53 protein-coding genes (1 of these 53 running past the window's edge) are annotated in these 57,671 nt (G+C 40.9%); 34 read left to right on the top strand and 19 right to left on the bottom strand.

Annotation, left to right across the window (positions count from 1 at the left end; all coding sequences use genetic code 11):
* The 4 genes from DPV92_RS08625 to rfbB all read left to right on the top strand — a co-directional run.
* Positions 1–517: glycosyltransferase family 52 (locus tag DPV92_RS08625; RefSeq protein WP_111354517.1), on the top strand; the 517-nt coding region annotated here is incomplete at its 5' end.
* Complete coding sequence (gene wbaP, locus DPV92_RS08630; RefSeq protein WP_111354518.1) at positions 510–1,928, top strand: undecaprenyl-phosphate galactose phosphotransferase WbaP; 1,419 nt, start codon at positions 510–512, stop codon at positions 1,926–1,928. The genes DPV92_RS08625 and wbaP, both read left to right, overlap by 8 nt.
* Before the next feature lie 22 nt (positions 1,929–1,950).
* Positions 1,951–3,471 (top strand): hypothetical protein, encoded by a 1,521-nt coding sequence (locus DPV92_RS08635; protein ID WP_111354519.1) that lies wholly within the window; start codon positions 1,951–1,953, stop codon positions 3,469–3,471.
* Positions 3,464–4,483 (top strand): dTDP-glucose 4,6-dehydratase, encoded by a 1,020-nt coding sequence (gene rfbB / locus DPV92_RS08640; protein WP_111354520.1) that lies wholly within the window; start codon positions 3,464–3,466, stop codon positions 4,481–4,483. The genes DPV92_RS08635 and rfbB overlap by 8 nt, the downstream gene beginning before the upstream one ends.
* Positions 4,484–4,688: 205 nt before the next feature.
* Here rfbB and DPV92_RS08645 read toward each other — a convergent pair whose 3' ends face one another.
* From DPV92_RS08645 to yceD, 8 genes are all read right to left on the bottom strand, one after another.
* The gene (locus DPV92_RS08645) at positions 4,689–4,946 is read right to left on the bottom strand and encodes a DUF167 family protein (protein WP_111354521.1); all 258 of its coding nucleotides are present in this window, start codon (positions 4,944–4,946) and stop codon (positions 4,689–4,691) included.
* A complete protein-coding gene (locus tag DPV92_RS08650) occupies positions 4,946–5,482 on the bottom strand; it encodes a YggT family protein (RefSeq protein ID WP_005709451.1) in 537 nt (178 codons plus the stop codon). Before DPV92_RS08650 ends, DPV92_RS08645 begins: the two co-directional genes overlap by 1 nt.
* 96 nt (positions 5,483–5,578) lie before the next feature.
* On the bottom strand, positions 5,579–5,920 hold the full coding sequence (locus DPV92_RS08655) for a YggL family protein (RefSeq protein ID WP_111354522.1): 342 nt from the start codon (positions 5,918–5,920) through the stop codon (positions 5,579–5,581).
* 102 nt (positions 5,921–6,022) lie between these two features.
* Positions 6,023–6,772 (bottom strand): tRNA (guanosine(46)-N7)-methyltransferase TrmB, encoded by a 750-nt coding sequence (gene trmB, locus DPV92_RS08660; RefSeq protein WP_111354523.1) that lies wholly within the window; start codon positions 6,770–6,772, stop codon positions 6,023–6,025.
* A gap of 149 nt (positions 6,773–6,921) precedes the next feature.
* A complete protein-coding gene (locus tag DPV92_RS08665) occupies positions 6,922–7,872 on the bottom strand; it encodes a beta-ketoacyl-ACP synthase III (RefSeq protein ID WP_111354524.1) in 951 nt (316 codons plus the stop codon).
* 110 nt (positions 7,873–7,982) lie between these two features.
* On the bottom strand, positions 7,983–9,008 hold the full coding sequence (plsX, locus tag DPV92_RS08670; protein ID WP_111354525.1) for a phosphate acyltransferase PlsX: 1,026 nt from the start codon (positions 9,006–9,008) through the stop codon (positions 7,983–7,985).
* Positions 9,009–9,028: 20 nt separating this feature from the next.
* Positions 9,029–9,199: a 50S ribosomal protein L32 gene (gene rpmF / locus DPV92_RS08675; RefSeq protein WP_103853741.1), complete on the bottom strand. Its 171-nt coding sequence runs from the start codon at positions 9,197–9,199 to the stop codon at positions 9,029–9,031.
* Positions 9,200–9,215: 16 nt separating this feature from the next.
* Positions 9,216–9,740 carry a 23S rRNA accumulation protein YceD gene (gene yceD / locus DPV92_RS08680; RefSeq protein WP_111354526.1) on the bottom strand — a complete coding sequence of 175 codons (525 nt, stop codon included), beginning with the start codon at positions 9,738–9,740 and terminating at the stop codon, positions 9,216–9,218.
* 155 nt (positions 9,741–9,895) lie between these two features.
* Between yceD and DPV92_RS08685 the strand changes: the two genes are divergently transcribed.
* The 3 genes from DPV92_RS08685 (at position 9,896) to DPV92_RS08695 (ending at position 12,852) form a co-directional block, all read left to right on the top strand.
* Positions 9,896–10,528, top strand: a complete 633-nt coding sequence (locus DPV92_RS08685) for a DUF4328 domain-containing protein (protein ID WP_111354527.1) — start codon at positions 9,896–9,898, stop codon at positions 10,526–10,528.
* 167 nt (positions 10,529–10,695) lie between these two features.
* Complete coding sequence (locus DPV92_RS08690; protein ID WP_111354528.1) at positions 10,696–11,487, top strand: cytochrome C assembly family protein; 792 nt, start codon at positions 10,696–10,698, stop codon at positions 11,485–11,487.
* Positions 11,488–11,580: 93 nt separating this feature from the next.
* Positions 11,581–12,852, top strand: coding sequence for an HlyC/CorC family transporter (locus DPV92_RS08695; protein WP_111354529.1), 1,272 nt, complete (start codon positions 11,581–11,583; stop codon positions 12,850–12,852).
* Between the two features lie 110 nt (positions 12,853–12,962).
* On the opposite strand, the gene DPV92_RS08700 is transcribed toward DPV92_RS08695, so the two are convergent.
* From DPV92_RS08700 to DPV92_RS08720, 5 genes are all read right to left on the bottom strand, one after another.
* The gene (locus DPV92_RS08700) at positions 12,963–14,555 is read right to left on the bottom strand and encodes a carbon starvation CstA family protein (protein WP_111354530.1); all 1,593 of its coding nucleotides are present in this window, start codon (positions 14,553–14,555) and stop codon (positions 12,963–12,965) included.
* A 210-nt stretch (positions 14,556–14,765) separates the two neighbouring features.
* A complete protein-coding gene (dolP, locus tag DPV92_RS08705) occupies positions 14,766–15,356 on the bottom strand; it encodes a division/outer membrane stress-associated lipid-binding lipoprotein (RefSeq protein ID WP_111354531.1) in 591 nt (196 codons plus the stop codon).
* Between the two features lie 10 nt (positions 15,357–15,366).
* Positions 15,367–15,945: a D-sedoheptulose-7-phosphate isomerase gene (locus DPV92_RS08710; RefSeq protein WP_111354575.1), complete on the bottom strand. Its 579-nt coding sequence runs from the start codon at positions 15,943–15,945 to the stop codon at positions 15,367–15,369.
* A gap of 13 nt (positions 15,946–15,958) precedes the next feature.
* The gene (locus DPV92_RS08715; RefSeq protein ID WP_111354532.1) at positions 15,959–16,333 is read right to left on the bottom strand and encodes a YraN family protein; all 375 of its coding nucleotides are present in this window, start codon (positions 16,331–16,333) and stop codon (positions 15,959–15,961) included.
* Complete coding sequence (locus DPV92_RS08720) at positions 16,308–18,050, bottom strand: penicillin-binding protein activator (RefSeq protein ID WP_111354533.1); 1,743 nt, start codon at positions 18,048–18,050, stop codon at positions 16,308–16,310. The genes DPV92_RS08715 and DPV92_RS08720 overlap by 26 nt, the downstream gene beginning before the upstream one ends.
* 79 nt (positions 18,051–18,129) lie before the next feature.
* Between DPV92_RS08720 and rsmI the strand changes: the two genes are divergently transcribed.
* On the top strand, positions 18,130–18,981 hold the full coding sequence (gene rsmI / locus DPV92_RS08725) for a 16S rRNA (cytidine(1402)-2'-O)-methyltransferase (RefSeq protein WP_111354534.1): 852 nt from the start codon (positions 18,130–18,132) through the stop codon (positions 18,979–18,981).
* A gap of 63 nt (positions 18,982–19,044) precedes the next feature.
* Here the strand turns inward: rsmI and mpl are convergent, their stop codons facing one another.
* Positions 19,045–20,409 carry a UDP-N-acetylmuramate:L-alanyl-gamma-D-glutamyl-meso-diaminopimelate ligase gene (gene mpl, locus DPV92_RS08730; protein WP_111354535.1) on the bottom strand — a complete coding sequence of 455 codons (1,365 nt, stop codon included), beginning with the start codon at positions 20,407–20,409 and terminating at the stop codon, positions 19,045–19,047.
* Positions 20,410–20,533: 124 nt separating this feature from the next.
* Positions 20,534–21,271 (bottom strand): glutathione peroxidase, encoded by a 738-nt coding sequence (locus tag DPV92_RS08735; RefSeq protein WP_005709405.1) that lies wholly within the window; start codon positions 21,269–21,271, stop codon positions 20,534–20,536.
* A 123-nt stretch (positions 21,272–21,394) separates the two neighbouring features.
* On the opposite strand from DPV92_RS08735, the gene oxyR reads away from it, so the two are divergent.
* Entirely contained in the window at positions 21,395–22,285 is an 891-nt protein-coding gene (gene oxyR, locus DPV92_RS08740; protein ID WP_111354536.1) for a DNA-binding transcriptional regulator OxyR, read from the top strand.
* Between the two features lie 18 nt (positions 22,286–22,303).
* Positions 22,304–22,918, top strand: coding sequence for an HTH-type transcriptional repressor FabR (gene fabR, locus DPV92_RS08745; RefSeq protein WP_111354537.1), 615 nt, complete (start codon positions 22,304–22,306; stop codon positions 22,916–22,918).
* Between the two features lie 25 nt (positions 22,919–22,943).
* Here fabR and rsmC read toward each other — a convergent pair whose 3' ends face one another.
* A complete protein-coding gene (rsmC, locus tag DPV92_RS08750) occupies positions 22,944–23,930 on the bottom strand; it encodes a 16S rRNA (guanine(1207)-N(2))-methyltransferase RsmC (protein WP_111354538.1) in 987 nt (328 codons plus the stop codon).
* Between the two features lie 80 nt (positions 23,931–24,010).
* Here rsmC and DPV92_RS08755 point away from each other — a divergent pair, with 80 nt between their 5' ends.
* The 5 genes from DPV92_RS08755 (at position 24,011) to DPV92_RS08775 (ending at position 28,105) form a co-directional block, all read left to right on the top strand.
* On the top strand, positions 24,011–24,439 hold the full coding sequence (locus tag DPV92_RS08755; RefSeq protein ID WP_111354539.1) for a DNA polymerase III subunit psi: 429 nt from the start codon (positions 24,011–24,013) through the stop codon (positions 24,437–24,439).
* Between the two features lie 61 nt (positions 24,440–24,500).
* Positions 24,501–25,430 (top strand): zinc ABC transporter substrate-binding protein ZnuA, encoded by a 930-nt coding sequence (gene znuA / locus DPV92_RS08760; protein ID WP_404810746.1) that lies wholly within the window; start codon positions 24,501–24,503, stop codon positions 25,428–25,430.
* A 215-nt stretch (positions 25,431–25,645) separates the two neighbouring features.
* Complete coding sequence (locus DPV92_RS08765; protein WP_111354541.1) at positions 25,646–26,263, top strand: L-threonylcarbamoyladenylate synthase; 618 nt, start codon at positions 25,646–25,648, stop codon at positions 26,261–26,263.
* A 38-nt stretch (positions 26,264–26,301) separates the two neighbouring features.
* A complete protein-coding gene (rluB, locus tag DPV92_RS08770) occupies positions 26,302–27,342 on the top strand; it encodes a 23S rRNA pseudouridine(2605) synthase RluB (RefSeq protein WP_111354542.1) in 1,041 nt (346 codons plus the stop codon).
* A 124-nt stretch (positions 27,343–27,466) separates the two neighbouring features.
* Entirely contained in the window at positions 27,467–28,105 is a 639-nt protein-coding gene (locus DPV92_RS08775) for a nitroreductase family protein (RefSeq protein WP_111354543.1), read from the top strand.
* A gap of 59 nt (positions 28,106–28,164) precedes the next feature.
* Here the strand turns inward: DPV92_RS08775 and DPV92_RS08780 are convergent, their stop codons facing one another.
* Positions 28,165–29,121 carry an RsiV family protein gene (locus DPV92_RS08780; RefSeq protein WP_111354544.1) on the bottom strand — a complete coding sequence of 319 codons (957 nt, stop codon included), beginning with the start codon at positions 29,119–29,121 and terminating at the stop codon, positions 28,165–28,167.
* A 418-nt stretch (positions 29,122–29,539) separates the two neighbouring features.
* Between DPV92_RS08780 and rne the strand changes: the two genes are divergently transcribed.
* Positions 29,540–32,512 carry a ribonuclease E gene (rne, locus tag DPV92_RS08785; protein ID WP_111354545.1) on the top strand — a complete coding sequence of 991 codons (2,973 nt, stop codon included), beginning with the start codon at positions 29,540–29,542 and terminating at the stop codon, positions 32,510–32,512.
* An 85-nt stretch (positions 32,513–32,597) separates the two neighbouring features.
* On the opposite strand, the gene rnr is transcribed toward rne, so the two are convergent.
* The gene (gene rnr, locus DPV92_RS08790; protein ID WP_111354546.1) at positions 32,598–34,958 is read right to left on the bottom strand and encodes a ribonuclease R; all 2,361 of its coding nucleotides are present in this window, start codon (positions 34,956–34,958) and stop codon (positions 32,598–32,600) included.
* 337 nt (positions 34,959–35,295) lie between these two features.
* Between rnr and rsmH the strand changes: the two genes are divergently transcribed.
* From rsmH to glmM, 18 genes are all read left to right on the top strand, one after another.
* Positions 35,296–36,237: a 16S rRNA (cytosine(1402)-N(4))-methyltransferase RsmH gene (gene rsmH, locus DPV92_RS08795; RefSeq protein ID WP_111354547.1), complete on the top strand. Its 942-nt coding sequence runs from the start codon at positions 35,296–35,298 to the stop codon at positions 36,235–36,237.
* 9 nt (positions 36,238–36,246) lie between these two features.
* Positions 36,247–36,567 (top strand): cell division protein FtsL, encoded by a 321-nt coding sequence (gene ftsL, locus DPV92_RS08800; protein WP_111354548.1) that lies wholly within the window; start codon positions 36,247–36,249, stop codon positions 36,565–36,567.
* An 8-nt stretch (positions 36,568–36,575) separates the two neighbouring features.
* Positions 36,576–38,624, top strand: a complete 2,049-nt coding sequence (locus DPV92_RS08805) for a penicillin-binding transpeptidase domain-containing protein (protein WP_111354549.1) — start codon at positions 36,576–36,578, stop codon at positions 38,622–38,624.
* A gap of 8 nt (positions 38,625–38,632) precedes the next feature.
* Complete coding sequence (murE, locus tag DPV92_RS08810; RefSeq protein WP_111354550.1) at positions 38,633–40,105, top strand: UDP-N-acetylmuramoyl-L-alanyl-D-glutamate--2,6-diaminopimelate ligase; 1,473 nt, start codon at positions 38,633–38,635, stop codon at positions 40,103–40,105.
* A gap of 216 nt (positions 40,106–40,321) precedes the next feature.
* On the top strand, positions 40,322–41,716 hold the full coding sequence (gene murF / locus DPV92_RS08815) for a UDP-N-acetylmuramoyl-tripeptide--D-alanyl-D-alanine ligase (RefSeq protein WP_111354551.1): 1,395 nt from the start codon (positions 40,322–40,324) through the stop codon (positions 41,714–41,716).
* A gap of 9 nt (positions 41,717–41,725) precedes the next feature.
* A complete protein-coding gene (mraY, locus tag DPV92_RS08820; RefSeq protein ID WP_111354552.1) occupies positions 41,726–42,808 on the top strand; it encodes a phospho-N-acetylmuramoyl-pentapeptide-transferase in 1,083 nt (360 codons plus the stop codon).
* Positions 42,809–42,970: 162 nt separating this feature from the next.
* The gene (murD, locus tag DPV92_RS08825) at positions 42,971–44,272 is read left to right on the top strand and encodes a UDP-N-acetylmuramoyl-L-alanine--D-glutamate ligase (protein ID WP_111354553.1); all 1,302 of its coding nucleotides are present in this window, start codon (positions 42,971–42,973) and stop codon (positions 44,270–44,272) included.
* On the top strand, positions 44,272–45,450 hold the full coding sequence (gene ftsW, locus DPV92_RS08830) for a putative lipid II flippase FtsW (RefSeq protein ID WP_111354554.1): 1,179 nt from the start codon (positions 44,272–44,274) through the stop codon (positions 45,448–45,450). Before murD ends, ftsW begins: the two co-directional genes overlap by 1 nt.
* 138 nt (positions 45,451–45,588) lie before the next feature.
* Positions 45,589–46,647, top strand: coding sequence for an undecaprenyldiphospho-muramoylpentapeptide beta-N-acetylglucosaminyltransferase (gene murG, locus DPV92_RS08835; protein WP_111354555.1), 1,059 nt, complete (start codon positions 45,589–45,591; stop codon positions 46,645–46,647).
* An 11-nt stretch (positions 46,648–46,658) separates the two neighbouring features.
* The gene (gene murC, locus DPV92_RS08840; protein WP_111354576.1) at positions 46,659–48,086 is read left to right on the top strand and encodes a UDP-N-acetylmuramate--L-alanine ligase; all 1,428 of its coding nucleotides are present in this window, start codon (positions 46,659–46,661) and stop codon (positions 48,084–48,086) included.
* 114 nt (positions 48,087–48,200) lie between these two features.
* Positions 48,201–49,112, top strand: a complete 912-nt coding sequence (locus tag DPV92_RS08845) for a D-alanine--D-alanine ligase (RefSeq protein WP_111354556.1) — start codon at positions 48,201–48,203, stop codon at positions 49,110–49,112.
* On the top strand, positions 49,112–49,912 hold the full coding sequence (locus DPV92_RS08850) for a cell division protein FtsQ/DivIB (RefSeq protein ID WP_111354557.1): 801 nt from the start codon (positions 49,112–49,114) through the stop codon (positions 49,910–49,912). The genes DPV92_RS08845 and DPV92_RS08850 overlap by 1 nt, the downstream gene beginning before the upstream one ends.
* 26 nt (positions 49,913–49,938) lie before the next feature.
* Positions 49,939–51,222, top strand: coding sequence for a cell division protein FtsA (gene ftsA, locus DPV92_RS08855; protein WP_111354558.1), 1,284 nt, complete (start codon positions 49,939–49,941; stop codon positions 51,220–51,222).
* A gap of 48 nt (positions 51,223–51,270) precedes the next feature.
* The gene (gene ftsZ / locus DPV92_RS08860; RefSeq protein WP_111354559.1) at positions 51,271–52,500 is read left to right on the top strand and encodes a cell division protein FtsZ; all 1,230 of its coding nucleotides are present in this window, start codon (positions 51,271–51,273) and stop codon (positions 52,498–52,500) included.
* 26 nt (positions 52,501–52,526) lie between these two features.
* Positions 52,527–53,447, top strand: a complete 921-nt coding sequence (gene lpxC, locus DPV92_RS08865) for a UDP-3-O-acyl-N-acetylglucosamine deacetylase (protein ID WP_111354560.1) — start codon at positions 52,527–52,529, stop codon at positions 53,445–53,447.
* Positions 53,448–53,616: 169 nt separating this feature from the next.
* Positions 53,617–54,219 (top strand): peptidylprolyl isomerase, encoded by a 603-nt coding sequence (gene slyD, locus DPV92_RS08870; RefSeq protein ID WP_111354561.1) that lies wholly within the window; start codon positions 53,617–53,619, stop codon positions 54,217–54,219.
* A 123-nt stretch (positions 54,220–54,342) separates the two neighbouring features.
* Positions 54,343–55,869, top strand: coding sequence for a threonine ammonia-lyase, biosynthetic (gene ilvA, locus DPV92_RS08875; RefSeq protein WP_111354562.1), 1,527 nt, complete (start codon positions 54,343–54,345; stop codon positions 55,867–55,869).
* A 9-nt stretch (positions 55,870–55,878) separates the two neighbouring features.
* Positions 55,879–57,210 (top strand): phosphoglucosamine mutase, encoded by a 1,332-nt coding sequence (gene glmM / locus DPV92_RS08880; protein ID WP_111354563.1) that lies wholly within the window; start codon positions 55,879–55,881, stop codon positions 57,208–57,210.
* Positions 57,211–57,272: 62 nt separating this feature from the next.
* Here the strand turns inward: glmM and DPV92_RS08885 are convergent, their stop codons facing one another.
* On the bottom strand, positions 57,273–57,671 hold the 3' portion of the coding sequence (locus DPV92_RS08885) for an FtsZ/tubulin family protein (RefSeq protein ID WP_111354564.1). Its footprint extends 294 nt past the window's final position; 399 of the gene's 693 nt are visible here — the last part of the coding sequence; its start codon lies beyond the right edge, outside the window — the gene reads right to left on this strand; its stop codon occupies positions 57,273–57,275.

Consider the following 57,671-nt stretch of genomic DNA (forward strand, 5'->3'; position numbering starts at 1 on the left):
TGTTAAGAGAATTTATTTAACAAGAAGTGATAATATTCCTGATTGTATTAAAGAAAAAGTTGAATTAATTAATATTCATCAACTTTGGCAAAATAAAACAAAAGAAGAACAAGATGAAATTTTATTTTTACTCGGTATAGATAAAAATAAATTAGAAAATTTAAAGCATAAAAGTATCGTTTTATTCACACAGCCACTTTCAGAAGATAATGTTTTAACTGAAGAAGAGAAAATCGCTCTTTATAAAACTATCATTGGAAATTATGATCAAGAGAAACTTGTAATTAAAACACACCCAAGAGAAACTACAAACTATCGAGATTATTTCCCTAATATTGAGGTTTTTAGTGAAAATTACCCATCTGAAATTTTAGATGTATTAGGTATAAGATTTGAAAAAGTGGTAACAATTTTCTCCACAGCTGTATATGTATACTCAAAAGAAAATATTATTTTTTATGGTACAAAAATACACCCTAAATTATTATCAAGATTTGGAAGGATAGAATATGAATAAGTTATTTTTGTCTAAATTTATTTTAGCTTTATTAGATTTTATTATATTTAATGCTTCTTTTTCATTATCTTTACTAATAATATCCTATTATCATCATGGGTATGATCAATATTTACCTATTTACGAAATAGATGATAGATATTACATTCATATGCTTTTAGGTTTTCTTTGTGTTGGATGGTTTGCTATTAGGCTAAGACATTATACTTATAGAAAACCTTTTTGGTTTGAGTTAAAAGAGATTTTTAGAACACTTCTTATCTTTGCGGTTTTTGAACTTGCAATTGTTGCATTTTCTAAATTATATTTCTCTAGATATTTATGGTTTCTTACTTGGGGAATCACTTTTCTAATTTTCCCTTTTGCAAGAGTATTTGTAAAGCATTTGTTAATAAAGCTTAGTTGGTTTGTTAGGAATACCGTCATAATTGGTGCTGGAGATAATGCTTTTGATGTATATAATGCCTTGAAAGATGAACCTTATTTAGGTTTAAAGGTAATATGTTTTATTTCTGTATCAAATACTACTAACGTCAATGTGGTATCACTGGATATTCCTATTTTAGATAATACTAATTCTTGGAAATCAAGAATGAAGAAGTCAGATCAATTTATTATTGCTCTTGAAGATAATGAAGAAGTAGATAGGAATAATTGGTTACGTTATTTTTCCACAAATGGATATCGTTCTGTTTCTGTTATTCCTACATTGAGAGGTTTACCTTTATATAGTACGGATATGTCTTTTATGTTTAGCCATGAAATGATGTTATTACGAATGAATAATAATCTGGCTAAACTATCTTCTCGTATTTTGAAACGAACCATGGATATTGTTGGCTCCTTAGCTATTATTATTATACTTTTTCCAGTGTTGCTTTATCTGTATTTTACAGTAAAAAAAGATGGTGGTAATGCTATTTATAGGCATCCTAGAATTGGTCGTAATGGAAAAATATTTAACTGTTTGAAATTTAGATCAATGGTTGTGAACTCTAAAGAAGTGCTAGATGAATTGCTAAGAACAGATCCTGAAGCAAGAGCTGAATGGGAAAAAGATTTTAAATTAAAGGATGATCCTCGCATTACTAAAATCGGTGCTTTTATTCGCAAAACAAGTTTAGATGAATTACCTCAATTATTTAATGTTTTAAAAGGCGAAATGAGTTTAGTTGGGCCTCGTCCAATTGTAATTGATGAGCTAGAGCGTTATGAAGAAAACGTAGATTATTACTTAATGGCAAAACCTGGTATGACAGGGCTTTGGCAAGTCAGCGGACGTAATAATGTCGATTATAATACTCGCGTTTATTTTGATTCTTGGTATGTAAAAAATTGGTCACTTTGGAATGATATTGCAATTTTATTTAAAACTGTAAATGTGGTTTTAAATCGTGATGGCGCTTATTAGATTGTAAATTGGGAGGTGTGCTATGAAATTAGGGTTATTTTTTGGTGCTGGGGCTGAAATTAGCTATGGGCTACCCAGTGGTGGTAGCTTTGCCATCGATTTATTTAGACAAGATACAACGCAATATAAGGATAACTTACGAAAAGAATTAAGTAAAATAAATAGTAAATCTATATATGCCGCAAAATGGTTGCCTGATGAATATGTTAATAAACCAATATATGCTTTTGGTAAAAACGAATTTGGTACTATTATTGAATCTTCCATTCAATATAAAAGAGATAAAATTATTAGTCGATTAAATAACTTTGATTCTTTATTCGAACAAGCCATTAAGTCTTTAGATATAGATAAAACTATAATAGAGTCTAAATATTATGAATTAACTAATAATAATATCGGAGATGTTTTATATACCCATAATATAAAGCTGAATCCTATATTATCAAATAGTGTAACTTTGTTTGATTCAATATATTATTCTGGGATTTTAGAGGTAATAAAAAATAATAAAGATTGCGATGATTTAAGACAGTATGCAACAGCTTTTCTACAATTATTAGTAGGGGCTCATGGACATGAATTAGTAAAACAACTTAATGAGGAGTTATTTACTAATTCCCCCGATAATTTACCTATTTTTGATGATATATTTGGTATGTTTAGATTGGAATTCAATCAAGTTGGTGCTGTAGCTCTAGATCTATTATTAAATCACAAAAAAGAATTTGAGATAGATGAAAATGCAGAGCTTCATTGTATATTAACAGCTTTAGCTAAAAAATCATTAGAATTAATTTTTATTGATGTTTTGGATTACCAAAAACTAATCGATGAGCATTTTAGGTATTTATTTGCTCCTAAAACAGAATGGGCAAAATTTACGAAAATGGCTATTTTTCTTGAAATTGCTAGAGATTATATAAAGAAGAAAGTTCCTGCGAATATAGATGGAAAAGATGGATATTATAATGATTTAGATACATGTAAAGATAATGTAATCGCTATTGGAACTTCTAATTATAATAGTCTTCTTTCTCTTATTCAGCCTAGTTTATCTGAGAAAATTACTTATTTGAATGGAAGCGTAAGTGATTTTTATAATCCATATAAAAATAATATCGTTCAATTTATTGATAAGCCTGATGACTTAGAACAACTTCACTTTCCTTTTATTCTTACTCAAAGTGGCTTAAAACCTTTAACTTCGGTAGAAATGTCTAGACGGTATGTTAATCTATTCGACTCATTTAAAGAATCTGATGCAATTATAGTTGTAGGATTTAGATTTAATAGTGATGATGGACATATTAATGGGTTATTCCGCTCATTAATTGAAGAACATAATAAAAAAATATTCATTGTTGGTATTGATTCAGAAAGAAAAATTAAACAAACAGCAATAGGTAACCTAAGAATTGATAAAAATATATCTAATATTATACCTGTTGCAGTGGATGGAGAAACACGGAAAAAAGATGATAGCTTGTGGATTGATTTTATTATAAATACACTTCAAGCGTCAGGAGAAACTAATGATTAAAATTCTTGTAACAGGCGGAGCCGGCTTTATCGGCTCCGCCGTTATTCGATATATTATTGAAAATACACAAGACAGCATCATCAATGTGGATAAACTGACCTATGCAGCAAATTTGTTATCTCTGCAATCGATTGAACATAATTCACGTTATGTATTTGAACAAGTGGATATTTGCGATGCGAAAGCGTTCGCACGAATATTTGAACAATACCAACCGGATGGCGTTATGCATTTAGCCGCAGAAAGCCACGTGGATCGTTCGATTAAAGGGGCGGAGGCATTTATTCAAACGAATATCATTGGCACTTATACTTTATTAGAAGCGGCTCTAACATATTGGAATGAATTGAATGCCGAAAAAAAAGCAGCATTCCGTTTTTTACATATCTCAACCGATGAAGTCTATGGTGATTTAGAAGGCTCGGACGATTTATTTACCGAAACCACACCTTATGCACCAAGTAGCCCTTATTCAGCTTCTAAAGCCTCTAGCGATCATTTAGTGAAAGCCTGGCATCGCACTTATAGTTTACCAACTATTATTACTCATAGTTCAAATAATTACGGTTTTTATCAATATCCTGAAAAATTGATTCCATTAATGACTTTAAATGCATTAAAAGGTAAATCTTTGCCGGTATATGGAAACGGTTTACAAATTCGAGATTGGTTATTTGTGGAAGATCATGCTAAGGCTCTATATAAGGTAATGAAAGAAGGCAAAGAGGGGGAGACATACAATATTGGCGGAAATTGTGAAAAGGCAAATATTGAGATCATTCGTGCTATTTGCAGCTTATTGGAAGAGCTCGTGCCAAAGAAACCTGAAAACATAGCGAAATACGAAGATTTAATCACTTATGTGAAAGATCGTCCTGGACATGATGTGCGTTATGCGATTGATTCGACTAAAATTCAGAATGAACTCGGTTGGCAACCTCAAGAAAGTTTTGAGTCAGGACTAAGAAAAACCGTAGAGTGGTATATAAACCAATATATTAAAATTTCTTAAATCTTTATAGGAAGAAAATAGTATGACACAACAAACATTTTCTATTTATTTGTTAAAAGATGAATACAATGATACTAATTGTTTTAAAACACAATATAAAGAAAGGCTAGAAAAATTAGAAAGAAATCAATAGAATAATAATACTATTGAAGATGCTTCATTATTTCTACAGAAAATATCCCTAAACCTCCTTAGGCATCAGCTTCTAGCTTGGTACAAAAATCTGCTTATGCCGTTGCAACTCACCTTTTTCTAGTACGATGCTACTCTTCGGGACTTTAAACAATTTGCTGAGATATTTAAGCAGATGAGCATTTTCCGCTCCATCCACAGGAGGGGCAGTAATCGCGATTTTTAACTCTCCATCGTGTAAGCCAACAATTTGATCTCGGCTGGCTTTCGGTTGCAGGAAAATGCGCAACCGAATGCCATCAGGATTTTCTACTTTTTCGACGGCTCGCATTACGCAATTGCCCACAATACGCTGAAGATCTTATAGAATACGTTGTTAAGCAAAATTAACACAAAGCCAAGAACCATTACAGAGAAATCTAACATTCCCGTGCGAGGTAAGATACGGCGGATAATACCTAAGACAGGCTCAGTGATTTGTGCCACCATATAATCAAGCGGATGGTTGCCTTGAGTTACCCAGCTCATTAACGCTCGGATCAAGGTGGTAAAGAAAAGAATTTGCCCGAAGGTTTTAACCACGCCTAATACACCCGCTAATACAGCAAGCGGAACAGATAAACCGAAAACAATCCATTTTTCCGCCATCAGTAATACTACCGCCAATAAAATTGCTGCGAAGTTAATGCCTTTGCGGGTTGGGATGACTTTTTTGATTGGAGCAAGCACGGGTTCACTCATTCTCAATAATGATTGTGAAAGTGGCATTCGAGGATCGACTCGGCAAAATTCTAGCCAGGAGCGCAGAATTAAAATAAAGGTGAAAAAGCCGATAATGACCGACAAAATTGAACCGATTATTTCCATTTTATTTCCTTTTATTTTTTAGTTTTTGATATAAGTAAGCGGTCAATTTCTGTAAAACTTTTGCAAAAATTGACCGCTTGAGATGAAAATGCTTAATTAAGCTTCTGCTGGGAAATCCCACCAAATATCGAATAATTCGCTTACTTGTACATTTTGTAAGCCATTATTTTCTAACCAAGTTTTTACTAATTGGCGGTGTGATTCATCACATTTACCAATTTTTTCTAAGCACACTAAACCTTCCCAAACGAGGTAGCCGTTGCCTTCATAAGCAAGACCATTTGCTTTAATCACTTCATCGATAAAACGATCAACTGTTGCATCAATTTGGTCGATGCCAGTGCCTTCCGCAAAGTTAAATTTTACTAAAAAGCCCAATTCTTGGAATTCTGCTAAGTGCATTTTTTTACGCTGACGTGCGTTACGTTGAATAGCCATATTTTTCTCCTTATGGTGTATTCGTTTGAAATTAGTGAAACTTGAATGGGCAAAAGATGGTTACATTTTGCTATTTTTCAAGCCTTTTTCACCGTTTGTTTATTATTTTTTGAGGAAATATAAATCCCAAACACCGTGACCGAGGCGATGTCCGCGCTCTTCAAATTTAGTTAGCGGGCGGAAATCAGGGCGAGGAATAAAATCATTCGTTGCCGAAGTGTTCCCTAATTCATTTTCAAATTGGCGTAAGACTTCAAGCATATGTTCTGCGTAGTTTTCCCAGTCCGTTGCAAAATGAATAAAACCATTCAAGCGAAGTTTGGTTAATACGCGAGTAATAAACTCTGGTTGCACAATACGGCGTTTGTGATGTTTTGCTTTCTGCCACGGATCAGGGAAATAAAGTTGCAAGCCGCCAAGTGTGCCATCGGCAATACTATCACGCAAAATTTCGGTAGCATCGTGGCAAATTACACGCAAGTTTTTCACGCCTTTTTCTAACGCATAGGCAATACAAGCCCCCACACCTGGTGTGTGAACTTCGACCCCAATGTAGTTACGATTTGGATTCTGTTCTGCCATTTCAACTAATGAACGCCCCATTCCGAAGCCGATTTCCAGAATAACAGGGTTATTGTTGCCAAAAATAGCTTGGAAATCGAACGGGGTATTTTGATAATCTAAGCCGAGATTTGCCCAGTTATTGTTCATCATATCGCGTTGATAATCACTCAAACGCCCTGTTCGCAATACGAAACTACGTACTTTGCGTAGGTAACGACCATCTTCGGTAAATTCCGCTTGCTCAACGGTTTTACGCTTTTTATCTGCAAAGGTAATTTTTTCTGACATTTTTCTCTCAATAAAAAAGCACTGAAAATTCAGTACTTTTGGTATTTTAGTGTAGGGTGTGTGGATTAAAAATTCACGTACATTTTACGAAAATAATCAGAAAATCAACCGCTCACATGCGTGAACTTTATTCACCCCTACAAAAATTATTAAAACCGCACTAACGCTGAACCCCAAGTCCAGCCACCACCGAAAGCTTCAAGCAACAATAGTTGACCACGTTGAATACGCCCATCACGCACAGCTTCATCTAATGCCACAGGAATAGTCGCAGCACTAGTATTACCGTAGCGATCTACTGTGACCACCACTTGATCTAACGACATCTCTAATTTTTCTGCAGTTGCAGTGATAATGCGTAAATTCGCTTGGTGAGGCACGAGCCAATCTAAGTCGCTTTTATCTAAATTATTTTCGCGTAAAGTTTCTTCGACCACATTCGAAAGCTCGCGAACTGCCAATTTAAAAGTTGCATTGCCTTGCATTGAGATAAAGCCCGATTTTGGCTCGGTTCTCTCTGCGTTTGGTAAGACGAGCGATTCTTTAGTGTCAGCTGAAGCATGTAAATGGGTCGAGATAATGCCTTGTTCTTCGCTTGCTTCTAAAATCACTGCACCTGCACCATCACCGAAAAGCACCACTGTGCTGCGGTCGGTTTCGTCTAATTTGCGAGAGTTGAGGTCGGCTCCCACCACTAACGCCTTTTTCACTTTACCTGTGCGGACGAATTGATCGGCGACGCTTAATGCATACACAAAACCTGTGCAAGCGGCTGCGACATCAAATGAAATCGCATCGTCAATGCCAAGCAAGCCTTGGATTTGGCAAGCGGCACTTGGATATGCGTGTGAATTGCTGGTTGTTCCCACTACAATTAAATCAATTTCTTGCGGATCTAAATTTACTTGTTCTAAACATTTTTTCGCCGCTTCAAAGCCCATTGTCGCAACGGTTTCATCTGCGGTGGCGATACGGCGTTCTTTCATACCTGAACGGGAGACAATCCACTCATCTGAAGTGTCCACCATCTTTTCTAAATCAGCATTAGTTCGAACTTGCTTAGGTAAATAACTCCCTGTCGCTAAAATTTTGCTGTTCATATTTTGTTCTCAACGATATTTTTTAATTATGGGAAATTTGACTATTATAGCCTGAAATAGCCAAAATTTATAGGAAAACAAGCGGGCGATTTTAGGGAAAGTTTTACAAATCAGTGAGCTAAACTCACCAATTTTTGCTGAATACGCTCTGGGATTTTGTGCTCAATCTGCTGAACGGCATACTCAATCGCATAGAAAAAAGCATTAGCACTCGCTCCACCATGACTTTTTACCACTACTTTTGATAAGCCAAGCAAAGTCGCCCCGTTGTGTCTATCTGGATTGATTTCTTGCAACTTGCGATAGTAACGATACAAAAACGCCTTCATAAAGAAATTTTTGACCAACGAACAGAGAGGCGAACCCTCTTTTTCTTTATGCAAAGAGATAATATTTTTCGCGGCACCTTCCAATGCTTTCAACGCCATATTGCCGCTAAAACCATCGCAAACAATCACATCCGCCAAATAATTCATCAGCTTATCACTCTCAATAAATCCACGATAGTTGATGTCATAACGTCTGTGCAGAATTTTGTTTACATCACGCAATACTTGCGTGCCTTTACTCTCTTCCGTACCAATGTTCAGCAAAGCAAGACGAGGATAAACCAAGCCCAAAATAGTTTGCGCAAAAATATTGCCCATTTCAGCAAATTGCAAAAGTTGCTTTTGATTAACCTCGACATTCGCCCCTAAATCAAGCATCACGGTAGATTTACCATTCATCGTTGGAATAAGCGAAGTGAGTGCTGGACGATCAATATTTGGCAGAGGAGCAATCAATAATTTTGCCAAACCAAGTAGAGCACCTGTATTACCACCACTTACACAGCCTTCCGCTTGCCCATTAGCAACCGCTTCAATAGCTAAACGCATAGAACTGTTTTTGCTTTGACGCATCGCCACTGAAAAAGGGACTTCAGAATCAATGGTTTTGTCTGTATGCTGAAATTGAATACGAGATTGCAGAGTTTCAGGAAACACTTTCAGAATTGGATCAACCTGTTGCTGATCACCAAATAGAAGAAAAGTAAGCCTTGGATTAGACTCCAATGCTTTTTGTATGGCGGGCATAGTAATACGGGGACCAAAGTCCCCGCCCATGACATCTAACGCAAGAGTTAGATGATTCAAGTTAAACCTCTAAAAAGGAATTACTTGTTGATTACTTTACGACCACGGTAGTAACCGTCAGCAGTAACGTGGTGACGTAAGTGAGTTTCACCCGTTGCTTTATCTACTGATACTGCAGCAGTTGTTAATGCATCGTGTGAACGACGCATATCACGACGTGAACGAGATTTTTTATTTTGTTGAACAGCCATTGGCTATACTCCTAAGTTAGTTCTTTTTTAAATTAGCTAATACAGCGAACGGGTTCGGTTTTTTCGCCAGTTCTTCAGGCAATTCGCCAAAAACCTGTTCCTGCGTGGACACTTCACAGTGTGCAGCATCATGCATCGGGACTAGAGGCAATTCAATGATAAACTCATCTTCAATCATATCTAGTAAATTTACTTCACCAAACTCATTGGTTTCAATTGGTTCATAAATTTCGGGCAAATCGTCCGCCTGATTCATATTTGACACTGGACTGAAACAAAATGTGCAGTCGAGCGTTTGCGTAAATGGGTTACCACAACGTTGGCAGTCAAGCTCCACATCAATTGTCGCCGTGCCTTTAATCACCACGAGTTTTTGCGGATCAACATATAACGAGAGAGTAACTTGTGCATCGCTTAGCACTTGACCAACAGATTCACCCAAACGGCTTAAAAGGTTCTTCGGAAAGTATCCTTCATAATCCATTCGACGCTGAGCGTCTTTATATGGGTCAATTGTTAGGGGTAGTTTTACCTTTTGCATAGAGTCAATATATTACAGATAGAACGTCAAATAGTCAAAAGGAAAATCGGCTTTTTTAATAAAATTCTCTTACGTTACTCGTTAAGCTTTATTTCTAAACAATGTCGAATTCGTTATAATTCTGCTGTTCATTTTCTTTTCAAACAAGGCAATTTATGCAAGTTATAAAAAACAATACTACTTTCCTAGTTAGCTTATTAAGTGCGTATTTAATCTTTCTTGTCATTAGTTTTACGAATGACCTTATCGCATTAAAATTTATTCATGATATTGAAAATGGGGTTATCTCTGAGTACATCGATGCTTTTGACAGATACACAGCCGTATTTAATATTATCCTTTTCATTCTTCTCATTACAGTTTTTATCAATGCAGGGATTTGGTTATATCGTAGCCATAAGAGATTACGTGTTTGGGGTGCTAAGAACTTAAAATTTAGTGATGCCAGCTGTATTTGGTGGTATTTTGTTCCACTTATGAATTTAGTAAAACCTTACCAAACAATGAAAGAAACATGGTTTGCAAGCCAAAATCCTAAAAATTGGTCATTACCCTCTTCGCCTATATTATTAAAAGTGTGGTGGGGGTTATGGATTGTTTCAACAATTGTAGATAATGCTTATTTCAGACTTTCTTTGCGATTGGAAAATCCAACGCTTGGGGAACTCAGCTTTTTAACTAGCCTTTCTGCTTTTTCAGGTCTTATGAGTATTGGTGCAACGATTACTTTTCTATCTGTTGTAAAACACGTTAATCGTATGCAATTAGATTATCAAGATACCGTCTAAGAATCAGAAAAAGCCTAATCAATCTCTTTCAAGCGGTTATTTTCTCAAAACAATTTGCAAAAAATTAACTGAAAATAACCGCTTATTTCATTCAAAGATAGAAAAGATCCAAAAAAACTGCTACCTTAAGCATTATTTGACAACGATTCTTAATTAGAGAACATTTTATGATTTTTTCCATCTTTGCCATTATCGCTTACACGGCAGCGTTGCTCTGGATTACTCCTACATTGGCAAACATTGAAAACCAAAATAGTGATAAAAAACCGAACATCAAAGCCGTTTTTTCTATTGGCTTGCTTGCCGTTGCTTGCCACTTTATTAGCACCTCGCAAGAGCTGTTTTTAAGTGAAGGTCAAAATTTTACGCTTGCCAATGTAAATGCATTGATGAGCCTATTATTAAGTGCTTTTGCAACCTTTACATTGCTCAAATGGCGAACCATCTGGTTTCCGTTGATGATTGTTTACACTTTCGGGATCTGTAGTGTGACAGTAAGCCTAGTTGCAACAGGAAATTTCACCAAAAATATTTCCGAGAATGCAGGCTTAATTTTCCATCTTGGTATCGCTCTGTTCTCTTATGCCCTCTTTTTCTTAGCGTTGATTTACGCCTTACAACTTAAATGGCTCGATCGTAAACTCAAAAGCAAAAAACTCTTTTTCTGTGCCATGCTACCACCATTGATGACGGTTGAACGCCACTTTTTCACTCTCACCCTTGCGGCACAAGCAATGCTCACGGTTGCCTTGGTGACAGGCATGATCTATCTGCACAACTTCTTTGCCCCTGAACAAGTGCACAAAGCTATCTTCTCTTCATTAGCTTGGATTGTCTATGCCGTGCAACTACTCGGGCAATGGAAATTCCGCTGGCGTGGAAATCGGGTGCTTATTTACTCTATTTCGGGTATGATATTACTCACAATCGGCTATTTTGGTAGCCATCTGGTGAAATAACCAGAACGGTAAGCGGTTGAATTTATTTTGTTTTTTTGCAAAATACTAACAAAATTCAACCGCTTGAATATTTACAAACATAGGAAATTTATTTTGGACAGTATCCCCCTGAGTACGCTTTTTATCACGCTTGCCATTCTTTTAGCCCTCTCGGCATTCTTCTCTGGCTCTGAAACAGGGCTAATGTCACTTAACCGCTACAAAATGAAACATCTTGCCGAACAAGGGCATAAAGGTGCGGTTTTAGCCAGCAAACTGCTTGAAAAAACCGACGTTTTATTAAGTTTTATCTTAATCTGTAATAACCTTGTAAACATTGCTGCCTCAGCGATTGCAACCGTTATTGGTATGCGTATTGCAGGCGATGCGGGAGTTGCAGCGGCAACAGGGATTCTGACCTTTGTGATGTTAGTATTCTCTGAAATTCTGCCGAAAACCATTGCTGCAATTTACCCTGAACGTATCAGCTTTTTTGTTAGCTACATTCTTGTTCCGCTTAAAAAAATCATCCTACCATTAGTCTTTTTGATGAACTTAATCATCAACGGCTTAATGAAGCTCTTCCGCATTCATAAGGATGAAAACCAAGGCTTAAGTGCAGAAGAACTGCGTGGTGTGGTGCTTGAAGCAGGGAAATTTATTCCAACCGAACACCAAGAGATGCTTGTTTCCATTTTGGATATGGAAAAAGTGACAGTCGAAGACATTATGGTGCCGCGCAACGACATTGGCGGCATTGATATTGACGACGACTGGAAAGCGATTATGCGTCAGCTCACAGGGGCAGCGCACGCCCGCGTGGTAATCTACAAAGGCAATATGGACAAAAACGTGCTTGGGATGCTCCGCGTGCGTGAGGCGTTCCGCTTAATGTTAGAACGAAATGAATTCACTAAAGAGATGCTGATTCGTGCTGTGGATGAGGTTTATTTCATCCCTGAAGGCACATCGCTGACTACGCAATTGATGAACTTCAAAGCCAATAAAGAGCGTATCGGCTTGGTGGTCGATGAATATGGTGACATTAAAGGCTTAGTAACGCTGGAAGATATTTTGGAAGAGATTGTCGGCGAATTTACCACTTCAACCGCTCCAACGCTGGAAGAAGAAGTCAAACAACAAGCCGATGGTACAGTGATTATCGAAGGCTCTGCAAATTTACGCGATTTGAACAAGCTATTTGGCTGGCAGCTGCCTGTGGATGAAGTCCGCACTTTCAACGGTTTAATCCTCGAACACTTAGAAAAAATTCCTGATGAAGACACGGTATTTGAGTTGTATAACCTGAAAGTTACCGTATTAGAAGTAGCGGATAATATGGTGAAACAAGCGAAGGTTGAGCCTTTAATAGATTCTGAAGAATAAAAATAAGCGGTTGAATTTTTGTAAAACATTGCAAAAATCCAACCGCTTTTTAGTAGATACAATAAGGGCGTGAACTTACATTCACGCCCTTTCTATTGTTCAACTTCTAGCTATTTTGTTTCAGCTACATAAGCTTCTTCATCGCGTTCACCTAATGGTTTAAGCATTGTGAAGAAAAGAACGATACATACAACTGTGGTTGCTAAACCTAAGTATACAGACAATTGATAATCTAAGTGGAAACCAATTGGGTTGTAGTATAAGTAGGTTGCACATACAGTTGTGATAAACCATGCTGGGATTGAAGCCACCCAGTGGAATTTATGGTAACGGTATAAGTATGCCGCTGCTGTCCATAACATTACCATCGCTGTCATTTGGTTTGCCCAAGTGAAGTAACGCCATAAGATACTGAAGTCGATGGTTGAAACAAAGTAACCTAATACGAACAATGGTACTGCAATGTATAAACGTTTTGCTAATGAGCGTTGGTCAATGTTGAAGATTTCCGCTAATTGTAAACGTGCTGCACGGAATGCTGTATCGCCTGAAGTGATTGGTAACACCACCACACCAAGTACCGCGAAGATACCACCCACGAAACCTAAGAAGTGTAATGAACTATCATAAACTACTTTAGATGGCGAACCTGCAGAGATTGCATCCTGTAACGCTTGTGGGTTTTCATAGAATGCCAAGCCAACCATACACCAGATTAATGCGATAACACCTTCAGTAATCATTGCACCATAGAAAATGAAGCGACCTTCTTTTTCATTCTCTGCACAACGTGCCATTAACGGAGTTTGCGTTGCGTGGAAACCAGATAATGCACCACAAGAGATGGTTAAGAATAAAAGTGGCCAAACTGGAACATTACCTTTCACTTGGAAATTTTGAGTGAATTTAGCCCAAGTTAAACCTTCGCCATCTGCATTGATAGTACGGAAGAATTCAATTGGATCAGTGGCACTGAAGTGTGCAGAAACTAAACCATAAACCATACCTACTGACATAAAGAGCAATAATGCACCGAATAATGGATAGATCCGACCAATGATTTTATCGATTGGTAATAAGGTTGCTAAGATGTAATAAGCGAAGATGATAAATGTCCAAACGGCAATAACAGTTGCTTTATCCATGCCCCAAACGGTTAAACCGCCTGCTTCTACACCTTGTTTCACCGCTTCTACATCACCTAATTGCAATGCACCTTGTGAAGCACCAAGTACATCCATGGTGATTGTACCCATCAATTGTGCCGGGCTTGCTACGAATACCACACCCACTAATAAAAGAAGGATAAGTGCCAATGCGTTGATGAACACTTTAACAGGACGACCTAAGAATTTACCCGCCAAATATGGCATTGTTGCCCCGCCATGACGGATACTTAACATACCGCAGAAATAGTCGTGCACTGCACCTGCGAAAATACAGCCAAGTACGATCCAAAGCATCGCAACAGGTCCATATAACGCACCAAGAATAGGGCCAAAAATTGGGCCTGTTCCCGCAATATTTAATAATTGAATAAGCCAAATTTTCGTTTTTGACATTGGCATATAGTCCACACCATCATTAACTTGATAAGCGGGCGTTTGGCGTTTCGGGTTAATTACGAAGATTTTTTCGATAATTTTGCCGTAAATAAAGTAGCCAAGCACCAAAATGGCTACACAAAAGAAAAACCACAACATAACGTTATCCTAGAATAAAAAAGTTAAATTCTGCCTAATTGGCAGTACATAATTTTAGTTATTTGTATGTTAAAAGTAAATTAAATTGCCAAAGAGTTTATAAAAAGTGTGAAATACTTCACATTTTTATTCAAAATGCGAGCAAAACTTGATTATTTAATGGAAGGATATGTTAAGAAAAGAAAATGGGGAGCATCAGCTCCCCTATTTTTACATCGCGTAAGTCACAACTTTCACAACTTTAGAAACACCGCGTACATTACGAGCCACTTCAGCTGCAGCATCAGCCTGTGAATGCGAAAGCGTACCTAGCAAAAATACCTCGCCATTTTCGGTAATGGTTTTAACCTCGGTAGTCTTCACTTCAGCATTCAAAAGTAATTTTGATTTCACGGTCGCAGTAATCCAACTATCCATCGCAATTTGAGAAGGACCAATCTTTTCGCCCGTGCGAATTTCATTAACAACTTCTTTTACGCCATCTACGCCAGCGGCGATATTTCTTGCTGTTTCAGCAGCTGTATAATTCGGCACTTGCCCTATCAACAACACTTTTCCGTTATAGGAAACCACATTGATGCGAGCTTCTGTTTTTAGCTGGGCGTCATTGTTTAGATTATGCGCAACTTTCTCTTCTAAAATCTCATCATCCACTTGTGTGCCTGTTGAGCGCGGATCCGTTGCCACTTTGCCCGCAACCGCAGCCGTAGTTACAACAGCTGTAGTAATACAGCCTTGTAGCGAAAGTAATCCAGCGCCAAATAAAATGGTTGTAATACTCTTTTTGATTAATGTTTTCATAATACTATCCTTAAGAAAAAAGTAGATGATCAACTAACTCGCAAAGCAAATTCACACAGAACAAATGCCCTTCAATAACACGAGCTTCATTCATCGATGGAATAGCAATTTCAATATCTTCTTCATCCAGCAAGCCTTGCGTATGCTCATTAAGATTGCTAGTAAACACAATAATATCCAAGCCTTCGCCTTTTGCAAAATGGATCGCATTTAAGACCGCTTCTTCATTACCAAGGGGAGAAAAGCAAATGAAAATATCGCCTTCACGGTATACTGCTTGTAGCTGTTTTTGGTAGAGCAGATCAAGCTCACCGCGTTGAACTGCCACCCCTGCCACCGTGCCTGTGAGGTCTAGTTGCACCGCATAAAGCGTTGGGCGAGCCAGCTCATATTGATGCAATAAATGGCTGACCAATAACTGCGCATTACCGTAAGAACGCCCGTGCCCGCAAACAATAATTTTATTGCCACGCAACAAACAGCCTTGCATCTGTTTTGCTGCTTGTTCCAACTTTGCGGGCAATAATTCGGTTGCGGCAATTTGGAGTTGGATACTTTCGGTAAAGCTATTTTGGATTTTTTCTAACATCATAATGTTGGCATTATCCTAAAAAATTGGGTAACCAAAGAGGCGGATTATCTCCCTCAAAGGCAACCACATCAAAACGGCATTTTGCAGTGTCTAAACTCTGCTTACGCTTGGTAAATAACCACATATTCGCCGCATTGAGCCATTTCTGCTGCTTGCGATAATCAATGCTTTCTACTGCGCTACCAAAGCGGTTCGATTTACGTTGGCGAACTTCTACAAACACGACAGTATCGCCATCTGCCATCACTAAATCTAACTCGCCACATTTAAAAGTCTGGTTAGCCGCAATGAATTTCAGCCCTTGCGTTTCTAAATAAGCTCGGGCTTTTTGCTCATAAAGCGAACCTTGTAACCGCTTGTTACTGAGCTTGCTCAACAGCGCCATTGTGATATTGCAACCAAGATAAATTGCGCTCAATATTACAATTTTGTCCTGCACTTAACACGCCCGTTAAGCCAGAAACTTTATAACCAGGGATTTTACTTAACTCATTGAATTTATTTGCCAAAGACCACGCATCCGCACCCATTGCGTATAAACGCATTTTGGCAAAATCACCCTCAGATAAGTTCGCTGATTTTTTGTATTCATCTGAATTTGAATCAGCTAACAGCGGAATTTCACTGAATTTCACACCTTCCATCGCGGTATAAAAATCAGCATCATTCGTTGGCGAATTGATGCGTGAAGAGGTATAAATCGTCAGTTGATCTTTTAACGGCGAAGCGTCAATACCTTGTTTAATTAACACCACATCATCAGGCGAACCTAGCAAATACAAACCGCCTTGCGTGATACCCGCACTTAAAATTGACGCAATCGCATCTTCGGCAGAAGAATAATAACGCACATCTGCATCGTTACCTGTGAGTTGACGCCAACGTTGTGCGAAAGTATCGCCTGAACGTTGTCCTACATCGCCTTGCGGAACAGAGACAATCACATTGCGTTTACCTTCATTATAAATACGATCTGCAGCTGCTTTCGCTTCTGCTTCTGGCGCTAAGCCGTAGTAGCAAACTTGAGGAATCGCTCTCGCATTTGGCGTCGCATTTAACGCCAATAAATTCACATTGTTAAGCTCTGAGCTACTTAATGCCGCATCCACATTCTCTCTCAACAACGGACCAACAATCGTGCTTGCCCCTTCTTGTTTCGCTTGTGCAATCAGACTATTAACATCCGCGGCTGCGGTGTCGTAAAAACGTACCATTGTGCCATCATTGCCGCGTGCATCATTAAAGCCTTTTTGCACCATTTGCCCCAAAATTTGTGCATCACCACTTAACGGTAATAACACTGCCACGCCATTAAGCTGCGTTTGTTGGTAACTTGCTACATTTTGTAACTCAGCTGGCATCACATTGACCGCACTATGATTTGGATATTGTGCCTTCCATTGATTCAACGCCTGTTGCATTTGTGCTGGATTCATCACATTTTGATTGTAAAGCGAAATCAAGGCAATCCAACCTGAAAATTCCACTTCGCCCGCTTGCGGTTGGGCTTGTTCAATGCCACGATTAGCCTTTCTAAGCGTATTCCAAATAATATCGTTATTCTCTTGGCGAGCTTTGTTGTCAAACAAATAGCTATTCATCAACGAACGAGCTCGCACAATTTCTTCCACATTTTTATGGTTTTCCGCCACTTGAGCTTGTGTTTGGTAAACACGCAACATTTGAGCCTGACTAAGCGGTTCATTTTTCGCATTATTTTGCAAATTTCTCAAACCATTTAAGGCTTCATCATTTTTTCCTTGCAATGCCTCAAGTTGAGCAGACACTAACGCATATTCTAATTTTTGAACAGGGTTTTCTTGAATATCTTTCATAAATGACGTGAGCTCATTTAACGCATCTTGTGCTTCATCTGCTTTATTTTCTTCCACCAACTTACGCACTGCCAAAAGCTGATAAGAAACCTTATCTTCTTTCTCTTTTGCTTGATCTGCTTTGTTAATGTAAAACTCAGAGCTTGCATACGCCTCATTTTTCATTGATTCCGTTACTAAGTTAGGCGAACTACAAGCTGCCACTAAAAGAGCCACAAGAGTTGGGACAAAAACGGTTTTCATTTTTTGTCGAAGTGCTACTGCCATTTTATTCTCCCTAAAATGCATAAAAAAAGTATAATGCGGTAATGTTTTAAATCTTACTTATCAAATATCTGAAAATCAAATGAAAAACGAACAAAACGGTATTTTATATATTGTTGCCACCCCGATTGGTAATTTAGGCGACATCACTCAGCGTGCATTAGACACCTTCGCACAAGTCGATTTAATCGCTGCCGAAGACACCCGCCACAGCGGATTACTTTTAAGTCACTACGGCATCAAAAAGCCTTTTTTTGCCCTACACGACCATAATGAACAGCAGAAAGCGGTCGTTTTAGTTGAAAAATTAACCAAAGGCGAAAACATCGCCCTGATTTCAGATGCAGGCACGCCACTTATTAGCGACCCTGGATTTCACCTCGTTCGCCACTGCCGACAAGCAGGCATTCGTGTTGTGCCTGTAGTCGGTGCTTGTGCTGCGATTGCCGCATTAAGCTGTTCAGGCATCGCCTCAGATCGTTTTTGTTTCGAAGGGTTCTTGCCCGCCAAAACAAAATCACGTTGCGATAAATTAGAAGCCTTAAGCGAAGAGCCTCGCACACTGATTTTCTACGAATCGACCCACCGCATTTTAGATACACTTTCTGATATGCAAAAAATTTGGGGCTCTGACCGCTATATCGTGATGGCAAGAGAACTCACTAAAACGTGGGAAACCATTTACGGCGATACACTCGGTAACTTAATCGAATGGCTGAATGAAGACAGCAACCGCACTAAAGGCGAAATCGTGCTGATTGTGGAAGGCAAACCCGTAACCGAAGAGGAAAGTTTTAGTCCACAAGCGGTAAAATTATTCCAACTTTTAACCAACGAAATGCCAATGAAAAAAGCCGCAAGCATCGTGGCAGAAACCTTTAGCTATAAGAAAAATGCCCTTTATCAGTTTGGTTTAGAAAATTTTGTAAAATAGGATAAAAAAACACCCGCTTAGATTTACCCTCAAGCGGGTGTTTTCTTTCTCTACTTTACTCATTTAGCCTTTTAGTTTCTCAATCAATTTATGATGAATGCCACCAAAAGCACCGTTGCTCATCACTAGAATATGATCGCCCGATTTTGCTTCTTGAGCGATCATTTCAACCAGTTCATCAATACTTGCTGACCAGTTCGCTGTTTGGCTTAACGCATCGGTAATTTGGCTCACTTTCCAAGGAATAGTATCGGGCTGATAAACAAAGACCGCTTGTGCATCGTGCAAACTTGGGGCAATATCATCTTTATGCACACCCATTTTCATTGTGTTTGAACGAGGCTCTAACACCGCGATAATGCGAGCATCTTTACCAATCTTACTACGAAGTGCATCGATTGTGGCTTCAATTGCGGTTGGATGGTGAGCGAAATCATCGTAAACAGTAATGCTGTTTACTTCACCTTTGACTTCCAAACGGCGGTTGGCATTGATGAACGAGCCTAACGCTTTGCAAGCACCTTCAACGCTTACACCTGCGTGCTGTGAGGCGGCAATTGCCATCAATGCGTTATGCATATTGTGGCGACCGATAATGTTCCAACGCACTTCGCCTGCTTTTTTGCCGAAATGATACACTTCAAAATGTGAGCAATCCGCACTTAATGGTTTTGCAAACCACTCCTTGCCTTCGCCAATGGCTTGTACTTCGCTGTAGGTGCCCATATTGAGCGTATCTTGCACATTTTGATCGTCACTTGCCGCAAGGATTCGCCCTTCGCTTGGAATGGTGCGGATAAGGTGGTGGAATTGACGTTGGATTGCGTGCAAATCATCAAAAATATCGGCGTGATCAAATTCGATGTTGTTGATAACCAAAGTTCTTGGCGAATAATGCACAAATTTAGACCGCTTGTCGAAGAAGGCAGAATCGTATTCATCCGCTTCAATCACGAAGAATTTGCTTGAGCCTGCACGAGCGGAAATACCGAAATTGCCTGCCACACCACCAATTAAAAAGCCTGCGTCGATGTGGTTTTGATCTAAGATCCACGCTAACATTCCCGTGGTGGTGGTTTTTCCGTGTGTGCCAGAAACAGCAAGCACCCAGCGATCTTTGAGCAGATGATCGTGCAGCCATTGTGGGCCTGATGTGTAATTTAACTGATTATTAAGCACATATTCCACGCAAGGATTACCACGGCTCATTGCATTACCGATAACAACTAAATCGGGGGCAGGTTGTAATTGGTCAACATTGTAGTTAGGAATAACCTCGATGCCGTGCGTTTCTAAAAAAGTGCTCATTGGCGGATAAACGTTGGTGTCTGAACCTGTCACTTTATAGCTAAGCTCTCTAGCAATCATTGCCACGCCCCCCATAAAAGTGCCGCAAATGCCAAGGATGTGAATGTGTTTTTGTTTCATTGGAGATCCATTTAATTTACGTAAAAATATCCCCCTCTTTAGAAAAGAGGGCAGCTTATCAATCAAGTATAACAAAAAAGGCTAGATTCCATAAGAACCTAGCCTTTCGCTAATCAAATTTCAATTATTTTACATCGAAATATGCTTGTAAATCGTCGCTACCGCCAATGTGTTTACCACCGATGAATACTTGTGGAACTGAAGTACGACCAGTAATTGCACGTACTGAAGTGGTTGAAGCATCTTTACCTAATACGATTTCTTCATATTGGTAGCCTTTCACTTCTAATAATGCTTTTGCTTTTGCACAGAATGGGCAACCAGGTTTAGTGATGATTGACACTGATGGTTTTGCTTCCCAAGCTGGGTTTAAGTATTTGATCATAGTATCTGCATCAGACACTTTGAATGGATCGCCAGGTTCTTGTGGTTCAATGAACATTTTTTCAACTGTACCGTTTACAACGTACATAGAATAACGCCAAGAACGTTCTCCAAAACCTAAGTCGTTTTTGCTTACTAACATACCCATACCACGAGTGAAATCGCCGTTACCATCTGGGATAACTGTTACATTTTCAGACTCCTGGTCTTCTTTCCACGCATTCATTACGAATGTATCGTTTACAGATACACATACGATTTCATCAACGCCTAATGCGTAGAATTCTTTCGCTAATTCGTTGTAACGTGGTAAGTGAGTTGATGAACAAGTTGGTGTGAAAGCACCTGGTAATGAGAAAACAACTACTTTTTTGTTGTTGAAGATTTCATCTGTAGTTACATCAACCCATGCGTCGCCTTGACGTGTGTGGAATGTTACTGAAGGAACTTTTTGACCTGTCATATCTTTTAAAGACATATTTTTTCTCCAAAAAAATAAATAAGAATTAAAAATCTGAGGCATTTTACAGATAAATATGCCATAATTCATCTTATTCTATTGATAGGTAAGATTTATAAATAAAATAAGGAAAAGATTATTGTGAATATCCGAGATCTGGAATATTTAATTTCATTAGCAGAGTACAAACATTTCCGTCGTGCTGCCGATGCGTGCAATGTGAGTCAGCCGACATTAAGCGGTCAAATTCGCAAATTAGAAGACGAATTAGGAACGATTTTACTTGAACGTACTAGCCGTAAAGTGCTATTTACCCAAGCGGGGCTTGAATTAGTGGATCAAGCCAAAGCCGTACTACGTGAAGTAAAAGTGTTAAAAGAAATGGCAAGCAATCAAGGCAAAGAGATGTCTGGCCCACTTCACGTGGGGATTTTACCTACGCTCGGCCCATACCTTTCACCAATTATTGTACCCGCAATGAAAGAAGCTTTCCCAGAGCTTGAGCTTTATTTATACGAATTGCAAACCTCTCAAATGGTGGACCAACTCTCTGCTGGTCAGCTCGATTGCGGCATTTTAGCTTTCGTTAAAGAGAGCGAACCTTTTATTGAAGTGCCACTTTTTAACGAAGAGATTTTGCTTGCTGTTTCAGATAAGCACGAATGGGCAAAAGAAAAACAGCTACCTATTTCGGTTTTAAAAGATAAAGAGCTGCTTTTCTTAGATGATGGTCACTGCCTACGCACGCAAACGCTAGATTACTGCTTATCAGTTGGGGCGAAAGAGAGTGCCCATTTCAAAGCAACCAATTTGGAAACGCTCCGCAATATGGTGGCTGCCAATGTAGGCATTTCGCTGATTCCAAAATTCGCCGCCAAAGAAACAAGCGGTGTGAAATACATTTCATTTTGCGATCCAACACCATTCCGTGCGATTGGCTTGATTTATCGCCCAGGTTCGCCACTTCGTGCTCGCTATGAACGCCTTGCTAAAGGCATTGAAGAAGTGATGAAAAAACAAAATGCTGCATAATGGACGCAGAGATAACAAATGAGTAATGTAGGAATTCGAGCACAACAAAAAGAGAAAACCCGCCGTGCTCTTGTGGATGCAGCGTTCAACCAATTGAGTGCCGAAAAAAGTTTCAGCAACTTAAGTTTGCGGGAAGTCGCACGCGAAGCAGGTATTGCCCCAACCTCTTTCTACCGCCACTTCAAAGATATGGACGAACTGGGCTTGGCAATGGTGGATGAATCAGGCTTAGTGCTTCGCCAGTTGATGCGTCAGGCTCGTAAACGCATTGAGAAAGGCGGCAGCGTGGTCGCCCTCTCTGTGGAAACATTCTTTGAACTGATTAATGACCGCCCAAATGTTTTCCGCTTATTATTACGTGAAAGTTCTGGCACATCGCAAGCTTTTCGAACCGCAGCTTCGCGTGAAATTCAGCATTTTGTTGCAGAACTCACCGATTACATCTTAATGAAAAGCCCCGAATTAGGGCGTGAAATTGCCCATATTCAGGCTGAAGGCTTAGTTACGCTCGTTTTTACCGCAGGTTCACATGCGTTAGATATGAACAACCAACAACGTGAGGAACTCAAAAAACGGGTAATGACCCAACTTAGAATGCTGATGCACGGAGCATCCGCTTATGTCAGAAAATAGGGCGTTATTTATACGCCTTATCTGCTTAATTTCGTGCTGAATACACCTTAAACTTAGTCGATTTCGCCACCACTTCGTACTTGCCGAACGCACTGTCTAGCAAGTCTGGATAAGGCAAAAAGGCATTCGCTACAATGCGTAATTCTCCACCTTTGGTTAAATGGTTTTTCGCTTGTAAGATCAAATTTTCGACCGCTTGATAAGCCGTATCCACACCATCATGGAATGGCGGGTTTGAAACAATCAGATCAAATCGCCCTTCAATATGCGAGAACACATCGCTTGCTAACACTTCGCCTTCCAATGCATTTTCTGCCAAAGTACGTTGGCTAGAAGCAATCGCCATGGCGTGAATATCGCTCATCGTCAGTTTAATTTGGGGGAATTGTTTTTTTAAGCTGGCACCAATCACACCTGCACCACACCCTAAATCTAACACTTTACCTTTTAAGCCGTCAGCTTTATGGAAGGTTGAAAGTAATAATTTCGTGCCACCATCCAATTCTGCCGAGCTAAACACCGCTGGCAAAGCAGAAATCGTTAAATCGTTGAGTACGTAGCTTTTCCAGAATTTTTCTGCATTGAAAGTCGGCACGTTTTGTAGCTCAAAATGGTACAAACCACAGCGACGAGCCGAATCAATTTTGGCAATATTGCCAAACGGTTCGAGCATTTTTTCCACCGAACGCACGCCTGCACGGTTTTCGCCAATAATCAGCAATTCTTGCCCGACTTCTGATTGAGCCAGCCATTCTAACAATTGATATTGGCATTCCTGCTTATTCTTTGCCCAATAATACACGGCTAAATCTGCTTTTTGGGTATTTTCTATTCCAAATTTGACCGCTTGGCGTGAGTGAGCGTAATCAAAATAGCTACTGAATACTGACACCGATTTTGCACCAGTTAAGCTTTGAGTAAAATCATCACGCACATAACCAAAAAACAGTACCGATTTTTCGACAAATAAAGGCAAATGGCGAGCTAACACTTCGCTTTCGAGAGAGAACATAATTTCCTTTCCTTTAAAAATAATTTCCGCATTTTACCCAGTTTTGCTACTATTCCCTATCAATTTTTTGCGAGAACAAGATGAATAGACGAGATTTATTACTGCAGGCAATGGGCGTGACGCAATGGCAGTTGGTTAAGCCACAAGTGCTTAAAGGCGATGCTCAAATTCGGTTAGATCAAGCGATCAAATTAGTAGTGATTTGTGAAGAAGAACAACAAAAAAGCAGGCTTTTTCAAGACTTGCTTTTTGCACTTTCATTGCAATCGAATGAATTTTACTGGGTAAATCACGAGCAATTTCAGCGAATCCGTTTCAAGCATACCCCCTTTTTCTTGGTGGTAGAAGATAAAGAACAAGCAGTCAAAATTGAGAAAAAATGTGCAAATCAGCCACAGTTGAAGGTCGAAAGTTGGGCAGAATTACTCAAGCCTGAAAGTAAAAGGAAGTTGTGGAAAGGATTGGATAATGTTTTTCAAAAACAGACTCAAATCTCCATAAAAAAATAATGGTAATTTAAAATCATTCTGCTAGAATGCTCAAACTTAACGTTTTATTAACAGGAGACAAATTATGAAAAAAACGTTACTTGCAGCAGGGATTTTAGCCGCAACTTCATTTGCTCACGCGGATGTATTAACCACCATCAAACCTCTAGGCTTTATTGCCAATGCTATTACTGATGGTGTAACAGAAACACAAGTGCTATTGCCAGTGAGTGCATCACCGCACGATTACAGCTTGAAACCCTCTGATGTTGAAAAATTAAAATCAGCAGAATTAGTAGTTTGGGTAGGGCACGGTCTAGAGTCATTTTTAGAAAAATCTGTTGAAAAATTACCTGAAAGCAAGGTGCTAGAATTGGGCGAAGTACCTGCCATTGAAGAGATTATCGAAGCAACACATCACGAAGATCACGACCATGACCACGATCACGGGCATCATGAACACGCTCATGGTCACGACCATCACGGACATGACCACAGCCACGACTGGCATATCTGGCTTTCAAGCGATGCAAGTAAAATTGCGGCAGAGCAGATTGCAGATCGCCTAACCCAGTTATATCCAGCAAAAAAAGCAAAAATTGCGGAAAACTTAGCGAAATTTAAAACCGCAGTAGATGCCAAAACCGTGCAATTAAAAGCCCAGCTTGAGCCAGTAAAAGGCAAAGGTTATTACACTTTCCACGAGGCTTATGGCTATTTTGAATCGACTTATGGTTTAAACTCGCTCGGCTCATTTACCATCAACCCAACCGTTGCACCAGGTGCAAAAACGCTGGCAAAAATTAAAGAGCATATCGCAGAGCATAAAGCTGTTTGCTTATTTGCAGAGCCACAATTTACGCCACGTGTCGTAGAAAGTTTAAGCAAAGGCACGCAAGTAGGTGTTGGTCAACTTGATCCACTTGGTGCGAAAATTAAGATGGGTGCAGAGGCTTATCCACAATTCTTGCAAGGCATTGCGGATGAGTTTACGAAATGTTTGGCGAAATAAGATTTCATACAACTGTCTATTCTTAATGTAATGTAGCAACTGTGTTTTTAGGTAAAGACAGTTGCTACACTACAACTAATCGTTGTTCGTAAAAACAGCATCGTTACCCAATCTATTTTTACTAATTCCATCCTTCCTACCCAATTCTCATGTATAATGTTTCCCAAACTTAGCCTCCACTTACTTATCATAAGCGGAATACAAAAGGAGTTGCTATGAGCCAATTTTTCTACATTCACCCTGAAAATCCGCAGTCTCGTTTGATTAACCAAGCGGTTGAAATTATCCGTAAAGGTGGCGTGATTATTTACCCGACCGATTCGGGCTATGCTCTCGGTTGTGGGATTGGGGAAAAAGCGGCGATGGAACGCATCGTGAAAATTCGTCAGTTGCCTGAAAATCATAATTTCACACTAGTGTGTAGCGATTTATCCGAGCTTTCGACTTATGCAATGGTGGATAACCAAGCTTATCGCTTGATGAAAAATAACGTGCCGAATCCGTACACCTTTATTTTGCCTGCGACTAAAGATGTGCCGCGTAGGCTACAAACTAAGCGTAAAACCATCGGGATTCGAGTGCCAGATAATGCAATTGCGTTGGCATTGATTGCCGCGCTTGGCGAACCGTTGCTTTCTTGCTCTTTGATGTTGCCTGGTGAAGAGACGACGCAGTCGGATCCTGAAGAAATCCGCAACATTTTAGAACACCAAGTGGATCTGATTATTCACGATGGATATTTGGGCGTTGAACCAACAACGGTGATTGATTTAACGAATGATAGCCCTGAAATTATCCGTGAAGGATCGGGCAGCCTCACACCATTTATTTAAAACATTTAGACGCTTGTGAAAGCGACAAAGGACAAACCATGAAAACATTTCAAAACAAACAAAAGCCTGCTTTTAACCAAAAATCTGACGAAAAAAGAAATAGCAAAAACCCACGCTTAGCGGAACGCAACGAACAGCGTGCTGCACGCCCAACTTCTCGTCCGCTTGCAAAAAAAGTGGCAAAACCGACCGCTTCTCTAGATAAAACGACAGAGAAAAAAGAGAAAGTTTTAGGCGAGAAATTACAGAAAATTTTAGCTCGAGCAGGGCAAGGTTCACGCCGTGAATTGGAAGAGGTAATTGCAACAGGACGCGTGAGTGTAGACGGCAAAATTGCCTCACTTGGTGACCGTGTAGTATTAAGCTCTGCCACCAAAATCCGTATCGACGGGCATTTAATCAACATTATCCCAACGCAAAAAGAGATTTGCCGCGTGTTGATGTATTACAAACCTGAAGGCGAACTTTGCACTCGCTCTGATCCAGAAGGTCGTGCGACCGTTTTCGACCGATTGCCACGTTTAACAGGCTCACGCTGGATCGCTGTAGGGCGCTTAGACATCAACACTTCAGGCTTATTGCTCTTTACTACCGACGGCGAATTGGCCAACCGCTTAATGCATCCAAGCCGTGAAGTAGAGCGTGAATACTCCGTGCGTGTGTTCGGCAATGTAGACGAAGCGATGCTACAACGCTTACGCAAAGGCGTGCAATTAGAAGATGGGCCTGCGAACTTCAAGCAAATTAAGGCAGTAGGCGGTACAGGGATTAACCAATGGTTTGATGTCACCTTAACCGAGGGTCGCAATCGTGAAGTACGTCGTCTGTGGGAATCGCAAGAAGTGGAAGTGAGTCGCTTAATCCGCATTCGCTACGGTAACATTAAGCTCGAAAAAAGCTTACCACGTGGGGGCTGGGAAGAGATGGGACTTGAGCAAGTGAACTATCTGCGTGAATTGGTTGGTCTTCCACCAGAAACGGAAACCAAAGTAGATGTAACGAAAAACAGAAGACGCACTAACATTCACCAAATTCGTAAAGCAGTGAAACAGCACGTAAAATATCGTGCGAAAAGTTAATCAGGTTTTAAAGCGTGCTCGGCACGCTTTTTATTTGCCCAACTTGGGGTATTTTAGTTACATTTTGAGAGGCATATACTACTTACAATATTCCACAAAAAATCAACCGCTTGAGGAGATAAAAATGGACCTAACCAAAGTTATTGAAGCTCGCAAAACAATCAAAATGTTTAATCCGAATGTGAAAATTAGCCGTGAAGAAATAGCAGAAATGCTTACCATCGCTCAACTTGCTCCTTCAAAAGCCAACTTACAACCTTGGCGCTATGTGGTGGTTGATGATACGGAAACGAAAAACCAGTTACTCGGTTTTGTTGGACATAATGCCCCGCCTTGTGAAAGTGCTTCAGCGGTTATTTTGGTCTTAGCCGATTTAGAATACCAAAAAATATTAGACGATATTTTGGATTATTCGGTCGAAAAAGGCTGTTTAATGCCACAATTTCGAGACAATTCGTATAATTTCTTATTAGGATTACACGAAAAATCAAGCGAAGCAGAAATTCGCGATCAAGTACTTATCGACACCAGCCTTGCCACAATGCAATTGATGTTAGTCGCCAAAGATAAAGGATACGACACTCACGCCATTGGCATTTTTAACCGTGAGGCCGTGATGAATGCTTTAGAAGTGGATAGCAAGCGTTATGCACCTTTAATGCTACTCGCCATCGGCAAAGCTGCCACCGCGCCAATTCCAAGCGTGCGTTTGCCGTTGGAATATACGGTTTCTTGGAATAATGGCAAAGGGTTTAAAAAATAACAGAATCTATAAAGCTTAGGGCTGCTTAAATCACAAATCAGCCCTTTTTTCTTTAATCACTACCAATTTCCTTCGAGTGCCAATCCCACCCCATCTTTTTTAGTTCTCTGATAATCGCTCGAAACCAATTTATTCGCATCATTCCAATATAAAGTTAAAGTTACTTCGCCTTCAGCAAAAGAGGCTAAAGCATAAACAGGATAAACAAAATTAATCCCTTCATTAGTGAAATAGAAGTTATCAACTAAATCAAAGTCCGCTTTTGGGGTAAATGGCTCAGCTTTTTCGTCTTGAGCTTCCATTCTTGTTTTTTCTAAATAACTATTCCATAAAATAGCTTTGGCTTGTTCTTGATGCGCTTTTGACATCAAGCTATCCAACGAAATCACGGTTTTTTTGTTTAAATCTACGTTGAAGTAATTCGTGCCATAAAGACCGTGCGCACCACCCGTGTAGTTATCCCAATACTGAATAAAAGTTGCAATATTGCCACGCTGCCCAACATATGCCATTTGTGAACTATCACGAATCGCAATATCACCATACTCTTGCAATGCGGCTTTTGAAGCTTGATAATTTTTTTCGATTAATTTTAGAGCTTCTTCTTTTTCAGTCCCTGTCACTTGATGATTGATGTTTCCATTATGGTTAAGCAAAGTATGACGAATCAGCAAATTATCCAGCCAATCTAAGCCCGTTTTTGCAATGCTTGCAAAATAATAAAGCTCACTTTCTGTTCTGCCAAAATCATTCCCTGCGGGTAATTTTACCTGTTCTAATTTTGAAAATAATGGTTCAATTGTCACGTCAAGTGCAGGTAATTGTGCTTGCAACTTGCTTTGTTCTGCTTGTAAAGCGGTTAAATCTTGCTGAGATTTTGCAAGATCTTGATTAAGTTGAGTGATGGTTTGTTCAGCTTGTTGTAATTTTTCGTTAAGAGCTTGAGTATCTTTTTCGTTACAAGCTGACAGAAGAAAAGCGGAAGAAATCAGCAGTGTGAGGAGAGATTTTTTCATGGGATTATCCTTAAAAGAGAGAATAAAAAATGCTCTAGTATCATAGCACTAGGCTAGGTCATTTTCATTGTTTTTTGTTCAAACTGTCTGAAATTTGCGCATATCTAAACAACTTTACTGGGCAGATTTACCTTGCCTTTTTAGCCTTCAAAATGCGATAATACAACCCTCTTTTTGCCTGCAAATTTTGGTAAAAAAGAGACCACTTTGCTCTTGTGAGCAAAAACTATCTTAGGGTATAACCCTTTGATTTTGCAGCCATTTTAGACAAACAAAATGGGCGTAAGACAAAAGTTTATCGTTAATTCATAGTTAAAGCGAAGACAGTCGTGAGATTGGCGGGAATGCCAACAATCTGTTGAGTCATTTGAAAATACGCAATAACTCAAGCAACAACAAAAAAGATAAGAGAAACACAATGAAACGTATGTTAATCAATGCAACTCAAAAAGAAGAGTTGCGCGTTGCCCTTGTTGATGGGCAGCGTCTGTTCGATCTGGATATTGAGTCGCCAGGGCACGAACAAAAAAAATCAAATATTTACAAAGGGAAAATTACCCGTGTTGAACCAAGCCTTGAAGCCGCATTCGTAGATTACGGTGCTGAGCGCCACGGCTTTTTGCCTTTAAAAGAGATCTCACGCGAATATTTCCCTGAAGGTTATGTATTCAGTGGTCGCCCGAATATCAAAGATATTATTCAAGAAGGGCAAGAGGTAATCGTACAAGTGAGCAAAGAAGAACGTGGTAACAAAGGTGCTGCCTTAACCACGTTCATTTCACTTGCGGGCAGTTACTTAGTGTTAATGCCAAATAATCCACGTGCTGGCGGAATTTCTCGCCGTATTGAAGGCGATGAGCGTTTAGAACTCAAAGAAGCGTTAGATTGCTTAGATGTGCCTGAAGATGTGGGCTTAATCGTACGTACTGCGGGCGTGGGCAAATCACCAGAAGAATTACAGTGGGACCTAAAAGTATTACTTCACCACTGGGAAGCAATTAAAAATGCAGCACAATCTCGCCCAGCACCATTCCTAATTCATCAAGAAAGCGATGTAATCGTGCGCGCTATCCGCGATTATCTCCGTCGCGACATTGGCGAAATCTTAATCGACAACAAAAAAATCTTCGAAAAAGCGAAAAATCATATTCGTCTAGTGCGTCCAGATTTCATCAACCGCGTGCGTTTATACGAAGGCGAAGTGCCACTTTTCAGCCATTACCAAATCGAATCGCAAATTGAATCTGCATTCCAACGTGAAGTTCGCTTGCCATCTGGCGGTTCAATTGTTATTGATGTAACCGAAGCATTAACGGCAATCGACATCAACTCATCACGCTCAACTCGTGGTGGTGACATCGAAGAAACTGCACTCAACACCAACTTAGAAGCAGCAGATGAAATCGCGCGCCAATTACGTTTACGCGACTTAGGTGGTTTAATTGTGATCGACTTCATCGATATGACCCCTGTTCGCCACCAACGCGAAGTAGAAAACCGTATTCGTGAAGCAACTCGCCAAGACCGTGCACGCATCCAATTCAGCCGTATTTCACGCTTTGGCTTGCTTGAAATGAGCCGTCAGCGCTTAAGCCCATCACTAAGCGAAGCGTCAAGCCATATCTGCCCGCGCTGTCAAGGCACGGGTAAAGTGCGTGATAACGAGTCTATCGCTCTCTCAATCTTACGTTTAGTGGAAGAAGAAGCAATCAAAGAAAACTCTTCACAAATTCACGCTATTGTGCCTGTAGAAGTTGCTTCTTACTTATTGAACGAAAAACGCAAAGCAATTTCAGGCATTGAGTCTCGCCAAGATGTGAGCGTGGTGGTTGTGCCAAGCGAAAGTATGGAAACGCCACACTTTAGCGTTTACCGTTTGCGCGAAAATGAAATCGAGCCGATGTTAAGCTACGACTTAGCAAAACGCTATTTGACTCACCAAGATGCTGAGCAAAATCCATATCATCACTCACATTCAGACGAGGCTCTAGTAAGCCGTAATGAGCCAGTAATTACAGTGGAATCTGTACTCAACAGCACAGAGCTTAATCTTCAACCAGCACCAACCCCTGTTGAGCTTGCAAAACCGTCTCTATTAAGCCGCATTATCGCGAAAATTAAAGCGATTTTCAGCGAAGAGCCTAAGGAAGAAGAGAAACCGAAAGCGAAATCTCGCAACCCTCGTGAACGCCGCAATAGTCGTCAACGCAGTAACCGTGCAGATCGTCAAGAACGCCAAGAACAACGTAAAGCACAACAAGACGAACAAAAAGCGAAAGCCGAAAAAGCTGAACGTAAAGAGCGTCAGCCACGTCGTCAAATTGTGGAAGAAACGGCTGGCGTATCAGAAGCGGTCGAAAAATCGAACCAAGTTGCAGAGCGTCGCCAACGCCGCGATTTACGCAAAAAAGTGCGCGTAGAAAACAATGCTGAAGTAGCAGAAAGCAACGAAAAAGCAAACGTACAAGCTGTTGCTCCAGAGCAAGTTCCTGTTCAAGATGAAGTGCAAAAAGCACCGAAAATTCAACCGCTTGTTGAAGCAGAAACCACAAACGAAGAGCATGTGGAAAGCAACGAGAACAACCGCGAAAACAGCCGTCAACGTCGCCTGCCTCGCCATTTACGCGTAGGCAACCAACGCCGTCGTGATAATCGCCAATCCAATGATCGTGTACGTGCGATGCCATTAACTTCTGCTGTTGCTTCACCAGAAGCCGCAAGCGGTAAAATTTTACTAGCAATTAACGTTCGCCCTCAAAAACCAGTACAAGAAAAACAAAACTTCTTGTCAGTAGATGAGATGCTTGAACAGCAAGCGACTTCAACCGAAGTGAAAGCGGAACAAGTGGCAGAAAAAGCAGAACGCAAAGTGGAAAGCACCGTACCATTTGGTGGCTTTGTTACCCAACATACCGATCGCGATTTGGTGAAAGAGCGTCATGAGCGTGCGGCATATCCAGCAACGGCAGAGCCAAAACCAGAAGTTACTAAAGTGGCAGAACACATTGCCCCATTTGGTGAAGTGGTAAGCCAACACTCTGATCGTGATTTAGTAAAAGAAAACCAGGAACGTCGTAGCAATCTCAATGCTCAAACTGCGATGGTTCAAGCAACAGCTGCACCTGCAATTGAAGCAACTGAGCAAAAAGCAATTATCGTGCCTGTTTCTACTTACCAAAGCGAATATGTGTTTGAAGGACATTTAGGTACATTCTCTCGCGTGGAACATACCAAAGCAGCGATGACTAAAGCAGAGAACAAAGAGCCAGCAGCACCCGCATTCCAAATTCGTGTGTGGAATCATTCAAAATATTACTTCCACGGCAAAGGGGCAGCAGGACACGCAGCGGCAGACAGCCACGTGCACTCAGCACCACGTGTAGCCAACTAATTTGGTAAAGCCTTAAAGAAAATAACCCGCTTGTTGTGATACAGCGGGTTAATTTTTGCATATAAAATTCATTTAGTAGTAAGCACTACTTCTTCGCCTTTTTCGCCACTTTTTTCTTAGATTTCACCGCTTGTTTTTTCTTCTTCGATTTCTCTTTTTTAAAGCTCTTAACCTCTTTAAAAACAGGCTTATTGGCATTGGCTTTTTTCTCTTTTTGTTTGGCAGTTTTGCCGAGGTTCATTCCTTTGCGGAAGTTATCTAACAAAGCAAAGTCAATTTTTTTCTCATCTAAATTGACGTTAATTACACGCACTTTCACCTTATCGCCCAAGCGGTAAATGATGCCTGAACCGCCGACTAAACGCTGTCTATCGGCATCGAAATGGTAGTAGTCGTTTTTCAGCGTGGAAATGTGCACCAAGCCATCGATTAACAATCCATCTAATTTCACGAACAAGCCAAATCCCGTGACAGAAGAGACTACGCCTTCAAATTCTTCGCCCAAATGGTCTTGCATAAATTCGCATTTCAGCCAGTCTGCGACTTCGCGGGTTGCATCGTCTGCTCGGCGTTCGGTAGCAGAGCATTTATCTCCGAATTGGTCAATATCATCTAATTTGTAATGGTAACCGCCACCCTCTGTGTAATTTCTGGTATTACCTTTTCCCTTTTCGATTAAATATTTAATTGCACGGTGCAACAGCAAATCAGGGTAACGACGAATTGGAGAGGTAAAGTGAGCGTATTCGGTTAATGCTAAGCCGAAATGCCCCACGTTATCCGCTGCATAGACGGCTTGTTTGAGCGAGCGGAGCAACATCGTTTGGATAAGCTCGCGATCTGGGCGACCTTCAAGCTGTTCAATTAATGATGCGTAATCTTTAGGCGTTGGATCTAAACCGACATTCCACGTTAAGCCACACTCACGAATAAAGGTTTTGAAGCTAGTCAGTTTCTCTTCACTTGGTTTATCGTGAATACGGAATAACGCAGGCTCATTCGCATTTTCCACAAAACGAGCGGCAGCGATATTCGCCAAAATCATGCACTCTTCAATCAGCTTGTGAGCATCATTACGAACAAGTGGTTCAATTCGCTCAATTCTTCCCTGAGGATTGAAAATAAATTGATTTTCGACCGTTTCAAACTCAATCGCACCACGTTTTTGGCGAGCCTCTGCTAAGGCATTGAACAAACGATAAAGCTCTTCAATATGTGGTACAAGCGGAGCATAACGTTCACGTAAGGTTTCATCCCCTTGCAACATTTTCCACACTTTGGTGTAGGTCAGGCGTGCATGAGAATTCATCACCGCTTCATAAAATTCGTAACCCGTGAGTTCGCCTTGTTCGGAAACTATCATTTCTGCTACCAAACATAGGCGATCTACCTGCGGATTGAGCGAGCATAAGCCGTTGGAAAGCACTTCTGGCAACATTGGAATCACGCGATTTGGAAAATAGACCGAATTCCCGCGGTTTGCTGCTTCTAAATCTAGTGCCGTTTTCGGGCGAACATAGTAGCTAACATCCGCAATAGCTACCCACAAACGCCAGCCATTTGGCTCTTTTTGAGCGAAGACGGCATCGTCAAAATCGCGGGCACTTTCGCCATCAATGGTCACAAGCGGTAGATTTCGTAAATCCACTCGCCCTTTTTTCGCTTCTTCGGGGACTTCTTCGTTAAAATGGCGGATCTGTTTTTCAACAGCATCTCCCCAAACATGAGGAATGTCGTGATTACGCAAGGCGATTTCGATTTCCATACCAGGGGCGAGATTGTCGCCTAAAATTTCGGTGATTTTACCGATAGGGCGGTTAAAGCTCGCTTTGCGTTCTTGTAGCTCAACCACCACAACTTGCCCCATTCTTGCCCCTTGGCGGAATTCATCAGGGATTAAAATATCCTGCGTGATACGACTATCATCTGGTACGACAAACCCGATGCCACTTTCAAGGAAAAAACGACCAACGAGCTGTTTTTTACGGGCTTCTAGCACACGTACAATACGTACCTCTTTACGCCCACGACGATCCATCCCGTTCGGTTGAGCCAGCACAAAATCACCGTGCATCACACGTGCCATCTGCACGTTTGGAATAAACCAATCATCATCTTTTTTAGCGTTTTTATCTGCCCCTTCGACTTGCAAAAAGCCGTAGCCATCGCGATGACCAATTACCGTGCCTTTGAGCAAATCCATCTTTTCAGGCAAAGCATAACGTTTACCTTTGGTAAAAACTAACTGCCCATCGTTTTCCATCGCACGTAATCGACGACGCACGCCTTCGGTGCGTTCTTCATCATAAATATGAAAGGCTTCAAGCAGCTCCTCGCGTTTCATGGGAGCATCAAATTCGCGAATGGTTTGTAAAATAAATTCCCGTGAAGGCACGGGGTTTTCGTATTTTTCTAATTCTTGTTGATAATTTGGATCGACTATCATTGGGTTCTCTTTTGATTTGTTGTTATTTTTTATGAAATAAAATGTAGGGGGTATTAAATATGGTTTCACGCACAATCAATAATAGAAAAGCGTGCGTCAGCCAGCTGACACACCCTACGGAAAGGAATTTGGCAAAACTTCGGTAAAATTCTACCGCTTGTGAAATGATGTTGGGCATAGTATCAAGTTTTTACCAATAATCCTAAACAAATTTAGAAAACAGCTTGCCCGACCTATTTTGAACCGATAGAATTTAGCCTTTTGTCAGGGAACTTTTTAGCTGGCACAATTCTCTATAAAATAACCGATAAAACAACACTTCATTTAAGGCTACACGATGAGCGATACGCACCACAAACACATTACCGTCTTACTTCACGAAGCCGTGGACGGCTTGGCAATCAAACCAAACGGCATCTATATTGACGGGACTTTTGGGCGTGGTGGGCATTCTCGCCTTATTCTTTCAAAGCTGGGCGAAAATGGGCGTTTAATCGCAACCGATCGTGACCCTCGTGCGATCGAAGAAGCCAAAACCATTTCCGACACACGTTTTCAAATTTTCCATACCGCTTTTTCAGCTATTCCAGAGGTGTGCGAAGAATTAGGCTTAATTGGTAAAATTGATGGCATTTTACTCGATTTAGGTGTTTCTTCTCCGCAATTGGACGATGCTGATCGCGGGTTTAGCTTTATGCGTGATGGGCCGTTGGATATGAGAATGGACACCACTAAAGGCTTATCAGCAGCAGAATGGCTCGATCAGGTTTCGATTCACGATTTAACGTGGGTCTTAAAAGAATTTGGCGAAGAACGCTTTGCCAAACGCATTGCCACGGCGATTGTGAATTTCAACAAAACAAGCGGTCAAAAAATTACCCATACTTTGCAATTAGCCCAAATTATCAGCGATGCCGTACCGTTTAAAGATAAGCACAAACACCCCGCAACCCGCTCATTCCAAGCGATTCGGATTTTTATCAACAGCGAATTGGACGAGTTGGAAAAAGCGTTAAACTCGGCATTAAGCGTGTTAGCTCCCGAAGCGCGTTTGTCGATCATCAGCTTCCATTCGTTGGAAGACCGAATGGTCAAACAATTCATCAATAAAAACAGCAAAGGCAAAGAAGTGCCGCGTGGCTTGCCGATTTTGGAAAGCGAATTGAACAAAGATATTCCGCTGAAAGCCGTTGGAAAAGCGATTATGCCAAGTGAGGCAGAAATAGAGGCTAACCCGCGTTCACGCAGTGCGGTGTTACGTTTAGCAGAAAAACGTTAAGGAATAAAAATGGCAGGAAATAAACGTTATCCGTTAGGACAGGAAATTTTTGAAGATTTAATCGGAAAAAATAAAGTCGCATTATTGCTTCTATCGCTGATTATTATCACTGCATTAGCCACCATTTGGGTTACTGCTCAAACACGCCTTCTCACTTCTGAACAAGGAAAATTAATCAAGATAAATCGGAAACTGGAAAGCCAATATGTCCATCTGCAATTAGAAGAAAATAGTGCAAGTCGCCAAAATAAAATTGATGCTTATGCCAATAAAGCTGAGCTACAAGCGATTAAAAAAGAACAAGAAGTCATTTTATTAGAGAAAAAATAGGGTTAGAAATGGCACGAGCAATTAAGCCTAAAAACAATAAAAGTCCTAGGTTTAGCCTGTTTAAGAGTAAAAAACACAAAACAGAAAATAATGCAACCTTAACTGAAAATAAAAACGAAAAAGCCGTTGAGCCAAGTTATATGCCGAAGCGTTTTATTATGCTTTGGGTGGTTGTGATTATTTTAGTTTCTGCATTGGTTTATAAAGTGGTTACCATTCAAGTGATTGAATCGCCTCGCTTAATTAGCGAAGCGAATAACCGCTCATTGAGAACGATTGAGCTACCTTTTAAACGTGGCAGTATCTTAGATCGAAATGGTAAGTTTTTATCGGTTAGTGCCCCGATGTATTCTATTACCATTGACCCTCGTGAATACTTTGACAGTAAATTGAGCCGTTCTCCAGATACTTGGAAGGCATTAGCGATTGAAACAGGCAGCTCAAGAAGTAAAATCATCAAAAGCGTAAGTCAGTTTTTAGATAAAAAAAATAATTCAAGCGAAAAAGTTGAATTTGATCCTCGTTCTATTTTAAATACACAGGATCCGAAATATTGGACGTTATTATCTGAAATGACAGGGGTTTCTGCAGAGCAACTTCAAGTTGTACGTCAAAATCCAAACTCGTATTTCGTTCAGTTAGAAAATGCCGAAGCCAAATTAGAGCGTGATAAATGGCAAGCCTTCGCAAAAAGTGTAAAAGTGCCTTATAACGAAATGATGGATCGCCTATATAAGGCTCATCGTCAACGTTTTATCTATTTAGTACGCCACGAAACAGAAAGTATTGCCCGTTATGCACAAGAGTTAAAATTAGATGCGATAGTCTTACGTGAAGAATCTCGCCGTTTTTACCCGTTAGTGGAAGAGGCTTCGCAGCTCATTGGCTTTACCGATATTGACGATAAACACGGCTCAGAAGGGCTTGAGCGTAGCTTTGATGCTTTACTCATTGGTAAAAGCGGTAAACAGGTTATTCGTAAAGATGCCCGTGGCAATATTATTGAGAATATTCGTGATGAGAAAGAGTACAACCCGCAAGATGTGGTATTGAGTATTGATCAAGATTTGCAGTCTATGGTTTATCGCGAAATTAAAAATGCGGTAAAAGAGAACAATGCCATTTCAGGCACGGCAGTGTTGGTGGATGTGCAAACGGGCGAGATTTTAGCGATGGCAAATGCACCGTCTTTTAATCCCAATAACCGTTCGGAATTTAAACCAGAATTGATGCGTAACCGCGCAATTACTGATACATTCGAGCCAGGTTCAACGGTAAAACCTTTTACAGTTTTAACTGCTTTACAAAACGGCGTAACCTACCGTGATGAAGTGATTAACACCCATCCATTTGTAGTGAATGGACACACCATCCGTGATGTAGCACCGCGTGATAGCCTCTCAATTACGGGTATCTTGCAGAAATCAAGTAACATCGGGGTAAGCCGTTTAGCGTTGCGTATGCCTTCTACCGCACTGGTTGATACTTACAGCAAAGTTGGTTTTGGTAAAGATACAGGCTTAGGCTTGGGTGAACAGCGTGGCACCAATGGTGACCGCAAACGTTGGTCAGATATTGAACGAGCGACCTTGGCTTATGGCTATGGCTTAAATGTTACCCCGCTTCAACTGGCTCGCGCTTATGCAACCCTTGGCAGCTTCGGCATTTACCGTCCGCTTTCAATTACCAAAGTGGATCCGCCTGTGATTGGCGAACGTGTATTACCTGAGAAAATTACCCGTGATGTGGTACATATGATGGAAAGCGTGGCACAGAAAGGCGAAGGCGGAGCCCGTGCTATGGTTGATGGCTATCGTGTGGCGGTCAAAACAGGGACAGCACGTAAGCTCGAAAAAGGGCAATATGTAGAAAAATACCTCGCTTATACCGCAGGCCTTGCTCCAGCAAGTAACCCGCGTTTTGCATTGGTGGTGTTGGTTAATGAACCAAGTAAAGACAAATATTATGGTGGTGCGGTTTCCGCTCCTGTGTTCTCACAAATTATGGGCTATACGCTAAAAGCGTATAATATTAAACCAGATAACCTAACAGAATAAGCCGAATAATGAAACGATTACTCACCTTTTTCCCTCAATTGCAAGATAACGTGCAAATTTCACCGCTTGCAAAAATGACGCTCGATTCCCGCAAAGTGGGCAGGGGCGATCTGTTTATTGCCTTAAAAGGGCATAATGTGGATGGCAGAACCTTTATTCCCAAAGCGATTGAACAAGGTGCAAGCCTGATTTTGGCGGAAGCGGACGAAGGCGTGCAAGCGGTCAAAATCGCAAAAGAGTTTGCAAATGCCACCACTTGTGTGTTGAGTGTGCCACATTTGCCGAAACGGCTCTCGCAAATCGCGGGTGAATTTTATGCCAACCCAAGCGAAAAATTAACATTAGCGGGTATTACCGGCACAAATGGCAAAACGACAACAGCTCAGCTGTTAGCACAATGGCATAATTTACTGGGTGGCAAATCTGCTGTGATGGGCACAATTGGTAATGGCTTATTTGGGCAAGTTCAAGAAGCAGCTAACACCACAGGCTCTGCAGTTGAAATTCAACAAAATCTTGCAAACTTTATTGCACTTGGTGCTGATTTTTGTGCGATGGAAGTGAGTTCTCACGGTTTAGTGCAGTATCGCGTGGAAGCATTACAATTTGACGTGGCGATGTTCACTAATTTAAGCCGCGACCATTTGGACTACCACAACACAATGGAAGAATACGCTGCGGCAAAATTCCGTTTGTTTAGCGAACTCAACACTAAAGCACAAGTACTAAATGCGGATGATGAAATCGGGGCAGAATGGTTGGCAAAATTGCCGAATGCGATTGCAGTGAGTACAAATCCTGCCTTCAGCAGTTCGCACCGTTTTGTGAAAGCAACCAAGGTTGCGTTCACTCTACAAGGGGCAACCATCGAATTTGAAAGTAGCTGGGGCAACGGAACGTTACACAGCCAACTTATTGGTGCATTTAACGTCGCGAATTTACTGCTTGCCTTAGCAGGCTTATTGGCGTTAGGTCATGATTTGCAAAAATTAGTTGAAACTGCACCGCTTCTTAAAGGGGTAGCAGGAAGAATGGAATGTGTCACGGCAGAAAATCGCCCGCTAGTGTTGGTTGATTATGCTCACACGCCCGATGCTTTAGAAAAAGCATTACAAGCTGCACGACTTCACACTAAAGGCGAACTCTACTGTATTTTTGGCTGTGGTGGCGATCGTGATGCAGGTAAGCGTCCAATGATGGCAAACATTGCTGAACAGCTTGCAGATCGCGTGATTGCGACAGATGATAATCCGCGTACTGAAGATAATCAGAAAATTATGGCAGATATTCTTAAGGGCTTTGAGAATGTTGATGTTGTTCAAGTTATTCATGATCGCGAACAAGCGATTAAAACAGCCATTTTGCAAGCGAAACTACAAGATGTGATTTTAATCGCTGGCAAAGGACATGAAGATTATCAAATTATTGGCACGACCAAGCATCATTTTTCAGATCAGGAAGTAGCTAGAAAATATTTGTAGGGCGATCCCCCTCTTTAGAAAAGAGGGGCTAGGGGAGATTTGATTACGATGTTTATTTTTCGTATGGACTCCGTTTTTACTTCTGCCAAATCTCCCCCTCCCCTCTTTGCTAAAGAGGGGGCTGATCTCTAAGCATTGAATTTTAATGAAGAAAATAACTGCCCCAGTGGGGCAAATTTATGCGTAACCTAGGGCAATAGCCCTAGGAGGAAAATAATGATAAAACAAACAACCCAACAAATCGCCGAAATCCTTCATGCAAGGCTGTTTGGTGATGGTAATGTAACAGTAACAACGGTCAGTACCGATACGCGACAAGCGGTCGAAAATGGCTTGTTTTTTGCGTTAAAAGGCGAAAAATTTGATGCACATGATTATGCAGAAAAAGCTGTTGAGCAAGGCTGTGTAGCACTCGTTGTTGAACGTGAATTGCCGATTGCTGTACCGCAAATTATTGTGGTGGATACCCGATTAGCTTTAGGTGAATTAGCGAAATGGCTAAAAAGTACATTGAATCCTAAAACGGTTGCCATGACAGGCTCATCGGGTAAAACAACCGTGAAAGAGATGACGGCAAAAATCTTGCAAAAAACAGCCGCTTGTGAAGAGGACGTGCTTTATACCTTCGGCAATCTGAACAATGATTTAGGCGTGCCGATGACTTTATTACGCCTAACAGAACAGCATAAATTTGCAGTCATTGAACTTGGTGCAAATCATATCGGTGAAATTGCTTATACTACTGCGATTGCACAACCTGATGCTTGCTTAGTGAATAATGTCGCCTCTGCTCACTTAGAGGGCTTTGGTTCGATTGAAGGTGTTGCAGCTGCAAAAGGCGAAATTTATCGAGGCCTAAAAGAAAACGGTAAAGCAATTATTAACCAAGCTTTTTATTATCCGCAATGGCGTAAAGAAATTGGTGATCATGAATTACAATCTTTTAGTTATACCGGTTCAGACCAAGATTCTTATGCGGATTTTTGGGCAGAGAATGTTTCTCTCAATTTGAACGGTTCAACTTTCATTTTGCATGCCTTTGAAGAGGAAATTGAAATCAATTTGCCTTATTTAGGTGCACATAATGTTTCTAATGCTTTAGCGGCAACCGCGTTAGCGATGGCAGTTGGTGCAAGTTTAGCAGATGTTAAAGCTGGGCTTGAACAGCGCTTACAAGTGAAAGGGCGTTTATATCCTGTTGAAATTAACGAGCATTGTTTGTTTATTGATGACACCTACAACGCCAATGTTGATTCGATGAAATCAGCAATTTCTGTGCTGAAAAATTACCCTGCATTTCGCATTTTTGCGGTAGGTGATATGGCGGAACTTGGCAAAGAGAGTACGCAATGCCATCAAGAAGTTGCTGATTTTGCACAACAGGCAGGGTTGGATTTAATCGTCTCTTTTGGCAAAGAAAGTGCAGTAATTAGTGCTAATGCACAACATCATTTTACCGACAAGCAAACCATGAGCGATTTCTTGCTACCGATTATTTCGCAAAAAATTGCAGAAAAACAACCGCTTGTTTTATTGGCGAAAGGCTCTCGTAGCCAAAAAATGGAAACTTTGATTGCGGATTTATGCCGTGCTTTTCATATTCAATTTTAAGGATTTATTATGCTAGTTTGGCTTGCTGAATATCTTGTTCAGTTTAATACGGCGTTTAATGTCGTTTCTTATATTACTTTCCGTTCCATTATGGCGTTATTAACGGCTATGGGCATTGGGCTTTGGATTGGGCCAGAAGTGATTCGTCGCTTACAACTATTAAAATTCGGACAAGAAGTACGTAATGATGGTCCAGAAAGCCACTTCAAAAAACGCGGCACGCCAACGATGGGCGGGGTGATGATTTTAGCCTCTATCGGCATCAGCACCTTTTTGTGGGCAGATCTTCGCAACAGCTATGTTTGGTTTGTGTTGTTTGTTTTATTTGGTTATGGGATCGTCGGTTTTATTGACGATTATTGGAAAATCAAACGTAAAAATACAGATGGTTTGATCGCACGTTGGAAATACTTCTGGTTGTCTGTAATCGCTTTAATTGCCGTATTTGGCATTTATGCGGTTGGAAAAGATACTGCAGCAACCCAATTAGTTGTGCCGTTTTTTAAAGAGTTTATGCCACAGCTTGGTATTTTCTTTATTATTCTTTCTTACTTTGTGATTGTGGGCACTAGTAATGCCGTTAACCTCACGGACGGTTTAGATGGGTTGGCAATTGTACCTACTATTATGGTGGCAAGTGCTTTTGCACTGATTGCGTGGGCAACAGGGAACTATAATTTCGCACAATACTTACACATTCCATTTATCCAAAATGCAGGCGAGTTAGTGATTTTATGTACCGCTATTGTGGGCGCAGGTTTAGGTTTCTTATGGTATAACACCTATCCAGCACAAGTGTTTATGGGAGATGTGGGCTCACTCTCACTAGGTGGTGCATTAGGCACGATTGCGGTATTGGTTCGTCAAGAATTATTGCTTGTAATTATGGGCGGTGTGTTTGTGGTGGAAGCATTGTCGGTAATCTTGCAAGTTGGTTCATACAAACTTCGCCAAAAACGTATCTTCCGTATGGCACCAATCCACCACCATTTCGAACTAAAAGGCTGGCCAGAACCGCGTGTTATTGTGCGTTTCTGGATTATTACTTTAATGCTGGTGTTAATTGGCTTGGTAACATTGAAATTACGTTAAGGTCAGTTGAGTAGGCTTTTTTCCACCAAAATATAATGAAAAATCCAAGGTGGGATAAAGCCTATTTTATCAATGAATAAGCAGTTAGCTATAGAGATAGTCATTTATACCTCCTAGCTTACGGATAGTTGGGAAAGTAAGACAACAAAAAGAGAATAAAAAATGCAAAACCAATACGAAAATAAAACAATAACGATTATAGGCTTGGGCAAAACGGGCTTATCTTGTGTCGATTTTTTTGCAGATAAAAATGCGAAAGTACAGGTGATTGATACCCGTGAGAAACCAGCTGGGGTGGAACAATTATCAAAAGAAATTCCATTACATACAGGCGGATTAAATCTTGAGTGGCTGCTCAATTCCGATTTAATCGTGATTAGTCCAGGGCTTGCATTAGCAACGCCTGAAATTCAGCAAGCAATTAACGCAGGCGTAGAAGTGGTGGGCGATATTGAGCTGTTTTGCCGTGAGGCAACCGCGCCAATTATTGCTATCACAGGTTCAAATGGTAAGAGTACGGTCACAACATTAGTGACTGAGATGGCAAAGCAAGCGGGCATTAAAGTCGGGATGGGCGGCAATATTGGCGTGCCTGCATTAAGCCTGTTAAATGGTGATTATGCACTTTATGTCTTAGAGCTTTCAAGCTTCCAACTTGAAACAACCTATTCGCTCAAAGCAGTTGCGGCAACTGTGCTGAATGTGAGTGAAGATCATATGGATAGATATGATTCACTTGCAGATTATAGCGCAGCAAAACTTAAAATTTACAACAATGCAGAAAATGTGATTGTGAATGGCGAAGATCCCCAAACGTATCCTGAACAAGCGGTTAAAAAATTGATTCGTTTTGCAGAACACAATGCAGAATATAGCTTGAGAAATGGCGTACTTTATGCAGAAGAGACAGCGATTATTGGGACAAAACAGGTGTTAATTCGTGGGCGTCACAATGAAATGAACGCTTTAGCGGCAATGGCACTAGCTGATGCGGCGGGCATTCCGCGCGAAGGCATAGTGAAAGGTTTGCAAACTTACGGTGGATTAGCACACCGCTTCCAAGCTGTGCCAACTCAAGATGGCGTGCGTTGGGTGAACGATTCCAAAGCAACCAACGTAGGCAGTACGGTAGCCGCGCTAAACGGTTTAGAAGTGGCAGGCACACTTTATTTATTATTAGGTGGCGATGGTAAAGCGGCTGATTTTTCAGAATTAAAACCATTAGTGAACAAACCGAATATTGTTTGCTATTGCTTCGGGCAAGATGGCGCTGAATTAGTCAAACTTTCTTCACAAAGTGTGTTGGTAGAGACGATGTATGAAGCGATTACCTCTATTCGTCCAAAATTAAAATCGGGTGATATGGTATTGCTTTCTCCAGCTTGTGCAAGCTTAGATCAGTTTAAAAACTTTGAAGAACGCGGCGATATTTTTATGGCATTAGCTCGAGGAGAAAAGGCTTAATGTTACAAGCAATCAAAACGGGGGTTGATAATTGGTTTCGTCTCACACCGACGGATTCACTCTACGATCGCACCTTATTGTGGCTCTATGTTGGTCTGATGATGATAGGTCTTATTGTGGTCGGTTCTGCATCAATTCCAATTAGTATTCGTTTATATAATGAACCATTTCATTTTGCTATTCGCGATGCGGGCTATATTGTGATGGCATTATGCATTTTTGCTTTTTTTATTCAGCAACCGATTCGCAAATGGGAAAAATACAATGTAGCATTATTTTTTATTTCATTGATTTTACTCATTGCGGTATTGTTTGTTGGTAAAGAAATTAACGGTGCGAAACGTTGGATTCCGTTGGGTATAATGAATTTCCAAGCGTCTGAATTAGCAAAGTTAGCAATTATCTGTTATTTCGCCAGTTTTTATGTTCGCCGCTATGAAATTATTCGAACGGAACATTGGAGCTTTATCCGTCCATTCGCAGTCGTTGCACTTTTTATTATTATTCTAACAGCACAATCGGATTTAGGCAGTATTTTCATCCTTTTCTCCATCACTTTTAGTATGCTCTTTATTATGGGAGCGAAATGGCAGCAGTTTATCGCTTTGTGTGTGGTTGCTGTGGCTGGCTTTGTTGGTTATGTTTACTCTTCAGAGTATCGAATGAAAAGGGTAACTGCTTATCTTGACCCTTTTGCGGATGTTTATGGAGATGGTTTCCAGCTTGCCAATTCCCAAATGGCATTTGGGCAAGGGGAAATTTTAGGTCGAGGCTTAGGAAATTCGGTACAAAAATTAGAGTACTTGCCAGAGGCCCACACCGATTTCATTATGGCTGTAATTGGTGAAGAATTTGGCTTAGTTGGTATTTTATTTATTATCTTTATGCTGACCTGTTTGTTAATACGAACAATAAAAATTAGCCGAGAGTCTTTACAAATGGAAGAACGTTTCAAAGGCTATTTTGCTTTTGGCATTGCAGTATGGATATTTCTGCAAGGTGTGATTAACTTAGGGGTAGCATCAGGTTTACTACCAACGAAAGGACTTACTTTCCCGTTTGTTAGTTATGGTGGTTCGAGTTTAATTTTATTATCTATCGCAATGGCGATTCTAGTAAGAATAGACCACGAAAATCGATTGGAAAGAATTGGTTACACTCGTGTGAAGAAAAATTAAGTTTAAGCGGTCGATTTTGTGAAAAATTTACAAAATCGACCGCTTTCTTTTTCCGAAAAAGTGTAAATTCTTGTACAATATCCACAATTTTTTCTTTACAACAAAAGTTGTCTAAAAATAAAGTAAACGAGAATACCAATGGCAAAAAAATTATTAGTCATGGCAGGAGGCACAGGTGGGCACGTATTTCCCGCAATTGCCGTTGCACGTGAATTACAGCAACAAGGATGGGAAATTTGTTGGCTAGGAACAAAAGATCGAATGGAAGCAGATCTTGTTCCCAAACACGGTATTCCCATTGAATTTATCCAAATTTCAGGGCTGAAAGGCAAAGGCGTTGGCGCATTGCTAAAAGCCCCTTTTGCCATTCTAAGAGCAGTAATGCAAGCCCGTAAAATTATCAAAAAATTTAAGCCTAATGCGGTGCTCGGTATGGGCGGTTATGTGTCTGGACCAGGTGGGATTGCGGCGAAATTGTGTGGTGTACCCGTGATTTTACACGAGCAAAATGCAGTGGCGGGGCTAACCAATGTGTGGCTTTCAAAAATTGCTCGCAGAGTATTACAAGCCTTCCCGAATGCTTTCCCAAATGCGGAAGTAGTTGGTAACCCTGTTCGCCAAGATTTATTTGAGATTGAAGCACCAGAACAGCGATTTTCAACACGTGGTTACCCAATCAATATTTTAGTGATGGGCGGTAGCCAAGGGGCACAAGTGATTAACCGAACTGTGCCTGAAGTGGCAAAAGCGTTGGGCAATCAGGTGTTTATTAGCCATCAAGTTGGTAAAGGTAAATTGGTGGGCGTAGAAGAGGTTTATCAAGCAACGCAAAATGGTGTGGCAAGCGAGTTTATTGATGATATGAAAGCCGCTTACGAATGGGCAGATTTAGTGATTTGCCGCTCAGGCGCATTAACCGTGTGCGAAATTGCCGCCGCGGGGTTGCCTGCCGTTTTTGTACCGTTCCAACATAAAGACAGACAGCAATTTTTGAATGCGGAATATTTGGTGGAAGCCGGTGCCGCTTATGTGATTGAGCAGCCTGATTTCACACCAGAAAAATTATTAGCGGTATTAGAGCCATTAATTGCAGATCGTGCAAAATTAACTGAAATGGCAATCAAAGCCAGGGCAAAAGCCACACCAACTTCAGCAAAACGTGTAGCGGAAGTGATTGTGGCAGAAAGTAATGAATGAGAGAAAATAAAATGCAAAATTTCCAAGATAATATTAAAAAACTCGTGCCCGAAATGCGCCGTGTGAATCAAATCCATTTTATTGGGATTGGTGGTGCCGGGATGAGTGGTATTGCTGAAGTATTACTAAACGAAGGCTATAAAATTAGTGGTTCGGATATTGCTGATGGTGTTGTAACGAAACGTCTTGCTGCTGCGGGTGCACATATTTTTATCGGGCACAGCGCAGAAAATATCGCAGGCGCAAGCGTGGTGGTGGCATCCAGTGCGATTAACGAAGAGAACCCAGAAGTAAAAGCGGCAAAAGAAGCACGTATTCCTGTGATTCAACGTGCGCAAATGTTGGCAGAAATTATGCGTTTCCGTCACGGAATTGCGATTGCAGGCACGCACGGCAAAACCACAACAACAGCAATGATTTCCATGATTTACACCGAAGCAGGCTTAGACCCCACTTTCGTAAATGGCGGTTTGGTAAAATCTGCGGGTAAAAATGCGCACTTGGGTGCAAGCCGTTATTTGGTGGCAGAAGCGGATGAGAGTGATGCGTCATTCTTACATTTGCAGCCCATGGTTTCGGTGGTCACAAACATCGAGCCAGACCATATGGACACCTACGGCGGCGACTTCGAGAAGATGAAAGAGACTTACGTTAAATTCTTGCGTAACTTGCCTTTCTACGGCTTGGCAGTGATGTGTGCTGATGACGCTACCGTGATGGAAATCGCACCGAAAGTAGGTCGCCAAGTGATTACTTACGGATTTAGTGAAAATGCAGATTACCGTATTGAAGATTACCAACAAACAGGTTTCCAAGGACACTACACGGTGATTTGCCCAAACGGGGAACGTGTTGAGGTGCTGTTAAACGTACCTGGTCGTCATAATGCCTTAAATGCGACTGCGGCACTTGCGGTTGCTAAAGAAGAAGGCATTGCTAATGAAGCGATTTTAGCTGCACTTGCAGATTTCCAAGGAGCGGGGCGTCGCTTTGACCAATTGGGTTCATTTATTCGCCCAAATGGTAAAGTGATGTTGGTGGATGATTATGGTCACCATCCAACTGAGGTGGACGTAACAATTAAAGCGGCTCGTCAAGGCTGGGAAAATAAACGTATCGTGATGGTGTTCCAACCGCACCGTTATTCTCGTACTCGTGATTTGTTCGATGATTTCGTGCAAGTACTTTCGCAAGTCGATGCGTTAGTGATGTTGGATGTGTATGCGGCAGGCGAAGCACCGATTATTGGGGCGGATAGTAAAGCGTTGTGTCGTTCTATCCGTAACTTGGGTAAGGTTGATCCGATTTTAGTGTCGGATACTAGCCAATTAGGTGAAGTTCTCGACCAGATTATTCAAGATGGCGATTTAATTTTGGCACAAGGTGCAGGTAACGTGAGCAAATTGTCGCGTGATTTAGCAGAGAGTTGGAAAGCGTAAGCGGTTGTTTTTGCAATATATTTTGCAAATTACATCGCTTGTAGGGTGGGTTTTCTTGCCTACCAAATATCATAGAGGGCAAGAAAGCCCACTTTATAGAAAATTGAGAATACAATGAACATTAAAAACGAAAAAATTGCAGTGTTATTTGGTGGCGTTTCAATGGAACGCGAGGTGTCATTAAACTCTGGTGCTGCGGTAACCGAAGCCTTAAAAAGCCTAGGCTATGATGTAGAAGGCATTGATACTAAAGAATTTCCGATTGAAAAATTAAAAGAAAAAGGGATTCAACGCGTGTTCAACATCTTGCACGGTGGCATTGGTGAAAATGGCGTGTTACAAGGTGCTTTGGAACAGATGGGCATTCCTTACACAGGCTGTGGCGTAATGGCATCAGCAATCACTTTAGACAAATTCCGCACCAAATTATTATGGCAAGCTGTTGGTTTACCGACCGCAGAAATGGTGGTGGTAAAACGCGGACAAGCGGTCGATTCTGCAGCAATTATTGCAAAATTAGGATTGCCAGTATTTGTTAAACCTTCTTGCGAAGGCTCAAGCGTTGGCGTGTTCAAGGTAAAAACTGAAGCGGAATTACAACCTGCGATTGAAGAGGCGTTAAAATTTGACAGCATTGTGTTAGTTGAAGAATTTTTAGCAGGGGCGGAATATTCTGTGCCAGTGTTAGATGGCGAAGTGTTGCCTGCAGTGCAAGTGATTCCAGAAGGCGAATTTTACGATTATCACGCTAAATATATTTCAGACAACACCCAATATGTCGTGCCCGCATTAAGCGATGAGCGCCAAGCAGAGGTAGCAAAAATTGTGAAGCAAGCCTTTGATGTGGTGGGCTGCCGCGGTTGGAGCCGTATTGATGTGATGGAAGATGCGAACGGTAATTTCCGTTTAGTCGAAGTAAATACTTGCCCAGGAATGACAAGCCACAGCATCTTCCCGAAATCAGCAGCAACTGTGGGTTATAGCTTTGAACGTTTAGTTGAACGTGTGTTGGAGTTAAGTGCGTAATGGTTGCGTTTGCTCGTAAGAGAAAACCGAATTATCTTCGCCTTGCGAAAGAGTATATGGCAACAAAGTTTCATTTGTTGCCTATGAAATGGTTAACTTCATTTAAGCCATTGGTTCTGTTATTCTGTTTCATTGTAATGTATATTTTGTACGCAAATTGGTCATCTTTGTTAGAAGGTTTAGATAGAACCTCTATTCGTGCTTATGCATTAACAAATAAGACGCAATTTACGACTAATGCAGATATTCGTGAAACTTTAGCTAAAGAACCCGCTCTAAAAGGATATTTTGCTCAAGATATTCAAGAAGTTAAAGATAAGTTAATGCGACTCTCTTGGATTAAAGATGTAGTTGTACGAAAATCTTATCCTGATCGTTTAAGTATTGGATTAGTTGAGCATAAACCTGTAGCGGTATGGAATAACATTCACTATCTTTCTGATCAAGGGGTGGTATTTAATTTACCTGCAGATCGCTTTGATCGCACAGGCTTGCCTCAGATGTTTGGACCAGACGCAGAAAGCAAAGAGGTTTTAAATGCTTGGGCTAAGATTCAAGCTGAGTTGGCTTCTCGTAATTTATCGCTTAAATCTCTTGCGATGGATAATCGAGGCTCTTGGTCTATTACGTTAGCAAATAATATTGAATTAAGATTAGGCCGTGGTGAATGGACACCCAAAATTGACCGCTTTATGATGATTTTTCCTGATATAGAAATTCCTGAAGGGCAGCGTTTAGGCTATGTTGATTTACGCTATGAGCATGGTGCAGCTGTAGGTTTCTATCCAATCCCAAAATAGTAAAGAGCAAACAAACGAAAAATAAAATGAGTGATAATACAAATGAGCTAGATACCATCGTTGGGTTAGATATTGGCACCTCTAAGACAGTTGCTGTCATCGGTGAGATGCTACCTGATGGTGTAATTAAAGTGCTAGGCACAGGTGTTGCCCCTTCGAAAGGGGTAGATCGCGGAGGCATCATTGATTTAGATGCCGTTGTGCGTTCTATTCGCAATGCAATTGAAGAGGCGGAATCAGTTTCAAACCTTGAATTTTTTAAGGTTATGTTGGCTATTTCTGGCTCACATATTACGGGCTTAAATGAAATGGGTCAGGTACCATTAGTTGATCTTGTCCGTACAGAAGATGTTGAAGATGCTAAGCGTAATGCAAGATCAGTACGTTTACCTGATGGTTTGGAAATGTTGCATGTTATTCCACAAGAATTTAAGGTTGATCGCTTACCGGCAACAAAAAATCCTGTCGGTTTATCAGGAAATCGTTTAACTGCCCATGTGCATTTAATTGCGGCTCATCAAGATTGGAAGCGTAATTTAGTTAATGCCGTAGAGTATGATAAAAAATCAGAAGTGGCGAGCGTCGTCTTTTCTGGATTAGCTTCCGCTTGTTCGGTTTTAACTGAAGATGATAAAGAACTCGGGGTTTGCTTAATTGACATCGGTGCAGGTACGATGGATGTGATGGTTTATACCGATGGTGCATTACGTTTTAGTAAGGTTTATCCATTTGGTGGCAATGATATTACCGATTTTATTGCTCGTACTTTTACCATGACTCGCAAAGAAGCCGAAAATATTAAAATTAATTACGGCAGTGCGGTTTCACCACCACCAAATAATCCAGATAAAAAATTCTCAATTTCGGGCTTATCTGGAAGTGCACCTCGTATTTATACAAGAGCTCACGTTGCGGAGGTAACCGCACAATGCTACAGCGATTTATTTAAAGTAGTTAATGCTGATTTAATGCAATTACACCAAGAATTATATCAGCAAGGTATAAAACAAGAATTAATTGCAGGTTTTGTATTAACTGGTGGTGGTTCACAAATGGAAGATATTGTAAAATGTGCAAAAAATATCTTTGAAGCACATGTAAGGGTAGGAAATCCGCTCAATATTGCCGGTTTAACAGATTATGTAAATAAGCCTCAATATGCGACAGTATTAGGGCTTTTGCAGTATAATTTCCATTATCCAATACAAAAAAATTCAACCTTGATAAATAACCAAAGTGTGTCAGATATAATTGAAGATGTGAAGAAAAAATCACGTAAAATTTTACATTGGGTTAAATCAAATTTTTAAATTAAAATTAAATAAGTTAATATGATGCTTATTTTTAGGGAGTAAAGCATGTTTGAACCAGTTTATGAAATGACGCCTGATGCGATTATTAAAGTCGTTGGTGTTGGTGGCGGTGGCGGTAACGCTTTAAATCATATGGTAAGAAGCTGTCAAGAAGATGATATCGGCAGCGTTGAGTTTTTTTCAGTAAATACAGATGCACAAGTATTACGCTCAAGTTCTGTTCGCAACACCGTTCAAATTGGTGCAAGCATTACCCACGGTTTAGGTGCTGGTGCGGATCCAAATATTGGTTATCAATCTGCTGAAGAAGACCGTGAAGCACTCGGTAATATGATCAACGGTGCGGATATGGTGTTTATCGCAGCGGGTATGGGCGGTGGTACTGGCACAGGTGCAGCACCTGTTATTGCTGAAATTGCAAAAAGCCAAGAAGCATTAACTGTTGCAATCGTGACCAAACCATTCAATTTTGAAGGTAAAAAACGTGCTCATTTTGCGGAACAAGGGATTAAAGAGCTGTCTAAGAATGTAGACTCTCTCATTATTATCCAAAATGAAAAATTACTAAAAGTACTTCCTAAAAATATTAAATTTAAAGAAGCTTATGCTTACGCTGATGATGTTTTACGCAATGCCGTATTAGGCATCACAGATATGATTACCAAAGAAGGTTTGGTAAACGTTGACTTTGCAGACGTCAAAAAAGTTATGTCTGAGATGGGACGTGCAATGATGGGAACAGGCGTTGCAGAAGGCGACGGTCGTGCAGAACGTGCGGCAATGGATGCAGTTGCAAGCCCATTATTGGAAGATGTAGATTTATCTGGTGCAAAAGGTGTGTTAATTAACATCTCTGCAGGTGATGATTTAGAATTGAACGAAGTAGATGCTGTCGTAAAATATGTGACAGAAGCCGCAGATCCAGACGCAACTATCATCTTCGGTACGACATTCTACCCTGATATGGAAGGTCAAATCCGTGTAACGCTAGTTGCAACAGGTTTAGGCCAAGCAGAAGAGTTAGCAATGCCACGCACAGGTATGTTACAACAGCCGCAAATGCCAGTTGAACAACAGCAACCCGTACAAAAACCAGTAGGTTATGGTACTCAACAGCCTATTCAGCAAAACCCGAATTATGTTCATCAGCTACAACCAACTGGCTTTAACCAAGCACCACAAAATGCTGGAACAACGCAACAGCCAAGAACGATTGATCCAAACCAAATGTTCTCACCAAGTGCTATTCCAGGATTTATGCGAAACGGTCACTAATTTTGACCGCTTGCGAGGAATAAAAAATGATTAAACAAAGAACCCTAAAACAAGCAACCAAAGTCACTGGCATTGGTTTGCACAGTGGCAAAAAAGTGACGCTCACTTTGCGTCCTGCACCTGCTAATACAGGGATTATTTATGCTCGAACTGATTTAGAACCTGCAGTTTACTTCCCTGCAAGGGCTGAATCGATTCGTGATACACAGCTTTGTACTTGTATGATCAACGATGATGGTGTGCGTATTTCAACCGTTGAGCACTTAAATGCAGCGATGGCAGCATTAGGTTTAGACAACCTTATCGTGGAAGTTGATGCCCCTGAAATTCCAATTATGGATGGCAGTGCAAGTCCATTTATCTATCTTTTCTTAGATGCGGGTATCGAAGAGCAAAATGCTCCGAAAAAATTCATACGTATTAAAGACACTGTACGCGTGGAAGAGGGCGATAAATGGGCAGAAATCAGACCTTATGCGAATGGCTTAAAATTAGATTTCACCATTGATTTCAATCACCCTATGATTAGCAAAGATGTACGCCATTTTGCGATGGATCTTTCAGCCGAAAATTTCATTCAGCAAATTAGCCGTGCAAGAACCTTTACTTTTATGAAAGATGTGGAATATCTCCAATCAATTGGTTTAGCACTAGGAGGCAGCTTAGATAATGCCATCGTGTTAGATGATTACCGCATTTTGAATGAAGATGGCTTACGCTATAAAGATGAATTAGTAAAACATAAAATGCTTGATTCTATCGGCGATCTCTTTATGTGTGGTTACAATATCTTAGGTGATTTCAGAGCCTATAAATCAGGTCACGGCGTGAACAATAAATTACTCCGTGCGGTGCTTGCGAATGAAAATGCATGGGAATTTGTCACTTTCGAAGACAAAGAAACTGTACCACAAGGTTATCGCTTAAAAGATCTTGTTTTTATTTAGTATAGTAGGGTGTGTGGATTGAAAAATCCACTCCCGCTTTTCTATATTGACGTGCGTAAAATGAATTTCACACACCCTACAAGCGATCGAATTTATAGAACAATTTGCAAATATCATACAAACCGCTACAATGCGGTTAATTTTTTATATAAACAAAGGATCATTTTGAATGAAAATTACTAAAAACGTAGTACCAAGCATTGCTTATCAAGTACGTACTCAAGATGGCGTGTTAGTGGACGAAGCACCAGCTAACCAACCATTAGAATACTTACACGGCCACAATAACCTTGTTGAAGGTTTAGAAAAAGCATTAGAGGGTAAAGCAGTTGGCGATACTTTTGAAGTGCGTGTAAGCCCAGAAGAAGGCTACGGCGAATACAACGAAAATATGGTGCAACGTGTGCCGAAAGATGTATTTATGGGCATAGATGAGTTAGAAGTGGGTATGCGTTTTATCGCCGATACTGACTTAGGACCATTGCCTGTTGTGATCACTAAAGTGGATGGTGATGAAGTAGTGGTTGATGGTAACCACATGCTTGCAGGTCAAGAATTACTCTTCTCTGTAGAAGTAGTGGGCACACGTGAAGCAACTTTAGAAGAGATTGCACACGGTCACATTCACTCTGGTCACGAACACGGTTGTGGCTGTGGTGGTCACGACAGCGATGAAGAAGAAGGGCACGGCTGCTGTGGCGGTGGTCATCACCATCATCACGACCACGATCATGGACATAGTCACGGCGGCTGTGGTTGTGGCGGTCATTAATTGATTATTCTATGATGTAGGGGCGTGTTGAACACGCCCTTTTCCATCATATACACCATTTGGGCGTGCGTAACACGCCTCTACATCATAAAAATCTTATTCCTGCTTTCGGGGAATTTCATTATGCCAAGCACAACCATTGAATCTTATCAAGATTATTTACGAACGATTCTTTCCTCCAATATTTATGATCTCGCTCAAGTCACGCCATTACAAAAAATGGACAAGCTCTCTTCACGCTTAAAAAATAGTATTTTCATCAAACGTGAAGATCGCCAGCCGGTGCATAGCTTTAAGCTACGCGGAGCATTTGCGATGATTTCTAATCTTTCTAAAGCTCAAAAAGAAGCGGGTGTGATTGCGGCTTCTGCAGGTAACCACGCTCAAGGTGTCGCGCTTTCAGCGAAACATTTGGGCTTACGTGCGTTAATCGTGATGCCACAAAATACGCCAAGTATTAAAGTTGATGCGGTGCGTGGTTTTGGTGGAGAAGTATTGCTTTATGGTGCGAACTTTGACGAAGCCAAAGCCAAAGCACTTGAGCTTTCGAAAGAGTTGAATATGACCTTTATCCACCCATTTGATGCTCCAGCCGTGATTGCAGGGCAAGGCACGATCGCGATGGAGCTCATTCAACAACGTTCCGATCTAAACCGCATTTTTGTGCCTGTTGGCGGCGGCGGTTTGATCGCAGGGATCGCAGTGTTGGTGAAGCAGCTTTTGCCTGAAATTAAAGTCATTGGGGTGGAATCCAAAGACTCCGCTTGTTTATATTACGCATTGAAAGCGGGTCAGCCTGTCGATTTAGATCATGTGGGTTTATTCGCAGACGGTATTGCGGTTAAACGTATCGGCGATGAAACTTTCCGCATTTGTAAACAATATGTCGATGATGTTGTCTTAGTCGATAACGATGAAATCTGTGCGGCATTGAAAGATATTTTTGAAAACGTGCGTGCGGTGGCGGAGCCTTCAGGGGCAACCTCGCTTGCGGGTTTGAAAAAATATGTGAAAGCACACGGCATTGAAGGCGAAAATTTAGCTTGTGTGCTCTCAGGTGCAAACCTTAATTTCCATACCTTGCGTTTTGTGTCTGAGCGTTGTGAAATTGGTGAAAAACGTGAAGCCTTATTAGCAGTAACCATTCCAGAGCAGAAAGGCAGCTTCTTAAAATTCTGCCAGATTTTAGGTAGCCGTGCGGTGACAGAATTTAACTACCGTCATGCAGATGATGCCAACGCGTGTATCTTCGTAGGTGTTCGTATTTCTGGTAGCCAAGAAAAAGCAGAAATTCTCGAAGAGCTTCGTCAAAATGGTTACGATGTGAGCGATTTATCAGATGATGATATCGCTAAAACCCACGTGCGTTATATGATTGGTGGCAGACCGGCTAGTATTCAAAACGAAAAACTCTACCGCTTTGACTTCCCAGAACAGAAAGGGGCATTGCTTAAATTCTTACAAGCCTTAACTGATTGGGATATTTCGTTGTTCCACTATCGTGCACATGGTGCGGACTACGGTGATATTTTAGCCGCATTCCCTATGGCTGCAGGCTCAGAAGCAGAATTAACCAAACATTTAGAACAATTAGGCTATCGCTACCAAGACGTGAGCGACAGCTTGGCTTATCAATACTTTTTAAAATAAGGAAGATTTATGTCTCGCAAATATTTCGGTACAGATGGTGTACGCGGTGAAGTAGGTAAATTCCCGATTACCCCAGAATTTGCGTTAAAACTCGGCTGGGCAGCAGGTAAAGTGCTTGCTACTCAAGGCACGAAAAAAGTGATTATCGGTAAAGATACCCGTATTTCTGGCTATATGTTGGAATCAGCACTTGAAGCGGGCTTAACCGCGGCGGGTTTATCTGCGGTGTTCGTCGGTCCAATGCCAACTCCTGCGATTGCTTATTTAACCCGCACTTTCCGTGCAGAAGCGGGGATCGTGATTTCAGCATCTCACAATCCATACTACGACAACGGAATCAAATTCTTCTCATCAGTGGGTGAAAAATTACCTGATGAAGTGGAAGAAGCAATCGAAACGATGTTAGATGAGCCGATGGATTGTGTTGACTCTGCAAACCTTGGTAAGGCGAGCAGAATCAATGATGCGGCAGGTCGTTACATTGAATTTTGTAAAGCAGGTTTCCCATCCGAATTAAGCTTAGACGGCTTAAAAATTGTGGTGGATTGTGCGAACGGCGCAACTTACCACATTGCACCAAACGTAATGCGTGAGTTAGGAGCTGATGTTATCGAAATCGGCACACGTCCGAACGGTTTAAACATCAACGAAAAATGCGGGGCAACTGACATCAACGCGCTTCAAAAAGTGGTAAAAGAGTCGGAAGCGGACATCGGTTTAGCTTACGATGGCGATGGTGATCGCATTATGATGGTAGACCACTTAGGCAACAAAGTGGATGGCGACCAAATCCTGTTTATTTTGGCCCGCGAAGCTTTACGTGCGGGCAAATTAAAAGGTGGCGTAGTGGGTACATTAATGAGCAATATGAGCTTAGAGCTTTCATTAAAAGAACTTGCCATCCCATTCGTGCGTGCCAATGTGGGTGACCGCTATGTGCTTGAGCAATTAAAAGAGAAAGGCTGGAAATTAGGCGGTGAAAATTCAGGGCACATCATCGTGTTAGACAAAAACACCACGGGCGATGGCATTGTTGCTTCGCTTGAAGTGTTAGCGGCAATGGTAAAACACAATCTAGCCTTAAACGAATTAGCAAAAGCCGTTCCACTCTTCCCGCAAGTGTTAATTAACGTTCGCTTCGCAGGCGGTGAAAACCCACTGAATAGCAAAGAAGTAAAAGCTGTTGCAAAATCAGTAGAAGAACGCTTAGCAGGAAAAGGACGTATATTGTTACGTAAATCAGGTACAGAACCGCTTATTCGTGTGATGGTAGAGTGTGAAGATGCAACATTAGCACAAAGCTGTGCAGAAGAAATTGCGGAAGCGGTGAAACGCAACTAATCTTTTCATAAAAAATAAGCGGTGGATTTTGTAAAACAAATTGCAAAATCCACCGCTTACCTTTAATAACTCACAATCATATTTAAGTCTAATTCTTGCCCCTGTTTATTAACATCGAATGTCGTACCGAAAATAACCGAAGTTGTTTCAGAAACTTCTGCCGTGACCCCTTCGATAATGGTATGGATATTGGAAAACTCAAAATCTTCGCCAATTACTATATTAAGCAATATTCCTTTTACCTGATCTAAGGCGATAGATTTACTAGAGAGCTGTTTTAATACCCTCTCTATAGCTTCTTCGGGATGTGTTGATTCAATATAAATCACATGGTTTTGTTGACCACATTCAATTAACACGTGCCTAATATCTGTAAAATCCGTCATAACAAGACCGTCTCCGCCAATCAGTTTCATCATTGATATAAGCGTTTGGATACATAATTCAGGCGAAGTTTCACA

Source organism: Pseudohaemophilus paraphrohaemolyticus, assembly GCF_003253115.1.
Lineage (GTDB): Bacteria > Pseudomonadota > Gammaproteobacteria > Enterobacterales > Pasteurellaceae > Haemophilus_A > Haemophilus_A paraphrohaemolyticus_A.

What these genes read in the sequence shown, in the direction of transcription:
- DPV92_RS08845 (WP_111354556.1), top strand. Translation starts at nt 48,201, where the DNA reads ATGAACATTAAAAACGAAAAAATTGCAGTGTTATTTGGTGGCGTTTCA.
- DPV92_RS08700 (WP_111354530.1), bottom strand. Translation starts at nt 14,555, where the DNA reads ATGTTGTGGTTTTTCTTTTGTGTAGCCATTTTGGTGCTTGGCTACTTT.
- rluB (WP_111354542.1), top strand. Translation starts at nt 26,302, where the DNA reads ATGAAAACATTTCAAAACAAACAAAAGCCTGCTTTTAACCAAAAATCT.
- DPV92_RS08645 (WP_111354521.1), bottom strand. Translation starts at nt 4,946, where the DNA reads ATGCGAGCCGTCGAAAAAGTAGAAAATCCTGATGGCATTCGGTTGCGC.
- murG (WP_111354555.1), top strand. Translation starts at nt 45,589, where the DNA reads ATGGCAAAAAAATTATTAGTCATGGCAGGAGGCACAGGTGGGCACGTA.
- ftsW (WP_111354554.1), top strand. Translation starts at nt 44,272, where the DNA reads ATGTTACAAGCAATCAAAACGGGGGTTGATAATTGGTTTCGTCTCACA.
- mpl (WP_111354535.1), bottom strand. Translation starts at nt 20,409, where the DNA reads ATGAAACAAAAACACATTCACATCCTTGGCATTTGCGGCACTTTTATG.
- dolP (WP_111354531.1), bottom strand. Translation starts at nt 15,356, where the DNA reads ATGAAAACATTAATCAAAAAGAGTATTACAACCATTTTATTTGGCGCT.
- lpxC (WP_111354560.1), top strand. Translation starts at nt 52,527, where the DNA reads ATGATTAAACAAAGAACCCTAAAACAAGCAACCAAAGTCACTGGCATT.
- DPV92_RS08780 (WP_111354544.1), bottom strand. Translation starts at nt 29,121, where the DNA reads ATGAAAAAATCTCTCCTCACACTGCTGATTTCTTCCGCTTTTCTTCTG.
- DPV92_RS08650 (WP_005709451.1), bottom strand. Translation starts at nt 5,482, where the DNA reads ATGGAAATAATCGGTTCAATTTTGTCGGTCATTATCGGCTTTTTCACC.
- DPV92_RS08720 (WP_111354533.1), bottom strand. Translation starts at nt 18,050, where the DNA reads ATGGCAGTAGCACTTCGACAAAAAATGAAAACCGTTTTTGTCCCAACT.
- rsmH (WP_111354547.1), top strand. Translation starts at nt 35,296, where the DNA reads ATGAGCGATACGCACCACAAACACATTACCGTCTTACTTCACGAAGCC.
- DPV92_RS08715 (WP_111354532.1), bottom strand. Translation starts at nt 16,333, where the DNA reads ATGGCGCTGTTGAGCAAGCTCAGTAACAAGCGGTTACAAGGTTCGCTT.
- DPV92_RS08665 (WP_111354524.1), bottom strand. Translation starts at nt 7,872, where the DNA reads ATGAACAGCAAAATTTTAGCGACAGGGAGTTATTTACCTAAGCAAGTT.
- ftsA (WP_111354558.1), top strand. Translation starts at nt 49,939, where the DNA reads ATGAGTGATAATACAAATGAGCTAGATACCATCGTTGGGTTAGATATT.
- DPV92_RS08735 (WP_005709405.1), bottom strand. Translation starts at nt 21,271, where the DNA reads ATGTCTTTAAAAGATATGACAGGTCAAAAAGTTCCTTCAGTAACATTC.
- DPV92_RS08655 (WP_111354522.1), bottom strand. Translation starts at nt 5,920, where the DNA reads ATGGCTATTCAACGTAACGCACGTCAGCGTAAAAAAATGCACTTAGCA.
- glmM (WP_111354563.1), top strand. Translation starts at nt 55,879, where the DNA reads ATGTCTCGCAAATATTTCGGTACAGATGGTGTACGCGGTGAAGTAGGT.
- DPV92_RS08710 (WP_111354575.1), bottom strand. Translation starts at nt 15,945, where the DNA reads ATGTTAGAAAAAATCCAAAATAGCTTTACCGAAAGTATCCAACTCCAA.
- murD (WP_111354553.1), top strand. Translation starts at nt 42,971, where the DNA reads ATGCAAAACCAATACGAAAATAAAACAATAACGATTATAGGCTTGGGC.
- murE (WP_111354550.1), top strand. Translation starts at nt 38,633, where the DNA reads ATGAAACGATTACTCACCTTTTTCCCTCAATTGCAAGATAACGTGCAA.
- DPV92_RS08850 (WP_111354557.1), top strand. Translation starts at nt 49,112, where the DNA reads ATGGTTGCGTTTGCTCGTAAGAGAAAACCGAATTATCTTCGCCTTGCG.
- yceD (WP_111354526.1), bottom strand. Translation starts at nt 9,740, where the DNA reads ATGCAAAAGGTAAAACTACCCCTAACAATTGACCCATATAAAGACGCT.
- rsmC (WP_111354538.1), bottom strand. Translation starts at nt 23,930, where the DNA reads ATGTTCTCTCTCGAAAGCGAAGTGTTAGCTCGCCATTTGCCTTTATTT.
- DPV92_RS08685 (WP_111354527.1), top strand. Translation starts at nt 9,896, where the DNA reads ATGCAAGTTATAAAAAACAATACTACTTTCCTAGTTAGCTTATTAAGT.
- murF (WP_111354551.1), top strand. Translation starts at nt 40,322, where the DNA reads ATGATAAAACAAACAACCCAACAAATCGCCGAAATCCTTCATGCAAGG.
- rpmF (WP_103853741.1), bottom strand. Translation starts at nt 9,199, where the DNA reads ATGGCTGTTCAACAAAATAAAAAATCTCGTTCACGTCGTGATATGCGT.
- slyD (WP_111354561.1), top strand. Translation starts at nt 53,617, where the DNA reads ATGAAAATTACTAAAAACGTAGTACCAAGCATTGCTTATCAAGTACGT.
- ilvA (WP_111354562.1), top strand. Translation starts at nt 54,343, where the DNA reads ATGCCAAGCACAACCATTGAATCTTATCAAGATTATTTACGAACGATT.
- rne (WP_111354545.1), top strand. Translation starts at nt 29,540, where the DNA reads ATGAAACGTATGTTAATCAATGCAACTCAAAAAGAAGAGTTGCGCGTT.
- DPV92_RS08635 (WP_111354519.1), top strand. Translation starts at nt 1,951, where the DNA reads ATGAAATTAGGGTTATTTTTTGGTGCTGGGGCTGAAATTAGCTATGGG.
- DPV92_RS08690 (WP_111354528.1), top strand. Translation starts at nt 10,696, where the DNA reads ATGATTTTTTCCATCTTTGCCATTATCGCTTACACGGCAGCGTTGCTC.
- fabR (WP_111354537.1), top strand. Translation starts at nt 22,304, where the DNA reads ATGAGTAATGTAGGAATTCGAGCACAACAAAAAGAGAAAACCCGCCGT.
- rfbB (WP_111354520.1), top strand. Translation starts at nt 3,464, where the DNA reads ATGATTAAAATTCTTGTAACAGGCGGAGCCGGCTTTATCGGCTCCGCC.
- DPV92_RS08765 (WP_111354541.1), top strand. Translation starts at nt 25,646, where the DNA reads ATGAGCCAATTTTTCTACATTCACCCTGAAAATCCGCAGTCTCGTTTG.
- wbaP (WP_111354518.1), top strand. Translation starts at nt 510, where the DNA reads ATGAATAAGTTATTTTTGTCTAAATTTATTTTAGCTTTATTAGATTTT.
- DPV92_RS08805 (WP_111354549.1), top strand. Translation starts at nt 36,576, where the DNA reads ATGGCACGAGCAATTAAGCCTAAAAACAATAAAAGTCCTAGGTTTAGC.
- trmB (WP_111354523.1), bottom strand. Translation starts at nt 6,772, where the DNA reads ATGTCAGAAAAAATTACCTTTGCAGATAAAAAGCGTAAAACCGTTGAG.
- rnr (WP_111354546.1), bottom strand. Translation starts at nt 34,958, where the DNA reads ATGATAGTCGATCCAAATTATCAACAAGAATTAGAAAAATACGAAAAC.
- DPV92_RS08755 (WP_111354539.1), top strand. Translation starts at nt 24,011, where the DNA reads ATGAATAGACGAGATTTATTACTGCAGGCAATGGGCGTGACGCAATGG.
- murC (WP_111354576.1), top strand. Translation starts at nt 46,659, where the DNA reads ATGCAAAATTTCCAAGATAATATTAAAAAACTCGTGCCCGAAATGCGC.
- DPV92_RS08775 (WP_111354543.1), top strand. Translation starts at nt 27,467, where the DNA reads ATGGACCTAACCAAAGTTATTGAAGCTCGCAAAACAATCAAAATGTTT.
- ftsZ (WP_111354559.1), top strand. Translation starts at nt 51,271, where the DNA reads ATGTTTGAACCAGTTTATGAAATGACGCCTGATGCGATTATTAAAGTC.
- ftsL (WP_111354548.1), top strand. Translation starts at nt 36,247, where the DNA reads ATGGCAGGAAATAAACGTTATCCGTTAGGACAGGAAATTTTTGAAGAT.
- rsmI (WP_111354534.1), top strand. Translation starts at nt 18,130, where the DNA reads ATGAAAAACGAACAAAACGGTATTTTATATATTGTTGCCACCCCGATT.
- mraY (WP_111354552.1), top strand. Translation starts at nt 41,726, where the DNA reads ATGCTAGTTTGGCTTGCTGAATATCTTGTTCAGTTTAATACGGCGTTT.